The sequence below is a fragment of the Nostoc sp. genome, assembly GCF_036917655.1.
Taxonomy (GTDB): domain Bacteria; phylum Cyanobacteriota; class Cyanobacteriia; order Cyanobacteriales; family Nostocaceae; genus Nostoc.
Genome location: NZ_JBALCY010000004.1, coordinates 1 through 57,671, shown reverse-complemented (window position 1 = coordinate 57,671; position 57,671 = coordinate 1). Strand labels below are relative to the sequence as shown.

Below are 57,671 nucleotides of genomic sequence, written 5' to 3'. Positions count from 1 at the left end.
GAGTCGAAGGGCTTGCTCCCCCAGCTAAGAGCTCCCTTCCCCTCTGCCTCTTCGGTGAGCCATAGTCAGGGTGAATGCAGCTCGGTGCAGGTCCTGGAAACTACATCTGAGCATCACTGACCCTGACCCGCGGACTTATCTCTGCACCAAAGAGCGGCTGAGCCAGTCCTCGAAACGGGTCGAACCGATGAGCGAGTTGTCTCCTGGAATGAGAGTGCGATCGTCCAGTTCTGTGCCGTAGTAGCGGGCGTGGGCGTCTGTGACGACCTGACGGGGATCGTGGTTTGCGCTCAGGAATCGGCGGATGAGTTCGTCAAAATGGAATCGGTCTGGACCCGCTAGCTCAACCATGCCGTTCACGGGTTCTCCCAGGGTGATATCGACTAGCGCGGCAGCTACGTCATCTGACATGACGGGCTGTATAAAAGCAGACGGCAAGCGAACCGTTTGCCCATCGGTGGCAGATTGGGCGATCGCACCCATGAACTCGAAGAACTGCGTGGCACTAAGGATTGTATAAGGTACTCCTCCAGACTTGATCAGCTTCTCTTGAGAAGCTTTCGCACGCATGTAACCGCTTTCGGGGATGCGATCGGCTCCAACGACCGACAGCGCAACGTGATGACCTACACCCGCGATCGCCTCTGCTGCAAGCAGGTTCCGGGATGACTTCTCGAAAAATTCCAATACGGGCCCGTCCTCGAAGAACGGTGAGTTCGTGACATCAACAACAACTTGAGCGCCCACCAGCGCATCAGTGAGTCCCTCACCCGTGACGGCATTGACTCCCGAAGAAGGCGATGCTGCCACTGCCTCGTGTCCGCGCTCACGTAGCCCGTTCACGAGTTTCTTACCGATAAGCCCACTACCGCCGATGACAACAATTTTCATGACATAAACCTCTTATAATTTCAATACCTTCGCCAAAAAAATAGTATGAAGAGAGAGGGCTGCCGTAGTAGAGTTATTGTCTCTCAAAACGACAACTCAAAAACTACAAACAGCCCATGCGCGACATCGTATCACTATTGAGCGTGCCTGTTATTGCAGATAAACCAATCTGAAAACTAATCCACTTTTATTAGCCCAGATTTTTGCCAAGCTTACCTCTCTCGGTCGTATTCACAATGTTTCTACAGCCGGTGAACCCTCGTAAATTGGCGAAGGTATTGCTGTATGAAACAGTTTTGATTCCGACTGCGGTTTATGAAGAACTGCTGGATGAGAGGGCTAGAGACAAATCCAAAAAGTGTCACAAAATGACAAATGCGTTTTTTCACATTCAATCGGCTGAAAACCTTAGTTCGTATAGCTTACAGGGCTTACAAACTTTTTATTTAGATAAAAAGTCTAAACCTGATACAAATTAAGCTTTTTATACTTAGATAAGCCCACAAAAGACAATTCCCCGTCACCGCGATCGCACAACAGGGAATTTTTAGATATGATTATAACGGCTTTTGGCTAGTCATCGCTATCGGTTTCAGAATTGTTCATCAACTCGCGTAGGCGACGTATATTTTCCGATTGAACCGTTAGTAGCGTGGGTTCACTCGCACTATTCTCTAGCAGCGATCGCAAATCATCCTCAGCATTCTTTTTGGCGATTATCAGCGCGGCGAATAGGTTTTTATCAATAACGCACTGAAAAGATTTGTTCAACAGTTAGATTTAAATCTGGAAATGTTGGCGACTCTATAGGGTCGTCTCCTCTAAACTGTTTACCACGATATTCAGCCTCATCACTTAAAGAGTAAATTGTGATTGTTGGCTGTTTGGGGTCGCCTATCAATTCTTTGCTACCCAAAGCAGCATAATCGACAATCCAATATTCTTGAATACCCATTTCTTCATAGTCAGCAAACTTTTTATGATAATCATCTCTCCAGTTAGTACTGACCCTTACGGGTTCGTCAGTTGCTTCAACGCGGGGAACCCGCGCAACGCACTGACTCACTACTTCAATCACTAATGGAATTGAATCTGGTTTACTAAGGATAGATTGTTTCTCTCATAATGGTTCATTAGCCAAGTTAGAAAAATTCATTAATAAAACATCAGGATAGTACCCAGACATTTTATTTTCTGGCTTCACTGTGGCGGTTTTAGGTATACCGTAATAAAGTTTAAGACGAAGACACTCATACCCTAACATCATTGTTAAAAATGCTACTATTTGCTCATGTTTGCCTGATGGTGGCGGCATTTGAATAATATCTCCATCGTGTAATTCATAACGAATGTTTTCCGGTTGTGTTTCTAAAAACTCTAAATATTCATCAAAGGTAAATAGTTTTTGTAGTGATTGAAAACACGGGGGCATGGCTGCGGGGGTTGTCTCTTTCATGTTGGAGTTACTTGAACGTGAAAGCTATGATAGTAACGCATTGTACCGTATTTTTATTTTATTTTTTGTTTAAGTCCCGTTAAGGCGATCGCTCTCAACTACTTCTGCTCAGTAAAAAATACATTAGACCTCTTAGCATAAATCTAAAATAAAAACCCCACCCCCAACCCCTCCCCAAAGCTTTGGGGAGGGGTTGGGGGTGGGGTGTTAGGCAATACAGTTCGGATAAGACTTGATCCCCCCAACCCCCCTTTTTAAGGGGGGCTAAGAATTGCTTGCTCTATTTCCCCCTTTTTAAGGGGGACTAAGGGGGATCTTTAGGACTATGCACCTTAACCGAACCGTATTGGGGTGTTAGGAACTTTTGCAAGAGGTCTACTCAATATTATTTGGTGATATTTTTAATACTCTTTCATAAATTTAAATTAAGCTAAAAAACTTGAAACCTAATATGAGTATACATTTTGGCAGTTAGTATGAAAACTTTTTAAAAACCTGGCAGTATAATCGGTGACTGACAACCTGCAATTTATTTATCACTAAAAGGCAAGGCTATTTATGTCAGACCAATTCACCTTTACCGTTACCAATGAAAGCGAACAAGCAATCACAGAGTTGTGGGTATCTGTCGATGATGAAGAGTGGGCATCATTTACATTGAGTGATTCAGGGATTCCATCGGGTGAAACAGCAACAATTGCTTGGGCTGAATATACGAATGGTTCGCCCTGTGAATGGTACATCTCTGCTGTATTTGAAGATGAATCAGAAACGGAGTCAGCCCTATTTAACTTTTGTGAAGAACCAGCTTTAACAATCGGATAAATTTCCCACTGCGATCGCGCTTGATACATGATTGCATATAGCCATTTTCAATCACTTGAGGTACAGGTATGCAATATAGACCTAACCCTCTAACCCCCTTCCCGCTTCGGGAAGGGGGAACAATTCAAAGCCTCTCTCCTTTTAACAGAGAGTAATGGAAGTGAGGTCAAAATTGTACCTCACGCTTGTGGAGAACCGCTATATAGACTCCAGCCATAAAAACAAAAGCCCTGCCTCGAAAACATCAAGGTGGGGTTTGATATTAGAATTGACATTGGCAATAGTTGCTAACAGGCGATCGCTCTCAACTTACAGCAGAATTCAAGTATTTGAACCACATCTGTCGTCAGGGCACAGCATTGCTGTGTGGTCTATTTACCTGAAAATAGCTGTAAAATCAGATGCTGAGACTACGTAGTTTACCGCCGTAGGCATCGCAATTCCTCAAAATACTTAAAGCCACCGCCTCCGCCACCTTAATCCCATCGATACCAGCTGAGAGAATTCCCCCTGCGTATCCCGCGCCTTCACCCGCCGGATAAAGTCCGACTGTATTCAAACTCTGATAATCTTCTTTGCGTTTAATCCGAATTGGTGATGACGTGCGGGTTTCCACCCCAGTCAACACGGCATCATCCATCGCAAATCCTTTAATTTGTTTGTCAAAAGCGAGAAGTGCTTCCCGGATGGCTGCGATCGCATAATCTGGTAAACTCTCACTCAAATCACCCAAATGTATCCCAGGTGTATAAGACGGCTTCACAGTACCTAACGCTGTAGAGGGGCGATGGTTGAGAAAGTCTCCTACCAACTGCCCTGGAGCTTCATAAGTCCCACCGCCCAATTCAAAAGCCCGTTCTTCTAAGCGCCGTTGAAAGTCAATTCCCGCCAAGGCGTTACCTGGATAATCTTCGGGGGTGATGCCCACAACGATCGCACTATTGGCATTGCGCTCATTCCGAGAGTATTGGCTCATCCCATTGGTGACAAGTCGCCCCGGTTCTGATGCGGCTGCAACCACCAAGCCCCCCGGACACATACAGAAGCTATAGACGGAGCGACCATTTTGGCAGTGGTGAACCAGTTTGTAATCGGCAGCACCTAAAAGCTTATGACCCGCTTGAGCGCCGAAACGACATTGGTCGATGAGAGACTGAGGATGTTCCACCCGAAAACCGATGGAAAAAGGTTTAGCCTCGATGTAAACCCCTCGATTAAATAGCATTTGGAAAGTATCGCGGGCGCTGTGTCCTACCGCCAAAACCACATGATCGCTGGCGATATATTCCCCACTGGCGAGGGTGACTCCCCGCACCTGTCCATTTTCGATGTTGATATCTTCCACCCGACTTTCAAAGCGAATTTCACCGCCGAGGGATTCGATTTGGGCGCGGATACTTTGGACGATTCCCACCAGTTTGAAAGTGCCGATGTGTGGTTTGTTGATATAGAGAATTTCTGGTGAGGCTCCCGCATTGACGAGTTCGGTTAACACCTTGCGTCCATAATGCTGAGGATCTTTAACCTGACTGTAGAGTTTGCCATCAGAGAATGTACCCGCACCACCTTCGCCAAACTGGGCATTAGATTCTGGGTTGAAGTCTGATTTTTTCTTCCAAAAGCCAAAGGTATCAACGGTGCGATCGCGAACTTGTTTGCCACGTTCTAAAATGATTGGACAAAAGCCCATTTGTGCCAGCATTAAACCCGCAAACAAGCCACAAGGCCCAGTACCAATCACGATGGGGCGAATCGCCAAATTGCTGGGTGCTTGTGCCACTGGGCGATAACTCATGTCTGGCGTGGCCATCACATGGGGATCTTTTTTCAGGCGCTTGAGTAGATGAGTTTCCTGAGTCGTTTCTACATCCAAAATATAGACAAGGGTGATCTCTCCTTTCTTACGGGCATCGTAGCTACGCTTGAAGATGGAATAGCTGATCAATTCTTCGTGCGTGATTTGCAGCTTTTTGAGGATGGCAGACTTGATCTCATCTTCAGGATGATCAAGCGGGAGCTTTACTTCTGTTAGTCGTAACATAGCGAGGAGAAATGCATACTGTCTATCAAAATATTAAACAAAATCACTGTGGTGCGGCTGATTTCCGTGGCTCAAACAAACGTGAGTTCGATAAACTTCTCCCTTGCCTTGAACTTTAGTTTAAGTCTGTCCCTCTCCAATTTGGCTACGGTGTACACACAAGTCCTAAAAACTTAGCTTGATAAGGCTTTCCTTATTCTCATGCAAAGTATTGTCAGTTAAAGCATTAGCATTGTCAGTCGATGCATTGGCATTGTTAGTCCATGCATTAGCATTGTCAATCAAAGCATTAGCCTTGTTAGTCGATGCATTAGCATTGTCAGTCAAAGCATTGGCATTGTCAGTTAAGAGACTTGTGTGTACACTGTAGTTTCGATTCAGAGAGGGGCAGTTTTGTGTAGTAAAACCTCTTAGAGGTCTTTTTATGATGGCTAATTAGACAGATAGAATATGATCCGTCAAACTCGTGTTAAACAAGACTGACAGCCGCCTCTAACATTTGTATTGTCCCAAGTTCAGCATTTATTTCCACTTCTAAACCGATTGGCAAGGTAAATTTATCCTTAATATGACCAATCATTGAACCATACCAAGCAGGAATACCTAAAGGAAGTATGTGTTGTTGCAATACTTGCATTAATGTAAATGATGGTTCATCCCCAAGCTTACAATTAGTACATTGCCCAAAGATAAAACCAGCAATTTGGTTAAGTATCCCAGCAGTTTTTAATTGTGTCAGCATCCTATCTACACGGTAAACATCCTCGCCAATTTCTTCGACAAACAAAATGCTTTTGTTCCAAGAAGGTAGATAAGGTGAACCTACCATTGCTGATAGCACTGATAAGTTTCCACCCACAAGTTTACCTCTCGCCTTTCCCGGTGCGATTATCTCTACCCGTACTTCGCTAGGGTTGAGGTTTTGCATAGTCACAGCTTCACCATTAAATAGGATGCGCTTGAAGTAATCGACTGTAAACTGATTCCAGGTAGATGTGGCAACTGGCCCATGAAAAGTAATCATTTGACTACGAGCATTAATTGCCAACAACAGCGTAGTAATATCGCTGTAGCCCATGATAATTTTCGGATGGGAGCGGATTAGCGAATAGTTTAGTAGGGGTAAAATGCGATTACAACCCCAACCACCACGCATAGCAATAATTGCTTTTATGGTGCGATCGCTAAACATCAAGTTTACATCCTGGGCGCGATCGGTATCTTTACCCGCTAAATAGCCGTAACGATCTAAAATATGCTTCCCCAGCTTGACTTTTAACCCTAATTGTGAAATTGATTGCTGCGCTGCTTCGATGTCTTTGGCGTCAACGATACCCGCAGGGGCGATTAATCCTACGGTATCGCCCACTTGCAGGCGGGGCGGCTTGCGGATGGTGTTTGGAGATGGCTTACCTTCAGCGGTAACTGATGATATTTGGGTGGCTAGGGTAGCTAGTCCACAGGTTGTGAGAAATTCCCGACGCTTGATAGTCATAACCATTGAGTTGGGGATTAGGGATTGTCATAGTGACGAATTTTAATAGGTTATACCAACGCCTAAATCATTCATAAAAAGTTAGATCCCCGACAACTTTTACGAAGTCGGGGATCTGGACACCGCGAATTTTTACAAATCAAATAGAATTGCTATATGTAAATTTTTGTTGACTAATTTTTCTCGTGAATCATGCGGCGAAGATCATCAAGAGGCGAGTCTGGTTCGGTGATTTCTGAATTGTTGCTGTTAGTTATTTGTACATCTTCCTCTTCAACATAAAATTCAACGCTTATTTTAATTTTTACTTTCCCCTTTTTCCAGCTTTGAGAACCTAGTGTTAAAATTTCGCAATCTATACCCTCATGAAACCAATTCACATTCGGAGACTCTTTTATCTCTACTCCTTGCCTACTTAATTCTTCATTCAATGTATCTTCTAGCGTGGGATTAAAAGAGGTATCGATTGCTTGTTTAAATTTACCAATTTTATATGTATTCTCTCCGAAGTCCAAAACATCACCATCATTACACTCTATTGGCTTGAATCCATCTTCCATATCAACTTCAACCTTTTAAATTTTTCTACTTTACACAAAGCTGTAATTAGTGAGTGCTTAAGCACTCACTAAAAGCTACAATTATCTCAAATCATCTTATACAACATCTGAAACCAAAAATCCATTATTAGCAAACTTAGCATCAGTGTCAAACGAATCACCAATTACAGGCAAAAGATGGTCATATAATTGCATAACCTGTAAACAACTATTGATACTAGAAGTTGCTGAATTATATGCTGCAATGTTTTCTTCAACAACATTCAATAATCGGCGATTGTTAGCAATTTTTTCTTCAGCTTCTTGTTGCAGTGTTTTCTCTAAATAAGCACGCGCCTGTGGGTATTGCTGCAAAATCTCATCGGCTTGCTGATCTGCCATTGGTAACAACTGAGTTTTGAGCGTTTGGTTCATGGTTTGACGGAAAGATTTACGAATAGTTTGAGAAACTTTTGGTTCAAAATCTAACTTCAATAATTGCCTAATCGCTGGTTCTGCTTCTACAATACTTTCAGCGTCGTAACCTTGAGAAGTTTGTAATAAAGTCTGGCGAAATTGATATATAGAAAAAGTGCCTTCATCATAAAATCTCGGACTTTCTCGCACGAAGCGATCGCACTCTACACTAGCTGCACTCACTAATGCTTGAGTAACTCCTTTTTCTAAACTTCTAATCTCTTGTTCAATTCCACCATCATTATCTAATAAACGATATAATTGGCGATAATATTCTGACTTGCGAATCTTTTCAATCAACCGCTGGAAATAATTCGCAACTACTTGCTGAGAAGATTCAACCAAAATATCTTCTAATTGATTTGCTAAGTAATAAAATGCTTCTACTAAAATAGCAATCAAAGGTGCAGTAGCGTTGCGAGGATGGCTGATGGTTGCACGTCGATAAGCATAAGCTACAGAAAAACTATCCAGCAATTCATCTAACCGGCGAATCATTCGTGATTGCAATTGTTTAAAATCTGCTTCAAAAGCATCACAGGAATTATTAATTATATGGTTAACTTCTTCTGTGATATGCTCACTAAATTCTCTACCAATTTGCTGGAGTTGCTGATTTAGGCGTTGTAACTCTTGCGCCTTCATAGTCTCGATTTCTTGGGGCTGACTATCTAAATTACGTTGCATATTCTGATAATGTTTTTTCAGTTTAATACAAACATCTTCCAAATCATCAGCAAGGTTTTTAAACAATTGTGGGCGCTTTTCTTCTGTAAGATAGCGAGTAATAGCTGTGCGAAATTCATCAGTACCACTATCTTGAATGAGCTTTTCTATCAGTTCATTTCCCCAATCTCCCAGAATCCGCACATAATTTTGATTTGGAGTTTCAAAGCCGTTAACAGAGACACGGAATTTAGTGGAAGACAGCTTTCCTGAATTTACACAGTAGTTGTTAAACGCATAGATAAATTGTGGTGTTTCTTCTTTACCATCTAAACCTTTAATACTTTCTGCAAAAACAGAATCTAAACCAAATCTATCTCGTTGGTTTGTCTGTTTAATCTGACTGCCGTAAAATCCTAATAATCCACTCGTTTTATAAACCTTGCTTGAATTACCAAACTGTCCACTAATTAAATCATCTAATCGTTGCCGTAGTTCGGTATTGTACCAAGTCTCATCGATGCGGTTGAAGATATAGAAAACGCGATCGCGTACTCCCCCATTCTCCCGCATTAATTCCAAAAGTTCTGTTTCTTCTTTTGTCATGTCACCCGCAGAAGCAGGTTTTAGCACACACACCACCGCCGAAGTATCGGGATGTTGAATTTTGGTATAAGTTAGCTGTGCATCTTTCTCTATCGGTGCATCTATACCCGCCGTATCAATAATTACGTTACCATCTTCTAGCAGAGGATGATTACAGTAATATTCTATTCGCTTCAATACTGCACTATTACTACCACGACGGGCATATCCAGCAGCTTCCTTGAGGTTGGAAAAGTTAAATTGCTCCATTGAATATGTAGCATTATTAACCGTGTTAATGCGATCGCGGTTTGCTATATATCCCTCTAGCAATAACATTAACGCCTTCGCCTGTTTTGCACGTTCTGATTTACTCTCACCACCTTCCTGCTGAATAATAACTTCAGAACCTTGACGTAGCAAGTCAATGACATCAGCTTGGTTAATATTGGGTACTGTCTTAAATCCTAGCTGCTGACACAAATAAACTGCTTGTTCCCGAATCTCAACTTCACTTAAAAATGTCAAAACAACACGTTCTTTATCTACTTCTGTATACTCGATTTTGCATTCTGTACCTGTAGCGTGTCCCTCTGCACTGTACAGTAATTCTCTCTCTAATAGTGCATTGATTAGCATTGATTTCCCGGCACTAAAAGCACCCGCAAACACAATCTCAAACTTGGGAGAAATCGCTTTACTTAGGGAAGTTTGTACAGGTGTAATATCTTGAGAACGTAGCGTTGGTTCTTGCTGTAAAAGTTGTAATATCGACTCAACCTGCTCTTTTAAATTTTGGCACTGAAGCGGTAAATCTGACATATTCAGCATCCTGACAATATTTATGTATATGTTAGTTACATTTATTGTCTTGATGGTTCAGTAATATTTCTGAGATATTTGATCCGGTTTGGCTGCTGGATATCACTTAACTTTTCTAGAACAAGCTTTTAGAGATCGTCTCGTTCCCAGTCTCTGACTGGGAATGCCTCATGGGGGGCTGCCGCCTCAAGACTTGCGGCAGAGCAGCAATTGAAAAGCATTTCCAGCCAGAGGCAGGAAACGAGGTTTTAACGAGGTTTTAAGGGTTCTGAAATCACGCAAAATCATTTTCATACCTGAATTCAGCAACGCCTAAAAAAGCATCTACTCAATCTTCAAGTTGAAAGGCAAACGGGCGTAAACCCCCTGTGGATCGTTCATCTTTTGCAGAATCTCTACTTCCTGTTGCAATTTCTGGAATTCAGTGGTGAGGGGATTAGATGGTTTGAGTTGCGCCCCCTCAATTCCTAAAGCAGTCCGCGCCTCTTCAGTTGCACGCCCAAAAAAGCGTTCTCCGAAGCTGTTAGTGCGAGGATACTCTTGCACTTCCCAGTCTTCTCCTAGTTTCGCCTCCTTGGCAGCATATGCGATCGCAATATTCAAACCGCCAATTTCGTCCACCAAACCAATTTCTTTGGCCGCCACACCAGACCAAACCCGTCCTTGAGCAATTTCTGCTACTTTTTGTTCTGGGAGTTTGCGACCTTGAGAAACTTTATTCAGAAACATATCATAAATGCGGTTAACACTGCGCTGATAAAGTGCCAACTCTTGAGGCGATTTCGGACGCGAAACTGTTTGACTATCAGCATAGCGTGCAGTTTTCACCGAATCCCAGGTGATGCCGTGATCATTAGCCAGCTTTTCACCATTGAATAGCAACCCAAACACACCTATTGAACCTGTAATGGTATTTGGTTCGGCAAAAATGCGATTAGAGTCGCTAGCAATCCAGTAACCACCAGAGGCGGCCACATCACCCATTGACACCACAACTGGTTTCACTTCACGGGTTAATTTCACTTCTCGCTGCATGACTTCGGCTGCGGTAGCGCTACCACCAGGACTATTAATCCGTAATACAACAGCTTTCACATCCTTATCTTGTCGGAGTTTGTTGAAGATTTTGGCAAAGCGATCGCCTCCTATTTGCCCATCATCACCTTTACCATCGACAATCTCGCCCTCAGCGTAAACAACGGCAATTTGATTTTTGGAGTTACGTTCTACACCCAAAGATTTGCCGGAAACTTCTGCGTAGCTATTCAGGCTAATTTGTCGGAATGTTTTGTCGTCTTTATCGCTATCTGTCAACTTTTTGAGATCAGTCACCACTTCATCGGGGTATGCTACTCGATCAACTAAACCGCTAGTTTTGGCTTGTGTGGCTTCCAGTAGCGCCTGACTATCTGCGATCGCTTGCAACTTTTCCGGTTCCATTTTCCGACTTGCGCCTACAACAGTGCGCCACTCTCCCCAAACATCATCCAACAATTTCTGAGTTTGTTCGCGGTTTTCTGGACTCAGTTTTGTGAGGATAAACGGTTCAACAGCTCCTTTGAATTTCCCCACTCGCACAACTTGCACACCAATGCCATATTTCTGTAATGCTCCCGCTAAGAACATCGGTTGTGAACTCAAACCGTTGATTTCCATCATTCCCAGAGGATTAATGACAATGGAATCTGCCACTGAACTAAGATAATATTCCTTTTTACTCCAATCACTGCCATAGGCCACAATCTTTTTCCCAGAAGCGCGAAACTCCTCCAGCGCTTTCCGAATTTCTTTAAGGGAGGCATAGCCGACGTTACTAACTTGGCTTGTGCCAGTTGCATCCAGGTAGATCCCGACAATTCGCGGATCGCGTCGCGCCTTTTCCAAAGTTTGCACAACTTTGCGGAGTGATACCCTTTCGTCATCCACACCTGATATTGTGTTTTGAAAAACTTCGCTTGAACTAGGTTCGCTATCAGTAATTTTCATCGACAAGTCAAAAACCAGCACTGACTTATCTTTCACGTTTGGCCCAGTATCTTTAGAGGAGGTAGCAGCCAATATTAGCAAGAACAGTCCAGTGGTTCCTAGACCACCGAAAATAATTAGTCCTAATAAGGTGCCAACTAAACTAGCAAAAGTTTGTTTGATAAAATTACGCATTAGTTATTAGTTATTAGTTATTGGGCATGGGGCATTGGGCATGGGGCATGGGGCATTGGGCATTGGGCATTGGGCATTGGGCATTGGTTCTAACCAATAGAGGACAAAGAACTAATTACCATGCCAATTTTAGATTTAGCTCCATCAGTTTATCGGTAGGGTCAATCCAAAATCCAAGTTGCGCTGAAAGCGCACCAAAGGTGCGACCTAAAATCCAAAATCTGTTGACTGATGACCTACTTAATTTATTCTACGCGCTGTAAACTGCCAGAGTGCTTTAACTGATACAAGGTGGCGTTGGCAGTGCAGAATAAAACTGTGGTGATTTCGGCGATTAATACTTCAGCCAGTTCGGCAACTGCTGTCTCTGATGTTGCTGCTGCTTGCAAAAAAGGCATTGCTAAACCAGCTATATCTGCTCCCAAAGCGATCGCTGCTGCCACATCCAATCCATGACGCAAACCTCCCGAAGCAATTAAGGGCACATTTGGAGCGATCGCTCTAATAGTTGTAATGCACTCTGCCGTCGGTAAACCCCAATCGGCAAACGTCCTTCCTAAGCGATGTTGCAAGGGATTTTCGGCTCGTTCACTTTCTACTTTTGCCCAAGAAGTACCCCCCGCACCAGCTACATCAATTGCTGCTACCCCGGCGGCAATGAGTTTGTTGGCGATCGCTGCTGAAATGCCGTTACCAACTTCCTTTGCAATCACTGGCACTGGCATTTTATCGCATAAATCAGCTATTTTGTCAAGCAAACCCCGAAAATTAGTATCACCTTTGGATTGAATGCACTCTTGTAGAGGGTTAATGTGTAAAATCAGGGCATCAGCCTCTAGGATATCAACTACCCGCAAACATTCATCTAAACCGTACTTATAGTTAAGTTGCACAGCCCCCAAGTTCGCAAATAGCAGAACATCGGGCGCATACTTGCGGACAGCAAAAGTATCAGCTACCTGGGGTTTTTCTACCGCTACCCGTTGGGAACCGACACCCATCGCAATTTTGTAGTGTTGCGCGACTTCGGCCAAACGTTGGTTAATGATTGCGGCTTGTTCTGTTCCTCCAGTCATGGAAGAAATTAACAAGGGTGCGCCAAGGTGTTTCCCCAGGAAAGTTGTACTGATATCAATATCGTTGTGGTTTAGTTCGGGTAAACAAGAATGGGTGAAGCGATAACGTTCCAGTCCATTGGTGATTTGATGACACTGAACATCTTCCTCTAAACAGATCCGAATGTGATCGGCTTTGCGATTCTGAGTTTGTGCAGAGATATTGGTAGGGGCGTTCACTGGTGGGTATGGCTAAAAGGATTTGCGATCGCTATTGTTACATTGTATGTAACCATCTTTTTAGAACAAAAATATTTATTTTGCCTATCTTTAGGGTACGTTAGGCTATTGATAACAGAACCATTCCGCCATTTTGTGAGTTAATTAATATGGTTTTACAAACAGAAAAGCACTACTACACCCCAGAAGAATATTTGGAATTAGAAGAGAAGGCTGAATATAAAAATGAATACAAAGACGGAGAAATTATACCTTTGACAGGGGGAACAACTAACCACAACAAAATAGCACTTAATTTTTGTATAAAATTTCCCTTGATAGTGCAAGGTCAAGCTTATGACATATATATGGCTGATGTTAAAGTATCGATACCCCGTTATCGCCTTTATACTTATCCTGATGTTATAGTCATCAAAGGTAAGCCTATTTACGAGGGAACAGGTACAACAACTATTACTAATCCCTTGTTAATTGTTGAAGTCTTATCAAATTCAACTAAAAATTATGACAAAACAGATAAGTTTAAATATTATCGTTCAATTCCTGATTTTCAGGAATATATTATGATTGACCAGTATAGTTTTACTGTCGAACAATTTGCCAAGCAAGCAGAAGGTCAATGGATTTTTAAGGAATATGAAAGTGAAGAGGCAGTTTTAGTCTTAGATTCTATCGATTTTCAAATTGCGTTGCGTGATATTTATGAGCGGGTTGATTTTGAGTTGATTGAGGAATAAAACAGGGGATAAATAGGGGAGTCAGGTGTAGCCATTGGTGTGCCCTTATGAATAATTGATGTGTCGCAAACATTTATAGTGTGAGACTTTGCGACTTATTATTAAGCGAAAAAGAGACGAGCAGCGATTCCTTCTCTACGAGACGCTACGCGAACGGAGAGCTTCGCTAACGCATTTTGTTTGCTGGCGAGCCTAACTACTAAGGTGCGATTATGCGATGCCTGTGGCGGGCTACGCCTACGCAAAGCAATGGGCATCACTCACGGTGTAATGATGCCTAATTGTTGCTTGTTACGCCGTCTGTGTAGAGGCCGCTTTTGAGTCTGCGGTGGATTTTAACCGGGTGATAAGCTAATGTACTTTTAATTTGCATAACCAGGGCGCTCATGTTGCCCACACCACAAGATTTTTACTTCCAGGTAATATGCAAGTTAAATATCCAACAGCTTAGTGGCTTTACGAATGCGATCGCTTTTTTTGATCGCCGCGATGAATCGATTAGACGCGATGAATCGCGTCTCTACACGGTGGGAATAATTCCGAGTTTTTTGGGTTGGCAATTACATAAATGCAAGGCAATACTTGCATAAGTTTTTGTATCAATAAAAGTAATTATGAATAATTACGATCCTCAACCAAAAAACAACAAACCTAAATACAAAGGTAAATATCGAATTGATTCAACACGGTTACCAGCATGGAGTTATGCTAGCAATGCAGGATATTTCGTTACTATTTGCACGGATGGTAAGAAATGCTTTTTTGGTGAGGTTGTGCAGGGTGAAATGCAGTTATCAACAATTGGAGAAATTGCTCATAAATTGTGGTACGAGATTCCTAATCATTTTTCTAATTGCCAGATGGATTCGTTTTGCGTCATGCCTAATCATATTCACGGGATTCTGATTATTAATCAAACACAAGAGAATCTTGTTGAAGAGGAGATTGTTGGTAAAGAAGATGTGGGTGATTTGACTGGTTTTATGGAAGGAGACGCGATGAATAGAGAAGAAGACGCGATGAATCGCGTCTCTACAAAGGGGGATCGGCAACGGGGTGGGGTTACTGGGTTATTTAACCCGATGTTGTCTAAAAATTCCCTTTCTAAAATTGTTAGGTGGTACAAAGGACGATGTACATTTGAAATTAATCAAATCTATCAAGGTTTTAGATGGCAAGAAAGGTTTCATGACAACATAATTCGTAATGAATTCGCCCTCAACAAAATTAGACAATATATTATCAATAACCCAATCAATTGGGAACGCGATCGCGAACAACCACCCCATCACCCCTTGTAGAGACGCGATTCATCGCGTCTTATGCCTGTGCGTATTGTGCGTATTGTAAATTTATCCAAATCCAGAAAATGCGATCGCCCCTGGTAAAACAGATATTGTAAACAGAATGAGAATGCGATCGTTACCTAAAAACTATTGTCCCATTCCCTATTGACGCGTATAACGATGCTTCACCCCAATGGGGAAATATTCAAAATCCCCCATTGGAGCTAATGCAACCTGTGGTGTTTGATATTCTACGGGAACATAATTAGCAAACTCGCTATTTAGGCGTAGCAGTTGTGAAAGAATAGAAGATGCGATCGCTTCTTTTTTCTCTTCACTACCCTCTACTCCTGGTGCTAACTCCACAACCACAGATAAAAATCGGTTCTTGTCTGCGTCTTCCTTCACCTGCAACACAAACTTACCCGTCACCCATTCTTGAATTATTGGTTGTTCTAATCCCACCGTCACATTTTCGGGATAAATATTTGCACCAAAGTAAGAAACTGTAAAATTAGAACGACCGAAGACATAAACGAAAGGTAGCTGATGAATACCTCTAGGTGATTGTTGAGTGTCAGAACGGAGATTTTCGAGCGGATTAAATCCCCATTCTGCTAAAAATTGCAACATTGCATCATAACTAATTATCCCGCCAGTATCCAAGATGTCATAACGCACTAAGGGAATACCGTTATCTCCCGAAAACAGCAATCCGCCATCTTGAACTTCAAAAAAGCGACTACAAGGATCATATTGTACTAGCGTGGGTAAACGCGATTCCCCAAATAAAGCTCTAGCTGCATCGGGATTTTTTGCCAGAAAACGGCGAATGCAGATACTTAACGGTGTTTCATTACCCAAAACTCCTGCATCCGCAGTACCGTAGAGTGATGCAAAATCATAGCAAGGATTTTGTGAAGCAACTCTTTCGCCAACTAAACTCCGCCATTCTTCACTAAATACTTCTCCCGCCATAACTAACTTAATCTGATATTGCTGCCACTCCACACCACGGGCGATACCAGTATCAATCACATCTTTTAAAAACGGCGGGTATCCCAATAACACCACTTGCTCAAATTCTGAACCTAGTTCTTGGACAACTCGCAAAATTTCTTCTTTGTTGTTACCAGGAGTAATTACAGTGATGGGATAACCTTTGCTAGCAAGATAACGACAGCAATTAGTAGTAAATATTCCACCTACCCAAGTGCCCAAAGTGAAACAAATCACAGCTAGGGTACGTCTAGTATTTGCATGAAAACTATCGTGAAAAATCTGTTCAAAGCGTGTGGCGATTTGGAGTTCATCCGTGAAAAAACGGGGCCAAAATGTCGGTTTTCCACTAGAACCTGATGAAGCAGCTATCATGTCGCACGTTTGGAGTTGCCCGTTGCGGCACAAGTCAGCTAAAGGATAACGCAGTATATAATTTTGTTTAGCGATCGCTGGGAGTTTTTGAAACTCCTCTAAGGTTTGAATAGTCGCGGGATTAATTTCCCTTTCTGCTAAAAAAGCCTTATAGGCTGGTACATTAGCCGCCACATCGTGAAATAAACTCAAAGCTGCCGAAGTTTGAGTGTTGAGATGCCGTTGCAGTAGCGTTTCTAGGGGGGTAGACAAAAAATCTTCAAATGCTTTAATTGCTCGCTGCTGTTGTGATTTGCAGTTCATGACGCTTGTTGTTTATCCTGAAGTAGAACCAACACCGTTACTTGCTGCCAGTATTTTAGCTGTTATCTAATACCCTCAAACCCCCAGTGATTCTTACCAACACGGATTTAATATTAAGAACACCCAGTTCCTAACATTTCGTAAGATATCCGAAAATGAGGGTATGCCCGTTGTAGTCACTCAATAAAACCTTAATTTATCCTTCAGCACCATGCAGCTCTATTGCAGTAAACAACACACAAATAATGGTAGTAACCGCTTTTGTACCCATTGTGGTGAGCCATTACCTCTTGCTGTGGGACAGGTTGTGGATAATCGCTATCAAATTATCCGTCATTTAGGGCAGGGCGGCTTTGGACGCACCTATTTGGCGGAGGATAGAAATAAATCCCATCAAACGTGTGTGCTGAAGGAATTTGCACCTCAAGTACAAGAACAACAAGATTTACAAAAAGCTAAAGAGTTATTTGAGCGAGAAGCAAATGTTCTGAAAAAACTCCAGCATCCACAAATTCCGCGTTTTCACGCCTCGCTACAAGTGAAGATAGGCGCTAAAGATTTTTTCTTTCTAGTGCAAGATTATGTGGATGGTGACAATTACTACCAATTATTAGAACAACGTGAGAGTCAAGGAAAAACCTTCAGCGAAGAAGAAGTAATCACCCTACTGCAACAGATTTTACCCGTGTTATCTTACATCCACTCACGAGATGTAGTTCACCGCGATATCACTCCTGATAATTTGATTTGGCGGCGTTCTGATAATCTGCCAGTGCTGATTGATTTTGGTGGTGTCAAGCAATTGCCAGCTTCTCAAGGTTTTTGGCGGACTAAGCTGGTTGGAAATAACACTTTGCTGGGTAAAAAAGGCTACGCCCCAGAGGAACAGCTACGACAAGGACAAGTATTTTTAAGTAGTGATTTATACTCTTTAGCGGTGACGACATTGGTGTTGCTCACAGGTAAAGAACCGCAAAAATTATACGATAGCTATCAGGGAATTTGGGCATGGGGAAAGGAAATCCAAGTTAGTCCCCAACTGGAAGCGGTGTTAAAAAAGATGCTGGCTTATAAACCGAGCGATCGCTATCAACGAGCCGAGCAAATCCTCAAAGATTTACCATCCTCAACTGCTACTAAACCCACAGGTAATTATATTACCACCAAGATTAAGACGATGGTAGTTGCTCCGGGAAGACAACGCGCCAGTGCTGTTGTGAGTAGATTCCAGAACAAAACGCAAGCGATTGCTAAACCGATATCTTGGCCTGTTTGGATTCGCCCTTTTGTGATCAGTTTAGGGGGAACAGCTTTAATTGGCTTAACTTTGGCGGTGGTCAATACAGTTATTGCCAGTGTATCTTCAATCACCCTTCCATCAATTTCGTTACCGCAAATTCCCCACTTCCCAAATCCCCTCGGTAAACCAGCCAGCGACAAAGGAAAAAATAGCGATCTCCAGGAAATTATCAGTCGTCGCCAACAGCTAGAAATTACTGAAGGATTTTTTATTCCCTTTGTAGATAATTTATTTTATACAAAAAAACCAGAATTAAAGGGACGTAGCTTGACATCTAAACCTGAAGATGGTGGTTTACGAGATGAATGGTCTGGGATCGCTGACGATTTATTGAATAAACTAGAACAGGCTAACCTCAGTCCAGCAGTTCGTCGAAAACTGGGTAAATATACCGCACAAGATTACGAAACATGGAGACGACAAGCGCGATCGGGGCAGTTTGGGAACTATACAATTGATCAACTGAACAAAGACACAAATGAAAAATTTGATCAGTTGTTTCCTAGTCAGCAGCGTGGGAAACTGAATCAACAGACTTTCGGTCAAATTTGGTATGCGATCGCAGCCGATCAAGTCAGTAAAGTCCAAAGATAAAGTTAGGAGTTATAACTCCTAAATCCTCACTTTCCAATGAATTCAATCTATTGTTCTAAAGGACATGAAAATTCCCCAGGTAGTCGCTTTTGTCTCCAGTGTGGTGAAAAATTGTTGGATACGCCCATGAGTTATAGTATCCAACCGGGACTAACTTTAGGCGATCGCTATGTGATTGTGCGTCAAATTGGCCAGGGTGGCTTTGGACGCACTTATTTAGCTGAAGATGTCAACCGTTTCCGCGAACTTTGTGTTTTAAAAGAATTTTCTCCCCAAGTTCAAACCGCTTACGTTGTCCAAAAAGCTGAAGAACTGTTTGAGAGAGAAGCGAGTGTTCTTTATAAACTGCAACATCCCCAAATTCCCCGCTTCCGGGAACTGCTTCGCCTGAACTTAGGGGGTAAAGAATATCTGTTTTTGGTGCAAGATTATGTGGAAGGGGAAACTTATAACTCGTTGTTAAATTCCCGGTTACACCAGGGTTTACGCTTTACAGAAGCGGAAGTGCGCCAATTGTTGCAGCAAATTTTGCCAGTGTTGGAATACATCCACTCCATAGGCGTTATTCATCGAGATATTTCTCCAGATAACTTAATGCTTCGCACTGTTGATCAACTGCCAGTGTTAATTGATTTTGGCGGTGTCAAACAAGTAGTAGCAGCCGTTGCTTCCCAATATTACCAACCCGGCGCAGTTGCACCCCCCCCAGCACCAACCCTATTGGGTAAAGTCGGATTTGCTCCCCCAGAACAGATGCAAACTGGGTTAGTATCTCCCCACAGCGACTTGTATGCCTTGGCAGCAACAATGTTGGTTTTGCTGACAGGAAAACAACCCCAGGAATTAATTGATGCCTACAATCTTACCTGGCAGTGGCGACGGGAAGTAAGCGTAAGTCAAACTTTGGCACAGGTATTAGATAAAATGCTATCTGCCAGACCAAGCGATCGCTATCAATCAGCCCGTCAAGTCCTCCAAACCCTCAACCCGCCCCCAGCTAACTATCCCCCAACTCAATACCCCACTCCACCAGATCCCACATCTGCCACCTTCGCCATCTCTCCACCTCCGCCATCCCACTCATCTTCCCCCCCTCCCTCCTGGTGGACACCAATAAAAACCTTCCTAGTGACGGCGGCGGTAGCTGGTAGTGTTGGATTAATTTGGTGGGGAATGAATAGTAGGCGCGATGTCGGGGAAGTCAAACCTACTCCTACAGCCAGCCCAAGTCCAACCAGTGAACAACCAACCGATCCCTTAGCGCAATATTCACCAGCCGAACGGCAGCGTAAAGAAAGATTAAGCGATCGCCGTCAACAGTTGGGTATTAATGAGAAATTTTATATTAACTTGGTGAATCAAGTTTTTTGGGACAGAAATCCCAGTTTACGAGGACGCACTCTCAGCGATGGCCCTGAAGATGAGGGTTTGCGGGCAGAATGGGATAAAACAGCGTTAGAATTGCTGGAAAAGCTAGCACCACTGAGTTCAAAAACACGTCAGCAACTTGGAAATTATACAACTGCTGAACGCGATCGCTGGAAAGTGGAAGTCAACAAAATTAACGTTGGTAGTCGTTCTTTGTATGATTTGGGAGATGCTGCTTTCTTCAATGTATTCCCTGAGCAGCGTGGTAAAAATTTCCGAGATCAGCCCATTGGACAAGTTTGGTACGGTTTTGTTAGCGATCAACTCAGTGCGATCGTCGACGGTAGCGCTTTCCAGAAACTTGTCTTTGATTCGGGCGCTATCGGCAAAATAGTCAGCGGTACTCTTCAACCTGGTGGTGGTAAAGTATTCATTGCTGGACTTGCTAAAGAGCAATCTCTGGAATTGAAGCTACAAGCAAATTCCCAAGTTTTGTTATCAGTCTATTCACCCTCTGGCAAAATTCAATTTTTAGAAGATTCTACCCAGCGCAGTTGGTCAACTAAATTACCAGAAAAAGGATTTTACGAGTTTGTCGTGGTTTCTACAGCATCGAAACCACTAGATTATCAACTCAGCATTACAGCGGAAAATCCCACTCCTCCCCCATCGCCAACACCAACGCCCACGGAAACATCAACGCCAACTCCCACGCAAACATCAACGCCAACTCCTACGCCAACTCCTACACCAACTCCCACAGAAACCGCCATTCCGACACCGATACCGACGCAAGAGACAACGCCTCAGTAGAGAGTTGTTCTCTGCATCTGGAGCGTCTCTACGTGAGATAAAAACAGGACTTACGCAAAGTTATGAAAAAACGAACCGCGTCCTCCTACGGTGAAGCAAGCTACGCTCCGCGAATGCATCAGTCTAACTGCTGCTGATGTTGATGATCTAGGTTATTATAAGCCTCTATCATGTCGAAGAATTCTGTGGTGTGAGGCTGCCCATTTACATCTTCGGCAGGCACTTCCACACCATAAAGCATGACAACATATAGTGCGTTCATATCCAGTCCCTCTGTGCGGGGGACGCCATCTTTAAGTAGCTAAACAAAATTAATTACATAGTTTTTACCAAATTCTTGGAGAATATTTTCAACAGATGCGACAAAAGTTTGCCAATTTCTGTAAGCATCTATTTCAATCCATTGATACTTAATGAACCGCCACAAAATTTCAATCAAATTTAGCTCAGGTGAATAGCAGGGTAATTTAAAGATGGTAATACCACGTTCGTTCCATTCTTCAATTTTATCAAGAATAACATCACTGGTATGAATAGAGGATTGATCAACAACAATCACTGTCGGTTTATCTACCTTAGAGAAGAAAGCATCAATGCAAGCAATAATCACATCAGAGTTAATACTTTGAGATGAAACATAAGTTTCAAGATGATTATTTCGATTCAGAATTCCTAAAACATTTAAACGCGAACTACGGCGACTATTAATAGTTAAGTACTGGCAACCCAAATATTATCCAAGCTTTTCGCTCTTGATAAACATGAAAATCGCAATTTATAGAAGTCTTTGCTGGACTGGAAGACCCTCGTTAATTAGCACTCCTTTATTACTCTCGTCAGAGCAAAATCTAAAACGTTAGTTTAAATAGACTTTTGCTCATTGAGATTTGTTTCGACGGTTTCTGTGGGTATGCGACGCCGAATAGCCAGCCGCAGGCATCGGTAATTTTCCGAGATCAAATAACTATATAAAATTTATGTAAAGCTGAAGTGTTATTAAGCGCAAAAATTTCTGGATTAATATATCAATGAAACTTATCCATTTGACAATGCATTTCTTTAATATCAAATTATTTCTTTATTAAAAAAATATATTTTTTACCAAAAAATCTGATTGTGAAACTTAACTTAACAACGATACCATGTTCGTCTGAAAAATCTCGCAATATTCACCAAAAAAAGTCAGGCGCTTGAAACAATAATTAATTAAAATTTACAGATGTAGTTGATTGTATTATCAATCGCACTTATTGATATTTTAAAGTTTTGATAAAGAAGTTGATGTAACCTTGTACTTCATGATAATTAAATAATTACAGCGTCGGTTCAAAAAAATTTGGAAAAAGAACCAAAATATTTGACCTAATTACTTACCATTTTGCTAATCAATTAAGGGATTTTCAGGAAAGAAATTATCTAATTTTATAGAGTAGGCGTCTCGCCCGCCCGCAAGCAAAGGCGGGCTTTTCGGGTCAGCCCACAATAAGTAGTTGGATATTTTTTTTAGAAATTCCTAACCAAATAATTAATGTTTTCTAACTTAGATTACGCAAATGGCAAGTAATCTGCATTGAACTGATGAATAGTTCTTTGACTGAGGCTGAACTTACGTATTAGTGAGAAATTCAGGAGAGATAAAATGGCATTTATTTTGGGCACTACAGGAAACGACACTCTAATCGGCACCGTAGGAAACGACACTCTAAACGGTCTTGCAGGCAATGACACCTTCAAGGGCAGTCGGGGGAACGACAGCATTAATGGTGGAGATGGCATTGATACCGTAGACTACAGTCAACTAGGTCAAAGCATTACCTTGTCAGGTGTTGGAACCATTAAAAAAGCTGGGGGATTGGGGCAAGATCAAGTCTTTAAAGTAGAAAAGATTATTGCTAATGCTAATGTTGCCAACAACACCATAGATACATCTCAATCTTTGCCTGGGGTATCTATCACCGTTAACTTGCAAACACAAAATTTGGTTGCCAATAACGTTCCTGCTTTGGGAACATTGTCATTTACCGCAGTCAACTTTGATAATGTCATTGGCACAAATGCAAATGACAGCATTGTTGGCGACAAGCAAAACAACCAATTATTCGGTAATAGTGGCAATGACACACTCGATGGCGGCTTGGGTACTGACACTCTAAATGGGGGAGTAGGCGACGACACTTATATCATTGACAGTACTGTTGATACCATTACGGAGGCTGCGAATTCAGGCACAGATACTGTCCGGTCTTCTGTCACCTACACACTAGGCGCAAATCTGGAAAACCTGAAGCTGACCGGAACTGGCGCCATCAACGGGACAGGTAACAGTCTTAATAACTTCCTCTTTGGTAATATTGCTAACAACACTCTGAATAGCGGAGCAGGCAATGACACACTAGACGGTAATTTAGGCAATGATATCCTCAATGGTGGTGACGGCAATGATAGCCTACAAGGCGGACCCGGCAATGACATACTCAATGGCGGGTCTGGAGACGACATCCTCATCGGTGTTTTTCCTGGCAGTCTGCTTCCACCTGGATTAGGGGAAACTGATACCTTAACTGGCGGAACTGGGGCAGATACATTTGTCTTGGGGGACGCTGTAAATGTTTTCTACGACGATAACAACACTACAAATCCTGGTTTTGGGGACTTCGCTACTATTACTGACTTCGACTCTAACCAAGATCGAATTCAACTTAAAGGAACTCCACAGGACTACCGCCTGCAAGTTGTTGGAGGCAACACACGAATATTCTCAGAGCAACCGGGACAGGCAGATGAGATCATAGGTATTGTGCAGGGGAGAAACAATCTCCAACTTCGTAGTGATGACTTCCTTTTCTATGAGCGGGAAAATGCTGGAGAAAGTACAAACAACACACTGGGAAGCGCTGAAGGGTTAGGTTCCTTATCATCAGGCTCAAAAGTTAATATTTCAGGTCAGTTAGCAACAATTCAATCGGGGGGCAATCCCGATTTTGACTTTTTTACATTTTATTTACCAAATTCAGGAACCATCACTATCGACACAGTGACATCGGGAAAGGCAATTATCGGACTGTTTAAGGATTATGGGACTTTAGTGACTAGTCAAAAATCGTCATCAATCACCGGTTTCTTGAGTGCAGGTACGTACTCCATTTCAGTGAGTAAAGATTCTTTCTTGCCTCAAAATAATGGAACTTTCTTTGGTATCAGTTCTGAACCTGATTTTTCTTATACGCTAGGAGTCAGTTTTAAATAAGAACGTTATCAACTTAAGAAAGTACTGACATCAGAAGATAGATTCAAGGATACTTTTCCTGCTGGCTAGGGGAACACGGCAACGTGTCCCCCCTTACCCGACAAGAGACTATTTAATAGCGTTCGATATCAAAAACACCCTCAGAATAAGTCAAACCATTTTGAGCGATCGCTTGTAACTTTCGCGCCCATTCCAGCCATTTGGTTTCCACATTTTTCCCCTATTTTACGTAAGTTAGTGCAAGCTAGTACCTAATTAATAAATTTTATTTGACGATGCTTCTTAGTCCATCTCGAAAAATCTGAAAACTTCTAGAGAGGTTGTTTTCTACATCCATGTGGGGAGAAACTTTCTCAGCAAAGTCGATTTTTTGTAAACCTGTCTCATAGCCATATTTTTTTAGGATCTTATCTAGTTGCTCCCATGTACCACCTTTGATAGTATCTGGATTACGAAATTTGGCTTGCTGGGATAAAGAAACAGGAATCTTTTCATATTCAGCCCTAATTGCTGTCACATCACCTATAAACCATGACTCCAGTTCTTCTACAGCAATTCTATGGAGAACAATATTTCCTTTGTGTTTAGTTACAACACTGCTGGCATCACAAAGTTTCTTCTTTAATTCTTGGCAATCAGATCTATCTTCATCTACTAGAATCACGATTCGCCAGTCATCATGCACAAAGTTAGCATAAGCTTTCATCCGATCAGGCAGTTTTTTTAAAAGTCTATCTTTATTTTGAAAGTTATGAATTTTCAGCGTATGAGTATCACCTATGATTTTAGGGACAATAAAATTTAAAGCAACTTCAGTCGAAGGTTCTTCTACTAAAAACTCTATATGCATAATTGCTACTACTAGTAAGGTAATCCTCTAAGATATCCCTCAGACCAGAGATCACCTAAGCCTGCTTGGGATTCTATAAAAGGTTTAGCATCATCGATTTGATCAGCCCTTATAACAGTTGTATAACCCTTATCATCACGTTGAAAAATCCAAAGTTGTCCAGCATCTTTGATTGTATTCACAAAAAATGTTGAGTGTGTAGAAACAAATACTTGTGAGCGTTGCGAGTAAGCCTGAGCTTCCTCACTTAAAGAATCAAGAAGTCGATGGTGCAGTCCATTCTCTGGCTCTTCAATGCAAAGTAGCTGAGGCGGATTAGGGTCATTTAATAATATCAAATACGCCAGTAACTTTAGTGTCCCATCTGAGGAAAACCTTGCTAGGAATGGTTTACTAAAAGGTGCATCTTTAAATAAAAGAGCTAGTCTGCCATCAATTGTTTGCTCCGATTCCACTTTTTCTAACTGGGGAACACGGCTAGCCAGTAACTTCAAAATTTTGGATAAAGTTTCTTGATGTTCATCAGCAAGGTATTGAACTACATTGGCAATATTGTCTCCTTCACGAGATAGATGTTCCATTGCACCAGCAGTTGCTAGCTGACGAGCTTGATCTGGTATGAAAAAAGAGAGAAACCATCCCTCAATAAAACGACGCAAACTAGCAATGCGTGGGTTATCTGATAATTGACCTATAGTTTTAATAGCCAGAGAACTGGGGTCATCCATTTGATAGTGAATTCTTTTATCATTAATTTCTGGATTTTCACCACTAATTACTTCACCTCCACCATTTTCAAACTTCAGAAAATCAAATGGTTGTCCACGAGAACCTCGCTTCCATTTGAGAGTTTCTCTTGAAACAATTGGCGCCCCATTTTGTAAACTAATAGCAACTGTATAGGTAATTTTAGGAGATTTATTATCTTCACGATACTTAATTGAAATTTCAATTTCTTGACCTTGACAATCACGGGAGATAACTTCTTGAAATCTTCCTCGCTTTTCTAACGCTTTGCGAACATTAGTAGTTAGGCAATCTGAAAGAAAACCGATCACATCAAAAAAAGTAGTCTTGCCACTACCATTAGGCCCCAGAAAAACGGAAAAAGGTTTGATATCTTTTAAGGTGATATTCTGGAGAACTCTATAGTTTTTGACTGAAATTTCTTCAATTCTTGCCATTAAAAAATCACTTCCATAACTTTGGTCGCATGGTTGCAGAAATATTAACAAAAATAGCAAGGGCATAGTGTACTGTGCCCCTACTAAATTTGCAATCAATTAGCTGATGTTAACAATAGCTTAAGAGCTAATTTTCTTAAGCATCATCTAAAGCCGCAATTCCAGGTAATACCTTACCTTCAAGTAACTCCAAACTAGCGCCGCCGCCGGTGGAGATGTGGCTCATTTGGTCGGCTAAACCAACTTTTTCCACTGCCGCTACTGAGTCACCGCCGCCAATGATGGTAGTTGTGCCAGTTTTGCTAATTTCGGCGAGGGTATGAGCGATCGCTTCCGTACCTGCCGCAAACTTATCAAACTCAAACACACCCATCGGCCCGTTCCAAATTACCGTTTTAGTATCTGCAAGGGCATCTTGGAAAACTTTCACCGAGTCTGGGCCAATATCCAAACCCATCCAACCATCGGGGATATTCTCAATGCTAACGGTTTGAGAATTGGCATCTGGGGCAAAGTTATCTGCTACTACCACATCAGTGGGAAGCAATAAAGCAACGCCCCGTTCTTTAGCTTTAGCTTCCAAAGACTTTGCTAGTTCTAGCTTGTCTTCTTCCACCAACGACTTACCGACATTCAAACCACGGGCTTTGTAGAAGGTAAAAATCATTCCACCGCCAATGATCAGCTTGTCGCACTTCTCCAGCAACGTTTCAATCACACCAATTTTGCTGGAAACCTTGGAACCGCCAATAATTGCCGCCAAAGGACGTTGGGGATTTTCAATGGCGTTTTGCAGATATTGCAATTCCTTCTCAACCAAATATCCAGCCACAGAAGGACTGAGGAATTTAGTCACACCTTCAGTAGAAGCATGGGCGCGGTGTGCAGTACCAAAAGCATCATTTACATAAAAATCAGCATTAGCTGCCAATTTTTTCGCAAATTCTGGGTCGTTTTTCTCCTCTTCTGGGTAAAAACGGACATTTTCCAATAACAGGACTTGGCCATTTTGCAACGCGCCAACTTTAGCTGCAACTTCATCGCCAATAGAGTCATCAGTTTTAATGACTTCTTGCCCCAGTAACTCCGACAGACGCTTGGCAACGGGAGTTAGGCGTAATTTGTCATCCACACCCTTGGGACGCCCAAAATGGCTGGCTAGAATGACCTTAGCTCCCTTCTGCGTCAAATCTCTGATGGTTGGCAAAGCCGCGCGAATGCGAGTATCGTCGGTAATGTTGCCTTGATCGTCCACAGGCACATTAAAGTCAACCCGCACTAAGGCACGTTTCCCAGAGATATCAGCCGAAGATAAACTTGCTAAACTTTTTTTGGACACACCAAACTCTCCTGATTGCCTTTTTGTTATTGTTTTGAAAGTAGAACCATCAAGATTTTACCGGAGTCAGGGGTGTCCAAGTGACAGATATATTTAAGACAGTACTATTTCCTATTGATCAAAGCCGGGAAACGCGGGAAGCTGCTGACGTTGTTACCAACGTAGTCAAAAAGTACAGCAGTCGCTTGGTGCTGCTATCTGTGGTAGAAGAACCACCAAAAGATGCGCCTAGCGCCGATCCGATGGTGTCACCAGAGGTAGTTGCTAAACTGCTGGAAAATGCCCAAGCTTTATTTTCTGGGCAAGGAATTCAATCCGAAACCCTGGAAAGGCAAGGCAAACCAGCTTTTACTATCTGTGATGTCGCTGATGAAATCGGGGCCGATTTAATTATCATGGGCTGTCGGGGGCTAGGCTTGACTGAAGAGGGAGCGGATGATAGTGTCACCACTCGCGTGATTAATCTCTCCCCTTGCCCAGTGCTGATTGTGCCTTAGTAGTGGTCAAACAATTTTGGATTTTGGATTTTGGATTTTAGATTGACGAATAATTCCTTGATGGTACAGAGCAAGCAGATTTATCTGTGAAATCAATCCAAAATCTAAAATCCCATTTCTTTCTTTCTTTGTGGTTCGTTTTTCTTCCTTGTACTTAAATATGGTTTAGCACATCTTCATACAGAATCGATATTAGTATTATGAACTTTTTGATTATCTAATTTTGTGATTCCGCCAAAAACAATTAACCAAACTACTACTACAACCCAGTGAATTAAAACTATTACCCAGAAAGATACTGTTAGGGCATATGCAACAGTACATATAATTCCCAACAAGGAAGCTAAAACCAGAAAAACATGATTGAAAAATGTGGTAATTCCAGCTTTAAAAAATATTTTAGCATTCAATGGATGATACAAAATAAATAATAATAGACTCACTATTGCCCAGAAAGCCCATCTAAACGAATTGGTGATTTCGCTAGGATGAGGAAGCAAAAAAACGCGAAAAAATAGTTCTTCAACAATCGCAGGTAAGAATAAACAACGCAATATTAACAAGCTTTTATCAATCCAATTCGCAGACCAAAATTGGATCTTTAAAAATTCCGTTTTCAAGCCATAAGGTAGGGCAATAATACTATAAATTAGCAGCAGTAAAACAATAACTAACCAATCTTGTAGTGTTGGAACTGCTAACGACGCTAAAACGCGATTTAAAAGAATTGAAAGCGGTGAAATATTGGTAAAGGGAATCTTAATTTGTCCCAAAAATACTGTTGGTGCAATGGGTGTAATATTAGGTTGCCAACCACCTACTTGATTGGTTCGCAATACTTGCATAGTTGCACCATGTTTTAAAAATATTGCGGCGAGGTCGTCGTGTGCAAGTCTAGGCATTATTGTTCGCCATGTTGTCAAACCAGCCCAAATACTACGATCTTGAAATGGTTTCGTCGTTTTTCCTATTCCCGTACCTGCGAGTCTACCTGCTTGACTCTGCCAATCAGCGCGAACTATCCCCAAGGGTGCTAATTGTTGTTCCAAAGATTGACCTAATTCAACTAGCTGCTGAAAGCGTAATGCTTGCGGGTGATTGGGGTTTGCGCGTACCCAAGTTTGAATTTGAGGAGTTGTAGCAACTTGGTTTTTAATTGCCAGTATCGCAGCATAAAGTGCTTGGCTTGAGTCTTGGACGCATGAGGTAGCAGGTGATACCATTGCGCCACCAGTTCCATCGCCAACCCGATAACGGGCCATTGTTACCTGTAATTGTTGCTGGAATTGCTCTAAAGGCGAAAGTTTAACACCATCAAAATCATAATCCTGCGTTACAGGGTCGAATTTAATGAGAATATCTGATACTGGACGTGTTGCCAGCCAACCACGTTGTAAATTACCCATATAATCAGCCCATGTATGCGTTCCGGCAATAATTCCATCAGGGTTATGGGCATAAATTTGGTGGTATTTAGTCTCGAAGCGTAATTCGTTAGTAAACTCGTCGCGGACAACTTCTGCGATTCCAAAAGCAAAATGTCCGGTGATAGTATAAGGTACTCCGACTGGTTCAGCTTTACGTCCACCAATTCCACCAAATAGGTGTAGTACAATAGCTTTATTGCCTTCTTGCCATTTTGATATAGATTGATTAAGTGAATTTTGTGTATCTAAATTTTGTGTTTCTACAGGTTTTAACAGTAGAGTATTGAATTTACCTTTATTTTTATCGGTATTTCGCCAATTTTCCTCTTGGATGTAATTTAGCCCTAATTCTTCACCAGTAATGATTTGACGGGGTTGAATTTGAAACAGAGAACGAGGTGCAAGTGCGCCTACCGTAAATATGCCCTTTGCATCGGGAGCACCATAAATATACCACCCATCCTCACCCGCAGGAGATTTTTCGATTTGCTGCAAACTTGAAGGAGCAAAATCTCGCGTATCTATTGCTTGTTGGGGAATACGAATAGTTTCTTTAAGACCATCAAACTTATTTGAATTAGGGTTATAATGCTGTACCAAAAAATAATCGCTATCCTGCTTTGCTTCTGGAAATAAAATAGTTTTGTCGCTATATTTAATCGGTTTAATTATTTTTACCAACCCATAAAATCTACCAGTTGCCAAAATAGGTTCACGTTCAATTTGCAAAATAGATTTTTCTTGACTTGCATCAATGATTGTACTTGAATCTAAAGCAACAATTGCATCATCAAGAGGATTTGCACCAGCCAAAGAACGTAAAATTCCTACCTGACGAACTCCATTTAGTCGAAAAGGATGAATGTTCCCTTCTTTTTGACTTTTAATCACTTCTGAATTGAAATTTATATCTCGCGTTACAGCTTGAACGTAAGCAAGCAAATCTTCATTCTTTTTCCACTCCAAACGCACAATATTGCCTACTAAATTTTGTGCTGTAGGTGGTGCATATTGCACTTCCATCCATACCCAATCCAAACCATCTTGTAATTGCTGTTTCGTTGGTAAAATTAACCTTCCTACCCAGTCGGCAATAGGTTTATAAACGTTTGCCGATGGAATTTGTGCAATCGGATAAAAACTAGATTGATTAAAATTTTGTCGAATATGTATCGCGTAATTATTTTCTTGTTGTCCTAGCGGGGTTTGTCTTGGGGAGAGTTGCCACGCCGCAATTACTGCTATGAATACTAGCAGTAAAAATATCGTAAATAGTAGCCTGACTTTTCGACTCAATCCACGCCAAATCATATGTTATCAGCAAGTTTTAGTTGCTGATAATCTTACTCTAATATCCGCTATCCATGTAGAGACGCGAAATTTCGCGTCTCTACACACCCAAAATCACCGCCATAAAACCTAACCGAACCGTACTGAGATTTAGTTTTGTACAGAGATGTGTGTACACCGTAGCAGGCGGGGAGGTGTTCTTGAGGTTGAACAAGTAATCAAGCGGACATAATATGACAGCTTAAAAACGATAGTTGCGATCGCGCACCCACATACTAACTGGCACTGCCTTACCCTGTGGATCTACTTTTGCCTTCACCACAATCGGTGGGACTTGTCCTCTGCGGGCGCGTTGGGCTTGTAAGTCGTTCCTAATCTGCCGCCGTTGGTTTTCTTTTATGTAATATGTTTCCAAGCCGTAGTTAACAGAGCCATCCTGATAAACACCTTTTAAGGCTACCTGATTGGCTCTAAGAGTTGTGGGGCGATCGCTAGTTACTCGTAACGGTCTCCAAGCTGTAGGAACACCGCGACCAGAGGATAGTTGCTCTTGCAAAATCACGTAGATGTTGGTTCCTTCAGGCAATCTTCTGCCACTTCCCCGACCTTTGCTGACTAATGTTTGCCAACCAGGCAGTCTGCTCAAATTTGCGGTACGGGATATATTGTAGTCTAACGCTAAGGTGTTACCATCCAGCACATTGTTAGGGTCTACAGGTACGGTTTGCAAAATCACCGTCTTACCTGTCACGTCTGTATAAAGCGCTTGGGCTGGTACTGCCATAATTAGCCCGGTTTGCACCGCCAAGGGCGCTAGTAACCGCCAAAAAGGTAAGGGCTTATTCGATTTTTGTTCAGTGGCAATCAAGTAATCCCGAAAAGTCACCTTATTGGAGAATTCGGCTTCGGGAGACAAGGGTTTATTTTTAGATTCAGGAGAACTATTAGTCATGAGCGTAGTCCTAAAAAGCAGAGGGATTGAGGAGGTCAAAAGTAACGAGATTAGGACTGACGCAGAGAAACTTTAAAAATTTTGACGCACAGAGATTTTGATGATGGACAAATTTCAGAATTTTGGATTTTAGATTTTAGATTTTAGATTTTTCCTTCAATCCAAAATTCAAAATTCAAAATCTAAAATTGGCATGACTTCTTTCATCTTTTGCACTACTTCTTACTTGTAGAGCTACCACCAGGTAGGCGGCGTTCAAACCAGAGTCCAGCGCTAATTAAAGCAGAACCACACAAGACAAAGACCAGCGACTTAAAAAGTAAGTCCGTATCGTACTCTTGCACGCGACTGATAATTTGCAGTGTTAATAACAGCATACCGCCCCAGAAGGAATTTCTGTTGCTTAATTTCAATCCTTCTTGAATTAGTCCCCAGGCTAATGTTGCTAGAAGTACATTGAAAATAAAAACACCAAGTTCATCAATCCGGCTGATAGTTTGATGCCAAAAAGGTACTAAGGTAATAAAGACAAGAAAGGTACTAATGACAGCAGTCGTGAAAATCACTTCCCGACGCGGAGGGTTATTTCTTTGACGCAGTAGAAACAACCATTGCAATACCGCCAAGCCACTGAGAATCCCCAAATCGATAATCGGCAGAGACTCGAACAAGTTTGTTACATTCGTTGGCTGATTATAACCATAATTTTGAGATTCCCAGACCCAACGAAAAGACAAGATGTAAAAGACAATGCCGAAGCTTACCAACGCTAAATTACGGGCCAGGGATTGAAACAACCTGTAATTTATGGTTGGAAATAGTAAATCATCATAACTCCAGAATAATGCAGGTGGGAGTGCAAAAGCAAAAGATGCCACCCAAGGGGCTATATCAGCATAATTCAGCAGTGGCAGGGGATTGAGGTTGGCTTGTAAGGAACTAGCAAAGACAAAGGCTGCTAGACCAAAAATCCAACGTGATCGACAGAAGTAGGCTAAGGGTACAAACACCAGCCATGCCAACAAAGGCATATGCTGCACCAATAGCCGCGACCAAGTGAACTCACTGGAAGCGTACCATAAGTCTTCTAGTCCAGTCCAATACCCGATTTCCACGAGGACAATTGATAGAATTCCTAAAGAATTTAAGGACAAACTGAAGGCCATCACCACAACACCCAACCCCCAGGCGAGAAACAATTGGGAAGTTGAACCGACAATATTGAACATCTGGGCCATCAGCAGTAAGTTTGCACCGAAAATGAAGGCGCTTAAAATTAGCAACCCCTCTCCCAGTAAACGTTTGCTTTTTTGCGGCTTCTTCCCTTCAGGTGTTATCCAGGTGTAAAAACCAGTGATAGCGATCGCAAAAAACAAACTCATCAGTAGAATAAATTTGACTTCTCGTGATCCTCCCTGCCAGTTTCCTGCTACAAAGGTAATTATGCCTAAGCATAAAAGTATGCTGCCTATAGCAATCGCGATCGCTTTATTGCGATCGCGTGCAGCAGCTTCCAGGTTTTTAAATTGATAACGTTCTGCTATTTGCTCATACTGCGAAGAACTAATTAATCCTTCATCCCTCCATAGTTGTGCTTCTTTGCGTAATTTTTGCTGGAAATTATCTAAGAACATGACCTTCTCCGGTGCAGTGGGTAGCTTGGCCATTGCGTTCTGAATGGCGGTCATTATATTTTGAGTATGAAGCCAAAAGCCTTAATTACATTGTTCTTGTGTAACAGTTTGATTTGGATTTTGAACCAACGCAATTCGTAATTTTTAATTCATAATTATGAAAGTCAGATTACATCTTGTTTTCCATATAATTTAAAGTTTGTATTATATATATCCACATGGAAAAACCTTCTAATTTATTACTTAAAGTCTCGCGGCGTTTGTTCACTAATCTAGATGAGCAAGAAAAATTTATCGAGGCTTTAATGAATCCTCAGCCTTTTTCACCTAGTATTCTTTGGTGTCAAGAAAAACCAGAGATTTCGCCTTTTGCAGTGGAAACACCAACTTATTGGCAACCACAATTTATAGACCGCTTATACCTGGGAGAAAAACCCGGTCAGCATCCCTTGCATCAACAAGGATATTTCTATTGTTTAGATTTTTCTTCGGTGTTTGCAGCTACTACTTTGTTAGCTATTCCTCAGCCAGTGCATTTAGTTTTTGATATGTGTGCCGCACCAGGAGGTAAAAGTATCTTCGCTTGGAAAGCTTTACAAACTGACTTACTCATCAGTAATGAAGTAATTGGCAAACGTCTGGGAATGCTAATTTCTAATTTGAAGCGTTGCCAGATCACCCCTAGTGCAGTGGTTAATAGAGATTCGAGTATATTTGCCGAAATGTTTCCCGGCTCTAGCAATCTAGTAATAGTAGATGCTCCTTGTACTGGACAATCTTTACTTGCTAAAGGTGAAAAAGCACCCGGATGTTTTCACCCAACTGCTATTAATAAAAGTGCAAATCGGCAAAAACGCATTATAGCTAACTCTGCTAAAATTGTTTCACCACAAGGCTATCTTGCTTATATGACTTGCACATATTCACCCGAAGAAAATGAGCAGGTTTGTGAATGGTTCTTGGAACGCTTTCCCCAGTTTCAGGCGATGGTAATTAGTAATTTAGCTAAATATCAGTCGCATTTAACTACAATGCCTTGTTATCGGATGTTTCCTCAGGATAGGTTAGGGGCTGGTGCGTTTACAGTCCTGTTTAAAAATACTAATGAAGATGAAGATGACCAGAAAAAAGTAGATTTAAATACAATATCTTCGCTGTATATCTATCAAAATCTGAAAAAGCCAAGTTAGTTACATTGGTGGCATATATTCTGACATTAATCTAGAACATATGATGTTTTGATTAGTGCTGCATTTGTCAATCAGCCATCAGGAATACACATTTTAAGTGAGTTGACTTTATATTAAAACCACAGATATTGCAATTTTTGTATAGATGCAACACGTGGTAGGGACAAAACATTTTTCATCTGCGTCAACTTCAGCCTAACCCTTTAAAAACTTCGTAATCTCGTTTCCTGTCTATGACTGGGAATGCAACTCGGAGGTTCCGCCTCTCGTTCAAGCGGCACCAAATAAATGGGCATGAATAATTAAAGGTTTGCGATCAGGGCTAGAGCCGCTTACTACGAGCCAATTTAATTAATTTTATATTGTGTAACATAGTTTGATTTATTCTTACCCACTTACTTTTTCGGTATTTCCAAGTTTTACCTGGAAACGATATTACGAGATTAATAAAAAACTAATATTAATTAATTCTTATGGAGAAAAACATTTTTAACCTTTTCATAATCTGAATTTAACCGAAATTTATCCAGTATCAGCTCTCGACTTTCTGAAATAAACATTGTACAAAAAAGCTAGGCCGTACAGGATGCAAATTATATGAGTCGAAAAGTCAGCAAAGTGTTTAAACAGTCTGGGGTGATTCCTTATAGAGTGAACAACGGTAAAGTCGAAATCTTGCTAATCACGACTCGTAACTTTCAACACTGGGTGATTCCGAAAGGAGATATTCCTAATGGTATGAGTCCGCCCGCTTCAGCGGCCAAAGAGGCGTGGGAAGAAGCAGGGGTGATTGGACAGGTAGACGCCAATGAACTGGGCACTTACAAGTACCGCAAACGAGGCAAAATTTACCGGGTCCAGATGTATTTGTTACCAGTAGAGATGCTGAGTGAAGATTATCCAGAAGCAAGTAAAAGAAAACGGCAGTGGGTAGAAGTGAATAAAGCTATCAGACGAGTTAAGTTTAATTCACTCAAACGAATCCTTAAAGGTTTTTTCCAGGTCAAATTTAACTTTTGTGCATTTCGATGTTAGACGATATAGAAATACACATTATTGCAAAGCCCTCGGAGCAAAGTGAGGGCTTTTTTAGAAGTAGCTATACTTCAAACAACTGCGATCGCTAATTAAAACAAGTAAACCTTAGATGTAAAAAATCACCCATATTTATATTCATTTGATGATGAGTATGGGTCTATTTATTGAATGTACAATCCGTTCTAAATCCACAGTAAAGCTACCCAAGTTTTTATACCGATAATTCCATCAGCTTGCAATCCCTTAGATGTTTGGAAACTAACAATTGCATCCTTAACTGACTCAACAAATTGCCCATCAATGGCATCAGTATATAATCCAATATTTTTTAATTGCTGTTGTAATTGTTTGACTCTTAGCCCAGAATCTCCTAGCTGCAATCCATTAAATCTATTCAAATCGGCTCGACCACTAACACCAGCTACACCAGATATATCACCTTCATATTGATGGATTAGGTATTGCCCCTGCCAAGCGCTAGGAATACTTGGGTTCCGAGTTCCGTAGTGGGCAATCCATAACGGATAACTAGCAAAATCAGATGGATTGCCAAGTTCTGTCCAGAAACTGGGGAAGGTATAAATGATTGGTTTGATTGGTTTTTTTGTTTGTTGTAGAAGGGCTTTTTCCACCTCTGCTAACCACTGCTTCGCTCCATTAATTACAGCTTGGTTACTTCCTTTGTCAGTTACCTCTACATCCAGAACTGGTGGTAAGTCTCCTGGTTCTAATTTCCCCAACGTTTTTAAGAATTCCTTCGCTTGCTGAACCGGGTCAGATGAATGGGGGTGAAAGAAATGATAAGCACCCCGAATAATACCAACAGTTTTCATCGTCTGCCAGTGATGAGCAAAAGCAGAATCTTTGATGCTAACTCCTTCTGTGGCTTTGACAAACGCAAAAGTTTTACCAGAGTTTTTTACTGCTGTCCAATCTACTCTGCCGTCTTGATCGGCAACATCAATTCCTTCCATAAAATTTTTAACCTTTTTATACAGTACAATGCTGAACTTATCAGAGGCTTTGATCAAATTTATGCTTTTTCTGGATGTTTGAGTAAATTACAGAAATTTACTAGGGTTTAGTGTCAACAGATCGCACCGGGGTCACTCTAACTTTGCCCGTACAAGGCTTGATTTCTTCTGTGAGGGTAAAGTGCTGGTAAGCACCAGGAGGTGTGATTTCAATTTTACTAGACATTGGGCAGTGTTTCTCTGGGGAACTAATGTGGTTATATGCTATCTGAAATGAAGCTTGTTTCCCAGGAGCTAGAGTTACTTGTTGTCGAGGTTGCTGACTCGAAAAGTAAGTGTCTTTAGAGCGGATAACTTTAATACCCTCCAAAGGCTGATCTTTTGCATCCAGTAGTGCCAATCCCGGATAACCGTTGAGGGTGCAAGGCGATGAGGCGTTATTGGTGAAGGCGTAGGTAAGGGCAACATTCCCAACGCCAGCATCTTCGGAGACTCGGCGCACTGACAATTGGCTAGTTTCACAGCGCGTCGGATTCGTGGCAATAGTTGCTTCAGGGGTAGAATGCTCTATAGTTTTTGCAGTCGGTATCGGTGTTGAGGTCAACACAGTTTCCTTGGTCGCCTGCTCAGTGTTTACTGGCAAGGCTTGCGGCTGTTTTGTAACAGAGGAAGAACCGACACAGCCAGTTGTCACCGCAGTCAGGAGCAACAACATACTGCTTTCCACAATTAGAATTCGCATATATTTTTTGTCTCTAGTGAACTACTTACACTGATGCTTTACATACAGTATAAGTTTCCAATTTCACAAGGGTTAGCGTTGCTGTCTATATACCATCTTTAGTGTAAGTGTGAGTGCAATTCTGTTCGGTTAAGGCAAAAGACGCGATAAATCGCCGTCTTTACAATAATCAGTCCTTTGTTAGTTAATACGGGAGGTAAATAAAGGTCTGGGAAATTACTGCTGAGGAGTTGCTGGAGCGGTATGCTGATGGGGAACGTAACTTTGCCGGAATCAAATTGGCTCATTATGGACTCTATGGATTTCGTCGCTCCAAATATGGTAGGAAACTTGACCTCGATGGTGTTGTTTTGCGAGATATTAACTTGCGAGGGGCTGATTTGCGTAATGTCTATCTGATTGGAGCCGATTTGACTGGAGCCGATTTGGGTGGTATTTTCTTGGAAAGTTGTTGTTTGGTAGGAGCAATTATCCGCGATGCTAATTTGCGTGCCGCCTGTTTGGATTGGAGCGCTTTCGATAACGCTGACTTGCGAGGAAGTAACTTGGATCACATGAATGCCAATTGTGCTAACTTCCCTGGAGTCCAAATTGGCTCCTTCGAGTACGCTGTTCTAGCTCAAACCTATTTCAAAGGTGCTCATACCGATGACGGTATGATTCGTCGGGGTTCCAATTTGATCTGGCGAACTACCCTGCCCAGTGGGATTGTAGTAGAAGGTCCCCAGTGGGGGAATGGTCGTGATGCCAGATGAGACAAATTCCTTATCTTTTGCTGCGAAAATAATCAGAAATGTCAACTTTAATTGGCAGCGATCGCATCAAAATTACCATTAGGGACTGACAAATAAAAAAATACTCAACTACTTCTTGTGGGGTGGGCGTCTCGCCCGCACGTAGAGAAGGGCGGACAAGATGTCCACCCCACAAGATTGGATAATTTATTTCTTGGAAGTCCCTTAAACAAGTAGGTATCGTCCCCAGCCTAAATATTCAACCCAATTAAATATTATCTGTTGCCTCAATCAAAGCACTACGAATTCCTGGTTCACTCATCGAATGCCCAGCATCAGGAACCACTATAAATTCGGCTTCCGGCCAAGCCCGATGTAATTCCCAAGCTGATATCATTGGGCAGACTACATCATAGCGTCCTTGAACAATTACAGCCGGAATATGGCGAATACGGTGTACATTTAAGAGTAATTGATCTTCAGTTTCCAAAAATCCCTTATTCATAAAGTAATGGCATTCAATACGTGCGAAAGCTGAAGCAAATTCACTCTCGCCAAACTTTTGCATAAGTTCTGGGTCTAAAAACAGTCTACTGGTACTACCTTCCCAAATTGACCAAGCACGCGCTGCTGTTAATTGAATTTCTAAATCTGGATCGGTCAAACGTTTGTAATATGCTGCGATCAGATCATCACGTTCATCTATGGGAATTGGTTTAAGATATTCTTCCCAAGCATCAGGAAAAATATAGCTAGCACCCTCTTGGTAGAACCATCGCAACTCTTTTTGTCTCAGCATAAAGATACCACGCAGAATTAGCCGCGTGCATCGAGAGGGATGGGTTTGACTGTAGGCTAATGATAAAGTGCTACCCCAACTACCACCGAAGACCGCCCACTTTTCTATACCTAAATGTTGGCGCAGTTTTTCGATATCACTGACTAAATCCCAAGTGGTGTTTTCTCGTAATTCAGCATGAGGCGTACTTTGACCACAACCGCGCTGGTCAAACATCACTAACCGCCATTTTTCTGGGTGGAAATATTGCCGATAAAAAGCTGGACATCCACCACCAGGACCTCCATGCAGCAAAACGATGGGTTGACCTTGGGGGTTCCCTGACTCTTCAAAATGAATGGTATGAAGGTCGGAAACCTTTAAAATACCTTCTAAGTAAGGCTCAATCGCTGGGTAAAGTTTTCGCATTTTGCATATTTTATCAGTAATGTTGTCATTGCGATCGCTTGTCTTTGTGAAACAACTTCAGTCTCTTCACGTCAGTAGAATCAGATACTATTTATATAAAAGCTGCGTACTATTCCTGTCAAGGAATCCTAACAGATGTGTCCAGTCGGTGTTCGTACTAGTCACTCAACTCATGCCTTAGAAATCGGCTTGGCAAAGCTCATCCTGATATTGGTAGGAGTCAACCAATATCAGGATGAGCAAATACCCTGTTTGCGTTACTCAGCACTAGATTGCCAGGGTTTAAGAGAAGCATTAAACGCCGCAACTCAGGGATTTCCGCAACAAGTCGATGTAATGCAAAAGCCAAAAAAAAACTGTATCGCTGATCATCAATAGTGGCAATGACTACCTGATTGGATTAAAAGAAAATCAACCGACACTCTATAAAATGGCTCAAACCCAACCACAACACGATACTCTACTCAGCAGTGCCACAACTGTAGAGAATGTTCATTCTCGACTAGTCCAACGTGAGTGCAAGGTTTTTGCTGCCGCCCTTGAACAGAGCAATTCTTCAGCTAAATATTAGAAGCCATAGTTTCTCAGGGTAAACGCACAGGATTTACAAAAACCCTGATGGATAAGGATTTTGAGTCTTAACGTTTGATCGCCTTAAACCGTTCTTGCGCCGCCTGAAACGCTTCTTGCATCACCAACTGAATTTTTTGGGGATCGGGTTTCTTACCTCCCATTAAATCACCAAAGTAAACGCAAGCTGCTTCCCCTAGTGCCCAGGTATAGGCGGCTGCCCAAGAGGCTGCGATCGCACTCCCAAAACCTGGTATAAATTTAATTAACTCCCGTGCAATAGCCTGTGCTAAAAAACCACCTGCGATCGCACTCACAACCCCTCCCGCCTGAGATGGCGTAAGTGTCTGCCCATATAATTTACCCAACAGACCCACCATTGATACTTGCAAGGCAGTGAGTACGGGCATTGTGGCAAATGGCAGAGGTACAGCGGCGAGGGTGGCAGACATAATCGCAAATGGCAAAATATAACGGCGGGCAGCATCCCGGTAAAGATTGCCAAGTTGCTTACCAGTTTCTTCCCGATCCAATAGCTGATAAATCGCTTGGGCTTCGGCTTCTGGGAGTAATTCTGCCAGGGAATCTCTCAGGGCTTCTAAGCCATAAAATACCGGAGTGTAACCATCTTCTTCTAGGGTAAAGTCAATTAATACAGAGCGGTCAGTTATTTCTGCGAAGGCTTGCTGCATTGCGGCAAATGCGCGGTTGACTTCCTGATAATCTGGCGGATAGGCGGGATGATCGGCGGTATCGGCAGGATAAACCTCATGCAAGCAGGTAACTACCAGCAGACAGGGAATATTTGGATATTGCTGGCGCAACTGTTGAGCAATTTGTCGTAGCGTGTCAGTTGCAAAATCATTAATTTTAACTGTCAGAAGGAGGATTCTGGCGGAACGAGTATCCTGTTCTAAATCGCCAACTAACTCCTGAATAATTACCTGAGTATCTTGTTTAACATCACCCAGTCCCACCGTATCAGTAAAAATCAGTAACGGCAGGTCATTGGAAGGATAAGCATAGCGCTGGGTGTGTTGCGTGTGGGGACGAAATCCCTGACCGATAATCTCGGCAGATACTCCTGTCAATCCCCGAACAATTGAACTTTTTCCAGCTTGGGGTTTACCAATCACCAGGGCTTCTGTGGTTGGCAGTTCGGCTCGGATTTTGTCTAGAATCTCTGCAACTTGGGTTTCGCTCACACTAAACCATTCAACAACTGTTTGTGCCAGTTGTTCTACGGGTAAGAGTTGCGTTAAGCGTGTTGTTGTGTTGTTCCAGACACCAGCAATGCGGTTTGTCCAGGAATTATCGACCGACTTGGTGGTGGCTCCATCGGTCGGTTTACTTAATTGCTGAGAATCATCTTGCTCAGTCATTCCCATGAAAACGGTAGATAAAATTCAAACTACATCCTGTCTATATTTATCGTACTGTCAAACTTGGTTCAGTTTGCCTCAATTTACTCATCCTAAAGTTCAGTTTCTTCGCCCGATGGTTTCTCTTTAACACGCTCTTTCCAGTATCCCGGTTCGCGGCTACAGTGCATCACCGCCAAAATCAAAACCTAATCTTCCTCAATGGTGTATAAAATTCCATAGGGAAATTTGCGCGTTAGACATCGACGAATGTCTTCGTCAACAACAGCCCAGCGAGTCGGTGACTGAATGATTCGGAAAATAGCATCCTCAACCGCATTAATAAATGCTTGTGCTAATTCAACCCGACGGTCTGCGTAAAACTTGACCGCTTCGCCGTATTCATTTAATGCTGTTGGGTGAAAAACGTATTTCATTACTCCAAAAGTTGTCTCACCCTAGCTAACGCTTCCTCTCCAGAAATGGGTGGAACTGTACCGCTTCGGACTTCATCTCTACGCTTTTTGGCTTCATCTGTCCACAGCATTTGAAGTGTTTCGTCTACATCAAATTCAAGACTTTCAACCAGCTTTTCTGCCAACAATGCTCTTGATGCACTGGGCAAAGCTAAGGCTTCTTTCATGATTTGCTCAACAGATGCCATAATTCCTGAAAGCATAGGGACTATCCAGAGTCTATCAGGAAATCAGTAAACATGGCACAACACTAAAGTTATGGAAAGCCTCTCGGACGCTTCCCTATATCATTTTGACTCAATCAAATCAACGATCGCTTTCACCAATGCATCTGGATCTACTGGTTTAGAAATATGCATTTGAAATCCTGCTGCTAGTGCTTGCTGCTGATTCATTTCCCCTGCATAAGCCGTCAGAGCGATCGCAGGTACTAATCCTCCTTGTTGAGGCGATCGCGCCCTCACTTCCCGCATCAGCATATAACCGTCTGTCTTTGGCATTCCAATATCGCTAATTAAAACATCTGGTATCGACTCAGACAGCGCTTGTAATGCCTCCTGTGCTGATGCTACTGCGGTTACTTCCCCACCGTAGTCTTGCAAAATAAAGCTAACTAAGTCACGAATATCGGGTTCATCGTCTACCACCAAAATTTGAGTGTTTGAGAGGAGCGAGGATTCCGGCTCACAATCTAAAGACTCATTCTCTTCACGCCGAACATGTTCACTTCTGACTAAAAGGGGTAGCTCAACACTGAAAGTAGTACCCGATTCTTCTCCAGGACTTTCGGCTTGAACTTTTCCCCCATGCATCTCTACAACTTTACGCACGATCGCTAATCCTAAACCTAATCCACCAAATGTGCGGGTAGTTGTACTATCCGCTTGGCGAAAGTAATCAAACAAATAAGGCAAAAAGTCTGCGCTAATTCCCTTACCTGTATCGCTGACCTGAATTTGAGCTTGATTCCCAGCTTCTACTAATCGAATTTCTACCCGTCCTCCTGTTGGTGTAAATTTTACCGCATTGGAAAGGAGATTCCACACAACTTGCTGAAGCCGATTTGGGTCGCCCATCACTTCTGGCAAAGTGCGATCAAATATCGTCTGAATTTGAATTGACTTAGCTTGTGCTGCTAGTTGTACTGTCTCTAGTGCTGCTTCAATCACCATTCCCAAGCTTACCGGACAGATATTCAAGTTTAATTTTCCTTGGAGGATGCGAGATACATCCAATAAATCTTCAATTAGCTGGGTTTGTAAATTGGCGTTGCGTTCAATGGTTTCCAAGGCGTGGTTAGTGGTTTTTTCATCAAACTTGCGAGTCCGCAGCATTTTCGACCACCCCAGAACGGAGTTGAGTGGGGTTCGCAGTTCATGGGAGAGAACCCCCAAAAATTCACTTTTGATTTTGTTGGCGATTTCTGCTTGTTGGCGTGCTGTTCTTTCTCGTTCGAGGAGGCGGAAGCATTCTTTCTCAGCTGATTTGCGCTCGGTAATATCCAGTACAAAAGCAACACCATTATCCTTGGAGTCATTCAGCAAGGCTATTCCCAATACAATTGGTACTCGCTTCCCGTTGGGGTGGAGGTACTCTTTCTCATAAATTCTGGAAACTCCAGTGGTTTGCACCTCCAATAGGGCGCGATCGTCTAAATGCTTATACTCGACAGGAGTAAGTTCTCTCCAATTAAATCTATCTAAGGTGGCAAACTGATCACGAGTGTAGCCAGCTAGTTGCAGAAAGGCATCATTGGCATCAACAATAAAGCCATCCACATTCCAAAAAGCGACCCCGATTAGGTTAGATTCAAACAACCGCCGAAATCGCGCTTCACTTTCACGTAATGACTTTTCTGCCCGTTTGTGTTCCGTAATATCGCGACTAACAGTAATTACGCTGAGTTGTTAGTTCGCGAGCCCTTTCTTCTGCCTGCTTGCACACAGTAGTTTCCATACAAACGCCGGTCATTCGCACCGCTTGTCCCTGCTCGTCATAGGTAATTTTTCCCTTGGCAGAAATCCAATGTACACTTTGGTCTAATCGAACTATGCGAAATTCATCGTTGTAGTCAGTCTTGTGTCGTAAAGCCTGGGCAATAACTTGCATTACAGATTGTCTGTCTTCACGATAAACGCACTTCAGAAACGCCTCATAAGTGCCGTCAAAACTACCTGGAAGCAGACCAAAAAGTACTTCATGATTTTCAGACCAGATGACTTGATTGGTAACAATATTCCAATCCCACAAGCCCATCTGCGAAGCATCGAGAGCTAGCCTGAGCCGTTCTTCACTCTCCCTCAAAGAGACTTCTAGCTGCTGTCGCTGTGCAATTTCTTGTTGGAGTTGCTGTAAAGTCACTCCCACATCTGTTGGCATGAACGCTGTGGATGTCCTCTCTTCAAGATGCCATTCAATGTCATACTCGATAACTTGAATCTGGGGATTATGTGTTGCTATTGCCAGCCTTGTTTCTAGTTTTCGTAATTGCTTCTCAAGCGCTGCTTGCCTTTGTTGATAAGATATTTCTGATTGCTCTAACTCAGCTACATGCTGCCGCAAAACTGCTAATTCATCAGTGACTTTAAAATTAATTTTATCCACATTTGGCATCTTGTACACCGCTCATAACTAAACAATACCGATTTGAAGAGTAGGCATCCCCTAGTTTTAGCAGTATGGATTTTTAAGCTTAAAAATGCAATCCATCAAAAGGCACATAGGAGTTTTAGGCAAAAGACATCTTCTAACATTAAGAGCGATGTCTAACGACAAGATGCTTTGCATCCAGCAGTGATTTAGTAATCACTCATCTCTTCAGACGCATGAAACCCGCACCAATCAATAATCCCACAACCTGCCCCCAGAAGACAACACCCGATTGATTTACGCCAACAGGAGGAATATTTAAACTACCGATACCATAAAATAATTGTTGCACAAACCACCAAAATATATAGAAAAAGGCTGGAAGTTCGATAGGGATATACAAGACTATTAGCGGCAAAATTGTGTCAATTTTAGCTTTAGGAAACTTCATAACATATGCTCCTAAAATAGCTGCGATCGCGCCATTCGCCCCAATCAATGGTATTGTCAAACTCGGTTCAGTCAGAATTTGGACTAACCCTGTCATCACCCCAGCAGCCAGATAAAATCCAAGATAGCGTCTATGTCCCAGAATATTTTCGACAGTCTTACCAAAAACCCACAAAAATAGCAGATTTCCCAATATTTGACTAAAGCTGCCGTGCAGAAATATCCCAAAAAGTAGTGAAAATGTTCGCCACAATACAACTATCCAAGCAGCAGAGTTGTTGAAGAAGAGTGCATTTGTAATTGCCCCACTAATCTGCGCTGGAATCACACCCCAACTATTGACAAAATAGCCCAATTCACCACTAAATTCTAGTTGAAGTTCCCATAAAAATACAGCAAGATTAATGCCAATCAGCCAGTAATTAATAATGGGCTTACTCCGACAACGTATATTATCACTAATAGGAATCATATAAATTTGTCATTAGTCATTTGTCATTGGTCATTAGTTATTAGTTATTCTCCCCCCACTCCCCACTCCCCATTCCCCACTCCCCACTCCCCATTCCCTCATTCCCTCTTAACGTGTGGCAAGATTGAAATCAGATCGCATCGCACTTAACTAGGCAAACGAGATGCTGGGAAACACACTTGTTGGAAGATACCAAATTATTAGTAACTTGGGAGGTGGGGGTTTTGGTGAAACTTTTGTGGCTTATGATACTCAATTACCCGGATCACCTCAATGTGTCGTCAAGAAACTCAAACCCCAGGCAAGTGATCCGGTAACTTTGGAGACGGCTAGGCGTTTATTTGATACAGAAGCACAAGTTCTGTATAAATTAGGAACTCACGATCGCATTCCCCAACTTTTAGCTTACTTTGAGGAGAATGCCGAATTTTATCTTGTACAAGAATTGATCGAAGGTCATGACTTGAGTCAAGAATTAACACCAGGTAAAACCCTCAGTCAAGAGCAAGTAATTTCACTTTTACAAGAACTTTTGACAATTTTAGAATTTGTCCATCAACAGAATGTAATTCACCGTGATGTCAATCCCCGAAATATTCTCAGACGCCAACCAGATGGCAAATTAATTTTAATTGATTTTGGTGCAGTTAAACAAATTGCTACTCAAGTTATTGTTCCCCAAGGTCAAACGCAAGCTACTGTTGCTATAGGTACGCCTGGATATATTCCTGGAGAACAAGCTCATGGTACGCCAAAATTAAGCAGTGATATCTATGCTGCGGGAATAATTGCTATTCAAGCTCTGACTGGATTATCTCCAGAGGAAATAGTAAAAGATGCCGATACTAATGAAATTATCTGGCATAATCAAGCTACGGTAACGCCAGAATTTGCTCAATTCTTAGATAAAATGGTCTGCTACGACTTTCGGCAACGCTATCCTTCGGCAACGTTAGCATTACAAGCGCTGAAAGAGTTAACACAGCCACCCGCCCAGACAATAGCTTTAACTCCTATTTCTCCACCAAAGAATATAAACAAACCTCAACCGAAAAAAGGTATATTGGGTAAAATTTTACTAGTGATATTTTTCCTTGGTGTTAGTGGAGTCGCATCAATATTTATTCTGAATCACATTAATTCAAATAATGCCATTGAATTATCTAAAGAAGGAAATACATTTTTTGATTTGCAACGCTATCAAGATGCGCTAGAAGTATATGAAAAAGCAGTTAATATTAGACCAGATTATGCTCAAGGCTGGAATGGTCAAGGCAAAACGCTGTATAAATTAAAAAAATCTAAAGAAGCATTAGCTGCGTATGATAGAGCAATTCAAATTCAGCCAGATTATTTTGAAGCTTGGAGTGGACGAGGCTTTGTATTGGCAAATCTACAGCGATATCAAGAAGCGATCGCCTCTTTTGACAAAGCCTTAGAATTAAATAATGATAACTCAGAAGTCTGGAACGCTAAAGGTGAAGCTTTCAGTAATTTAAATCAATATGACCAAGCAATTAAATCTTATGAAAAAGCGATTGAACTCAAACCAGATAATTACGAAGCTTGGTACAAAAAAGGATTAGCTTTGCAGAATTCTAAGCGATATGAAGAAGCGATCGTAGCCTACCAAAAAGTTGCTGATTTAAAACCAGACTATGAACAAGCTTGGTATAATTGGGGAAATTCCCTAGTCAACTTGCGACGTTATCGAGATGCGTTTACAGCTTATGATAAAGCTGTGCAATACCAGCCAAATTATTATCAAGCTTGGTTGGCGAGAAGTAATATTCTCTTGAATTTACAACGTTATCCAGAAGCGATTGAATCTTTTAATCAAGTAATTAAATACAATCCTAGTAACTATCAAGCATGGTATAATCTGGGCTGGTCGCTGCATCAAACCCAACGCTATGAAGAAGCAATAAAATCTTATAATAAAGCAGCAACAATTAAGCGAAATGACTATCAACTATGGTATAACTTGGGGAATTCACAATACATTTTGCAGAAATACGAAGATGCGATCGCATCTTATAATAAGGCAGTTCGTTATAAACCAGACCATTCCGAAAGCTGGTATAACAGAGGCAATGCCCTATTAAATTTGAAGCGCTATCAGGATGCGATCGCTTCTTACGATCAAGCAATAAAATACAAGCCTAATTACCAACAAGCAATAGACGCCCGGAATCAAGCCCAAATTCAACTGCAAGGCGGAAAATCACAGCCTATAATCGTGCCAACTATCCCAGTTCCTAATCCGACAAATCCACCGCAGACGACACCCTAGTACATTAACAATTCGGAATTCCAAATTCCGAATTGTTAACAACACTGCTTATAGCCAATAATTAGAATTTTAGTTGATTTTAAAGAATACTTTTAAATAAAAATTATAATACACGATGTTACTATAAATTTCTTGATTATTTTATCAAAAGCTGTGAGCATCGGTAATTTCTTGGGCAATCTAAAGATAACCTAGAATTTCTTCTTACCGAACTATGTGATTAAGGAGCTAACCCTTGATACAACAAAACTCCAGCCTATCGGCATCTGACAGAGGAAATCATCCCTCGCGAAATTTACTGATTCGATTTATTCTTGGCGGCACCACTCTTGTAGTAAGTATTTCTGCTTATTTCAGCTATCAAGCCGCTAGAAATATGATGCTCAAAGATTTGAGACACAGCGCTTTTTTAGAGGTACAGAGAGGGAGTGCTGAAATTGAGGAGTGGTTAGACATTCGCCAAGTTGAAGTCCAAACCCTGGCTAATACTTCAACTGTCCGCTCCTTAAACTGGTCAGTGGCAGACCCCTATTTAAAGGCAGAAGTTAAGCGGATCAATGAATTTTTCCTTTTCCAAATAGCTAACCCAGATGGTTCATATTCCAATACAAAAGTTGGTCGAACAAATAAAAATATTCAGGATCGAGAGTACTTTCAAAAAGCAATTGCAGGAAAGAGCAACATTTCCGATCCGTTTATTAGCCGTTCTACAGGAATTCCTTTAATTGCGATCGCCACCCCGATCTGGTCAAATTCTGCTAGCAGTAGTTCACCGATCGGGGCCTTCCAAGGTAATGTGAGAGTCGATCACATTGGAGAGGTTGTTAACTCGCTGCAATATGGCACGAACAGCTATGCTTTTGCTCTCAATTCCCAAGGACAGGCGATCGTGCATCCCAAATCGGCGTTAATGTCAACCTTAGAAAAACCTGCACCCAGCCTGCTGAAAATTGGCGATCGCAATTTAAATGCGATCGCACAGCGGATGGTAAACAAACAACAGGGAATTGAGTTAATGGAAATTGACGGCACTAAAAAATATGTAGCTTATCTGCCGTTGCAAGTCGCTAATTGGTCTGTGGCTTTGGTGATTCCCCGCCAAAATATCGAATCTCGATTGCAATTCCTCGATTTGATCGCCTTAATTGTCGGTGGACTGACTGTTACCATGATTACTGTCTTGTGGCAGGTGCAAGCATTTGAACAAGGTGAACTGAAAAAGTCTAAAGCTGCGGCTGATACAGCCAACCATGCTAAAAGCGAATTTTTAGCCAACATGAGTCATGAACTACGAACGCCCTTGAATGGCATTCTTGGTTGTGCCCAAATTTTGCTGCGTTCTTCAGCTTTACCTAAGCAAGAGCAATATCACGTCAATATTATTGAACAATGCGGCTCTCATCTGCTGACTTTAATTAATGATATTTTGGATCTCTCCAAAATTGAGGCGAAAAAGCTAGAACTGCATCCTTATGATGTGCATTTACCATCTTTTCTTCAAGGGATTGTCGAAATATGCCATATTCGGGCAAAACAAAAGGGCATTTTGTTTGTCTATAAACCCGCGATCAACTTGCCTACAGGGGTTAATCTTGATGTCAAAAGATTACGTCAGGTACTATTGAATCTGTTGGGAAATGCCATCAAATTTACAGATGAAGGTCAGGTTACTTTTAATATTGAAGTAATCGATCAACCTCCCAGTGATCGGCAAACAGTGAAACATCGCCTTCGCTATACCGTAGAAGACACGGGAATTGGTATAACTCCCGCAGATTTGAGCAAAATTTTCTTGCCATTTGAACAAGTAGGTGAGAAAAAGCGCCAAGTTGAAGGCACAGGGCTGGGTTTAGCTATTACTCAGCAGTTAGTAGAGATGATGGGTAGCGATATCCATGTTAACAGTCAGATCGGTCAGGGGAGTAGCTTCTGGTTTGAATTGGAGATTGCCGAAGCGACTGACTGGGTACAATCTGCGATGACTGCATCAGAGAAACAAATCATTGGCTTTGAGGGTAGCCCCTACACCATCCTGATGGTTGACGATCGCTGGGAGAATCGCACAGTGATTACAAACTTACTGCAACCACTGGGTTTTAATGTAGTTGAAGCCAGCAATGGTAAAGAAGGTTTAGAAATAGCGATCGCCCTCAAGCCAGACTTAATCATCACAGATTTACTGATGCCAGAAATGGATGGGTTTGAATTAATTAAACACCTACGCCACACTCCAGACATTCAGGATGTCAAGATTATCGTCTCTTCCGCTAGTGTCTTTGAAGCCGATCAACAGCGCAGTCTGCAAGCTGGAGGTAACGACTTCCTCACCAAACCTATACAGGTAGATGAATTATTACATCAACTAGAACGCTACTTAAATTTGGTATGGATTTACAAGCAATCTCAACCTGATGGAGAAAAAGCTAAAAAAGCAACGACAGCAAATAGCCAACCTGCTCAATTAACCCCTCCTTCCCCCGAAGTGTTGCAGGAACTAGTCACCTTAGTCAGTAAAGGTAACTTCAATGCCATTCTCAAGTGGGCCGATCATCTAGAGGAAACAGACACAACCTTCACACCATTTGCTAACGAACTACGGCAACTAGCAAGGCAATTTGATGAAGATTTAATCCTTAGTTTCTTGACTCAATATGTGGTGGAAACAGTATGAAAACGACTATTGAAGACCAAAAAAATTCTATCAATTACGCTCCTTCTAGGGGAATTGTTTTAGTCGTTGACGATAACCCTGCCAATTTACAAGTTTTATCCAGCTTTCTGGATCAGTCTAGCTTTGAAGTTTGGGCAGCACGCAGCGGTGAAAAAGCCCTTCAGCGATTAGAAAATGATGATTTACCTGATTTAATCTTGCTAGATGTGATGATGCCCGGTATGGATGGTTTTGAAACCTGTAAACAGCTAAAAAGCAATCCTCGTGTCCAAGATATTCCAGTCATTTTTATGACAGCATTATCAGAAACTGCTGATAAAGTCAAAGGTTTGCAATTGGGAGCAGTAGACTACATTACCAAACCTTTTCAGCATGAAGAAGTCTTAGTGCGGATCGAAAATCACCTCAAGCTGAGAAATTTGACGAAAACCCTGATTGCTAAAAATGCCGAATTACAACAAACTCAAACTCAACTGATTCAAGCAGAAAAGGTAGCAGCTTTAGGTCAACTGACAGCAGGAATTGCTCATGAAGTTAATAATCCCATCAATTTTATAGCTGGCAACTTAAAATTTGTTGAACAGTATGTACAGGAGGTAGTTACTTTACTACATCTGTATCAAAAATATCTGCCCGATCCACCAGATGAAATTCAAACCGCAATTAAAAAAAGCGATCTCAACTTTTTGTTAGATGATTTATCTAAAATTATTCAATCTATGCAACTTGGTACAGATCGCGTTACAGAAATTGTGTCATATTTAAACAATTTTTCCCGACACAGAGAAGCTGGTAAGAAACTAGCTAACTTGCATGAAGGGTTAGAAAGTACATTACTCATTCTCGGACATCGGTTTAAAGGAAATGCTCATTACCCAGGCATCAAATTAGTCAAAGAATATGGAGAATTGCCACTTGTTGAGTGTTTCCCAGGCGAAATTAATCAGGTTTTTATGAATTTAATTTGTAATGCGATCGATGCAATTGAAGAAACATATAAAAATAAAGACATTGATATAATTTATCAACATCATGGTTTGATTAAAATTAAAACTGAGGCAATTGGAGAGCAAGTTATTTTAAGAGTTGCCGACAATGGCTCAGGTATAAACAAAGCAGACCAAACAAAAGTATTCGATGCCTTTTACACAACAAAACCCGTCGGTAAAGGAACAGGGCTTGGTCTGTCTATTGCTTACCAAATTGTGGTTAATAATCATCACGGCAAGCTCACATACCATTCCAAACCAGGTGAAGGCATAGAGTTTATCATTGAACTACCCATCCGATAAATGAGAATTTGCAAACTCAATAAAAAAATATTCCTTCTTTATATACTAGAGCATTGATTCAGTAATCAAGGTTAGGGTAGGCTAAAACTGACAACGGTTTTCAATTGAATAGACCACACACGTAGGGGCACAATATATTGTGCCCCTACTCGCATTTTAAAATTGCTGTATATAACAAGTCCATTTATCTAAAAATTGCTGTAACTACCGAATATTAACTTCTTGCAGGTAATTGACTCCGTGAAGATATTCAATCCTAGTGACTGAGTTTTTAGGGACGGATGAATTTGTTCTTTTTGCAAAAGCTACCTTTTGATTGTCAGGCAGCACACGTTGTTTTTGAGTATACTCATTCAATTTGACTTGAGCTTGAGCATAAACTAGAGTATCGTTGGGAATATTTCGGAGAAATTTTAGAGCCAGTTCAAAATCACCAATATATGCTTGTTTATAGGCTTTCTGTAAAAAGTAGGCTGCTCTAATCTGCCGCTTTCGATTGTACTCAGCCAACTTGTCTTGAACTAAAGCACCAGCATGACTTTCTTGAGGAATTTGACGCAGATATTGTAATGCAGCAGAAAAATCTTTTCTCTCGGCTTTTTCGTAAGCTTTTGCTAATAAATCTTGCGTCTGTGCTTCAATATTGACGGATGCTTGCCGAGCTAGGTTATTTGTTTTAGATTGCCAATATAAAATATTTGGAACTTTAGCAGCAGCATGAAGAACATCTGACCATCTGCTCTCATGAAAAGCTGTTTGAGCTATTTGGTATTGCTGTGCAGCTACTTGCCATTGCTCTTGCCATTCTTCAATTGTGGCTTGCGCTTCTGGATAAACATTACTGTGGGAGGGAATTGATTTAACAAGTGCGATCGCCTCTTGCAAATCCCCTGCTTGATATTCTTGTGTTGCTTTATATAAAGTATCTGTTTCTGAGTATGCAGGTGAAGTATTAACTAAAGAGTAAACACCAAATCCCATCAACAAAGAATTAGCCGCCAGTCCGACTTTCATTCCTGTGAATAACGGCGATAATTTTCCAGATGTAGGATTTTGATAATTATCATCTTCAACCGCCACTTCTAGGGCAAATTGATCATCTGCTTCTAATATTTGTGATGGCTGAGTTTCCCAGATTATTTGTTTGAGTACCCGCAATACCTCACCCGCAGACTGAAAGCGGTTTTGGGAATCGTAGCGGATCATTTGGCTGAGAACAGCAGCTAGATAATCGTTAACTGGCGTGTTTTGAGAACGCCAAAAAATTTCATTAGTATAAGGATCAGCTTTTAATTGTAATGGTTCTAACCCTGTTAAAGCCTGAATGGCAATCATCCCCAAAGCATAAATATCACTGTTGGGCTGTGTTTCTCCAATAAATTGCTCTGGCGGTATATACCCCAATGAAGTGACGGGAATTCTATAAATGGGCAATTCCGCACCTATGCCAAAATCAATAGACTGGATTGAACCAAAGTCAATCAAAACTAACTTGCAATCGCTATTACGTCTGATCAAGTTTTCCGGTTTGATATCGCAATGAATAACGCCTTGAGAGTGAACAAATTCTAGAATACCTAAGACATCTATCAGGAATTCTACAACTTCGCTTTCACTCCACAGACATCCCCACTGTTGCTCGATGGGCAATTCCGCAGTCAGTGCATGTCCTTCAATACACTCTTGGACTAAATAAAATCGCTCGTTTTCTTCAAAGCAGGCGATGAATTCAGGAATTTGGTGATGGCTTCCCAGAAGCTTGAGGGTTTGGGTTTCAGTCAGAAACAGTAATCTCAGCATCTCCAAGTAGCCGGATTCGGAACTGCTAACTTTAATCTGCTTAACAACGCATTTGGGATTCTGTGGATAATCTACGTCTACAGCAATGTATGTTTGTCCAAACACCCCTGCACCCAGGCTTTGGACAATTTGGTAACGCCCTTGTAGTAATTTACCGATTATGTGGTGGGTCATGACCTGGTTACTCAGTAAGTTCTTTTATTTAGTTTTTCGGGCATTCCCACCTGTTTCCGGATTACTTGAAGAATAGATTTCCAGAACTTTAATACTAAAATACAAACTTGATTTATTTCAGTACTTTTACTTAAAAAATTTGAATAACAAGACTCCCGGCTTCTCTAAGAAATCGGGAATCTAAGCCGGAGTTTTGTCTGTTTATAAGGATTCAACCTTATAATAATGAATAAAATATAAAAATCGTGTAAATTCTATATAAACTTTATGTATTTGCACTTATGAGAGCGCGTCTAATAGTATCATGCTACTAACAGTGTTAGTCAATGTTAATACAGAATTTCCAGTGCCAAAATAACCCTATCCAAAGATTTTTCACTATGCTCAATCACACTTAGGGACTGACAAAAAATAAATTATCCAAAATTATTTGTACATTTGTAGGGGATCTTGTCCTTCATTGGTGTCAACTTAAGTGAAAAGCCTTTCTAGAACAAGCTTTTAGAGCTTGTCTCGTTCCCAGTCTCAGACTGGGAATGCCTAATGAGAGGCTTTGCCTCTTAACTTGCGGGAGAGCCGCAATGAAAAAGCATTTCCAGCCAGAGGCTGAAAACGAGGTTTTAAAGGTGTTTGGGCTTAAGTTGATATGCATGAAGGCCTTGCGCCCCGGAGATGGGATGTTTTTTTAACTGGAAGTCCCTTATGCAGAGCAAGTGCATAAGAGTGAAAAGCAGTGATTGCATAGGAAAAAGTTTTGTGGATTTTACCTAAACAGTTTAAATTTAGAGGGGTATCCAATGAAAAAGTGTTACAAATTGGCAATTACGGCTGCTGTTGTTGGATTCGGATTAGGAACGCTAAATGCAGCGCAAGCAGCAACTTTTACTGTAAATGCATCAGATGAAGGTTGGTGGGCTGCTGAAGGCGGACTTAATGTGTCTAATTCTAACGATAATACCAACTACGTAACTGGAAATATCCGCGGAACAGATTTGCGTGACTTTTTTACATTCAATCTTGGTAATACAGCAAAAGTCTCCTCAGCAACTCTGCAAATTCAACGATTTGATGGTTCAGAAAATGGAACAAAAACTCTAGGTTTTTTTGATGTTTCAACACCTGCTAATGTACTAAGCAAGAAAGTTAATAGCCCCAATAACACTATTTATAGTGATTTGGGAAGTGGTAAAAATTATGGAACTTTTAAGGTCAGTAGTTCTGGCGATTCAGACCAAATTCTAAGTTTTGTTCTCAACTCTAAGGCCATTGCAGATATTAACACCAGAAAGGGGCAGTTTTTCTCAATTGGAGGTGCGCTTCAGGGTGATCTTGAAGAGGATTATCTCTTCTCCGGTAGTGGTAATGGTTCGTTAGCTAAACTTGTGATTGATAATACCCATTTAGCCACCGATCCAGAACAACATGTGATTGATAATACCCATTTAGCCACCGTTGTTCCAGAACCTCATACCCTTGGCGGGATAGTGGTTGCTGGTGTTGCAGGTTTGTGGTTAAAGCGCAAACGAAAAGCGTCCATAACTGGATAGACTAATTTAGTTTGGTGTCTATCCAACAGACTATTTCTAATTTCCTAGAAATATTTTAATGCTCTTGCTTTTTTGCAAGAGCATTTCTGAAACTAATTTATAAAAAGTTTATAGTTAGGGAGATTCTTCTTTGCTCTCTTGTTCCTCCATCGCCTCACTTTTATCTGTTAACGGCTTAACTACTCGCGCGATCGCTTCTTGAATAAAAGCCTTGATAAATTCATCTCTGCGATTAATTTGAAACTGTCGCTGGACAACTTCCGTCATCCCACCATCACCCCAATCTTGGTCATGACGAAAATATTCAATAAAACTTTTACCAGCAATTCGCGTTAAATAAGCTGCTGTCACGCCTTGAATTGCTCTACCAATAATAAAGGTGGCAACATTGAGTTGCAAAGCTGTAGAAAGTAATTGAATTGCTCCCTTAACAATACCTAAACTGGCGATGGTTTTTGCTAAAGAAAGGGCTAGCTCTCGTCCCCGTTCCATATTCAATTCACAGCCGTAGACTCTGCCAATTTCCACAACCATTTGAGCATTAACGGCGGCTGTCGCTAGTAAATCTACCACTGGTATAGGCGTGACTGATACTACACCAGCACCAATCCATTGAAACCGTTCCACAATTTTGTCAGCTTGACGGCGACGCTGGCCATCGATGAGTTTTCGCGCCTCGTCTCCCAATCGCAGAGATTGCAAGAGAATGTTATCTGCTACTAAATCTTCGCCCTCAGCCCGTAAAACAGCAGCCGTGCGCCGCAGCAAAGGCACAATATCCGGTTCCGGCTGGAAAGTTTCGCCAGTTTCTAGTTGTGCAGATTGGGGATTAGCAGCGATCGCCACTACATCATTAGTAGCAATAAATCCCCGTACCCGTTGACGCAATCTAGCGAGGATGGCTTCTTTATCTTCATCTGTATATAAATCAGTTTTGTTCAGCACCAGGAGCGATCGCTTACCAATTTCTGCCAACCCCCGCAGTGGCTCATATTCTGAGCGCCGTAAGTCATTATCCACCACAAATAACAGTAAATCTGCTTCTGTTGCCAGTTCTCGCGCCATTTGTTCCCGTTCCGTTCCCGCCACCCCTGCTTCTAAAATCCCTGGCGTATCCGTAATTAAAATTTTGCGTTCTAATCCCTTCAACCGCAGACAATAAGTTTCTCCAACCTGGGTTGTACCCATTGGTGCATCCACTTGACCGACCATGCGTCCCATAATCGCATTAACTAGGGAAGTTTTACCAGCACTCCCTGTACCAAATACCACTACTTGAATTTCACCCCTTGCTAAATTCGCTTCAATCTCTCGTGATCGACTTAATAAAGCCTGGCGTGCTACTTCATCTTGAATCTGCCCTACCTGTTGCCGCACAGCTTGGAGAGTTGTAGAAGCAGCGTCAGATTTAGCAGCAGGAATTTGCGCCGCAGTCACTCGCTTCGGGTTGCGGCGCGATCGCTTTTCTCCAGATTGAATTACCAATACATAATAGACAAAAGCAGCAACCAACGCTCCGATGAGGACAATCAGCAGCAACAGCAGCAAATTGCCTAGCAACGGCGAATAGGACAATTGCCAATAGAGGCGCGATAGGGAATCAATTAGCCATAGGGCTAGCCCCAAAATGACGATTAGACCAACAATCAGCGTTACTATGCGTGACAGAGGCATGGTTGGGAAAGATTAGTGGGTATTCAGTAGGCAGATGCTTCTGATCTTAATAGTTTCAGTATTTTTTACCAGAGTGCTAGGAAGGAGCTTTTGAGGATAATTAGAAAACTGAGTAGGAGCGATCGCTCTGCCCATCGCAGGTATCACTGTGTCGATTTCTCATCCTTGAGCTAGTAGCTTTTGAAATTTTATTCATTCATTATGAAGTTCGTGTGTTTTAATTTTTTAGTAGACTTACGAAAGTCCGCCTACACAAAAGACTTCAAGTCAGTTTTGGCAAGCTTTTTGAGAACAAAGGGAAAAACAAACTTATGGGACTTTTCGATCAAATTCTTGGTGCTGTCACTAATCCCAATCAACAGGGCAGCTTAGGGCAACTGGGAAGTATTATTAACACTGTACAGCAGTTGAGCGATCGCACTGGCGCAGACCCGTCTACCATTCAATCAGTCTTGTCAATTGTGGGTGGTCAAGTGCGTTCTGCTTTACAAGACAAGCAAGCCACAGATGGTAATGAAGCCACACAAACTCTAGTGAATCAATATGCTGGGACTTCACCTAACCCCCAAGCCGTCGATTCGCTGTTTTCTCCTGACGTACAACAGCAGGTAGCTGAAGTTGCTGCCCAGCGCACTGGATTGGATGCTGGTATAGTTCAACAATTGCTACCTTTAGCAGTACCTTTGGTGCTGAATTTTTTGCAATCAGGTGCAAACGCTCAAAATCCCCAAGCTGGCGGAAATCCTGTACTGAATTCTTTCTTGGATGCTGACGGCGATGGTGATGTCGATATCGCTGATGCCATCCAAATGGCTAGTCGATACATGAAACAGTAATACTTTTCCCCACTCCTAACTCCTAACTCCTAACTCCCCACTCCCCACTCCCCACTCCCCACTCCCCACTCCCCACTCCCCACTCCCCACTCCCCACTCCCCACTCCCCACTCCCCACTCCCCACTCCCCACTC

Annotated in this window: 47 protein-coding genes and 3 pseudogenes; 21 read left to right on the top strand and 29 right to left on the bottom strand. The window is 41.8% G+C overall.

The genetic code is table 11. The annotated features are described in order from the left end of the window. Nucleotides 1-135: 135 nt before the first annotated feature. Nucleotides 136-891, bottom strand: a complete 756-nt coding sequence (locus tag V7K30_RS03065) for an SDR family oxidoreductase (protein ID WP_334996990.1) — start codon at nt 889-891, stop codon at nt 136-138. 236 nt (nt 892-1,127) lie between these two features. Between V7K30_RS03065 and V7K30_RS03060 the strand changes: the two genes are divergently transcribed. Further along, on the top strand, nt 1,128-1,370 hold the full coding sequence (locus V7K30_RS03060) for a hypothetical protein (protein WP_334996988.1): 243 nt from the start codon (nt 1,128-1,130) through the stop codon (nt 1,368-1,370). A 94-nt stretch (nt 1,371-1,464) separates the two neighbouring features. Here the strand turns inward: V7K30_RS03060 and V7K30_RS03055 are convergent, their stop codons facing one another. Further along, nucleotides 1,465-1,662 carry a hypothetical protein gene (locus tag V7K30_RS03055; RefSeq protein ID WP_334996987.1) on the bottom strand — a complete coding sequence of 66 codons (198 nt, stop codon included), beginning with the start codon at nt 1,660-1,662 and terminating at the stop codon, nt 1,465-1,467. Beyond that, nucleotides 1,634-2,323 (bottom strand): annotated as a pseudogene (locus V7K30_RS03050) (Uma2 family endonuclease). Before V7K30_RS03050 ends, V7K30_RS03055 begins: the two are co-directional and overlap by 29 nt. Nucleotides 2,324-2,905: 582 nt before the next feature. On the opposite strand from V7K30_RS03050, the gene V7K30_RS03045 reads away from it, so the two are divergent. Both V7K30_RS03045 and V7K30_RS03040 read left to right on the top strand, forming a co-directional pair. Beyond that, nucleotides 2,906-3,172, top strand: coding sequence for a hypothetical protein (locus V7K30_RS03045; protein ID WP_334996985.1), 267 nt, complete (start codon nt 2,906-2,908; stop codon nt 3,170-3,172). A 172-nt stretch (nt 3,173-3,344) separates the two neighbouring features. Further along, nucleotides 3,345-3,590 carry a hypothetical protein gene (locus V7K30_RS03040; protein WP_334996983.1) on the top strand — a complete coding sequence of 82 codons (246 nt, stop codon included), beginning with the start codon at nt 3,345-3,347 and terminating at the stop codon, nt 3,588-3,590. On the opposite strand, the gene V7K30_RS03035 is transcribed toward V7K30_RS03040, so the two are convergent. Further along, complete coding sequence (locus V7K30_RS03035; RefSeq protein WP_334996981.1) at nt 3,570-5,213, bottom strand: NAD(P)/FAD-dependent oxidoreductase; 1,644 nt, start codon at nt 5,211-5,213, stop codon at nt 3,570-3,572. The genes V7K30_RS03040 and V7K30_RS03035 overlap by 21 nt on opposite strands. Before the next feature lie 211 nt (nt 5,214-5,424). Between V7K30_RS03035 and V7K30_RS03030 the strand changes: the two genes are divergently transcribed. Continuing rightward, the gene (locus V7K30_RS03030; RefSeq protein ID WP_334996979.1) at nt 5,425-5,583 is read left to right on the top strand and encodes a hypothetical protein; all 159 of its coding nucleotides are present in this window, start codon (nt 5,425-5,427) and stop codon (nt 5,581-5,583) included. A 99-nt stretch (nt 5,584-5,682) separates the two neighbouring features. Here the strand turns inward: V7K30_RS03030 and V7K30_RS03025 are convergent, their stop codons facing one another. From V7K30_RS03025 to fni, 5 genes are all read right to left on the bottom strand, one after another. Then, on the bottom strand, nt 5,683-6,708 hold the full coding sequence (locus V7K30_RS03025; RefSeq protein ID WP_334997115.1) for a S66 peptidase family protein: 1,026 nt from the start codon (nt 6,706-6,708) through the stop codon (nt 5,683-5,685). A 173-nt stretch (nt 6,709-6,881) separates the two neighbouring features. Beyond that, nucleotides 6,882-7,268: a KGK domain-containing protein gene (locus V7K30_RS03020; RefSeq protein ID WP_334996976.1), complete on the bottom strand. Its 387-nt coding sequence runs from the start codon at nt 7,266-7,268 to the stop codon at nt 6,882-6,884. A gap of 96 nt (nt 7,269-7,364) precedes the next feature. Continuing rightward, nucleotides 7,365-9,797 carry a dynamin-like GTPase family protein gene (locus V7K30_RS03015; protein ID WP_334996974.1) on the bottom strand — a complete coding sequence of 811 codons (2,433 nt, stop codon included), beginning with the start codon at nt 9,795-9,797 and terminating at the stop codon, nt 7,365-7,367. Nucleotides 9,798-10,121: 324 nt separating this feature from the next. Continuing rightward, nucleotides 10,122-11,957 carry a signal peptide peptidase SppA gene (gene sppA, locus V7K30_RS03010; RefSeq protein WP_334996972.1) on the bottom strand — a complete coding sequence of 612 codons (1,836 nt, stop codon included), beginning with the start codon at nt 11,955-11,957 and terminating at the stop codon, nt 10,122-10,124. A 245-nt stretch (nt 11,958-12,202) separates the two neighbouring features. After that, nucleotides 12,203-13,252 (bottom strand): type 2 isopentenyl-diphosphate Delta-isomerase, encoded by a 1,050-nt coding sequence (fni, locus tag V7K30_RS03005; RefSeq protein WP_334996970.1) that lies wholly within the window; start codon nt 13,250-13,252, stop codon nt 12,203-12,205. Between the two features lie 149 nt (nt 13,253-13,401). On the opposite strand from fni, the gene V7K30_RS03000 reads away from it, so the two are divergent. The 3 genes from V7K30_RS03000 (at nt 13,402) to V7K30_RS02990 (ending at nt 15,290) form a co-directional block, all read left to right on the top strand. Further along, on the top strand, nt 13,402-13,989 hold the full coding sequence (locus tag V7K30_RS03000; protein WP_334996968.1) for a Uma2 family endonuclease: 588 nt from the start codon (nt 13,402-13,404) through the stop codon (nt 13,987-13,989). A 386-nt stretch (nt 13,990-14,375) separates the two neighbouring features. After that, a complete protein-coding gene (locus V7K30_RS02995; RefSeq protein WP_334996966.1) occupies nt 14,376-14,579 on the top strand; it encodes a hypothetical protein in 204 nt (67 codons plus the stop codon). Between the two features lie 24 nt (nt 14,580-14,603). Next, the gene (locus V7K30_RS02990) at nt 14,604-15,290 is read left to right on the top strand and encodes a transposase (protein WP_334996964.1); all 687 of its coding nucleotides are present in this window, start codon (nt 14,604-14,606) and stop codon (nt 15,288-15,290) included. Nucleotides 15,291-15,437: 147 nt separating this feature from the next. Here the strand turns inward: V7K30_RS02990 and V7K30_RS02985 are convergent, their stop codons facing one another. Further along, complete coding sequence (locus V7K30_RS02985; RefSeq protein WP_334996962.1) at nt 15,438-16,952, bottom strand: phenylacetate--CoA ligase family protein; 1,515 nt, start codon at nt 16,950-16,952, stop codon at nt 15,438-15,440. A gap of 211 nt (nt 16,953-17,163) precedes the next feature. Between V7K30_RS02985 and V7K30_RS02980 the strand changes: the two genes are divergently transcribed. Together V7K30_RS02980 and V7K30_RS02975 are read left to right on the top strand one after the other, a co-directional pair. Further along, entirely contained in the window at nt 17,164-18,846 is a 1,683-nt protein-coding gene (locus V7K30_RS02980) for a serine/threonine-protein kinase (protein WP_334996960.1), read from the top strand. A 36-nt stretch (nt 18,847-18,882) separates the two neighbouring features. Next, on the top strand, nt 18,883-21,027 hold the full coding sequence (locus V7K30_RS02975) for a serine/threonine-protein kinase (protein WP_334996958.1): 2,145 nt from the start codon (nt 18,883-18,885) through the stop codon (nt 21,025-21,027). A gap of 118 nt (nt 21,028-21,145) precedes the next feature. Here V7K30_RS02975 and V7K30_RS02970 read toward each other — a convergent pair whose 3' ends face one another. Together V7K30_RS02970 and V7K30_RS02965 are read right to left on the bottom strand one after the other, a co-directional pair. Further along, nucleotides 21,146-21,289, bottom strand: a complete 144-nt coding sequence (locus V7K30_RS02970; RefSeq protein ID WP_334996956.1) for a hypothetical protein — start codon at nt 21,287-21,289, stop codon at nt 21,146-21,148. A gap of 39 nt (nt 21,290-21,328) precedes the next feature. Continuing rightward, nucleotides 21,329-21,757, bottom strand: a complete 429-nt coding sequence (locus tag V7K30_RS02965) for a transposase (protein ID WP_334996954.1) — start codon at nt 21,755-21,757, stop codon at nt 21,329-21,331. A gap of 909 nt (nt 21,758-22,666) precedes the next feature. Here V7K30_RS02965 and V7K30_RS02960 point away from each other — a divergent pair. Next, nucleotides 22,667-24,274, top strand: coding sequence for a calcium-binding protein (locus V7K30_RS02960; RefSeq protein WP_334996952.1), 1,608 nt, complete (start codon nt 22,667-22,669; stop codon nt 24,272-24,274). Nucleotides 24,275-24,389: 115 nt separating this feature from the next. On the opposite strand, the pseudogene V7K30_RS02955 reads toward V7K30_RS02960, so the two are convergent. The 4 genes and pseudogenes from V7K30_RS02955 to V7K30_RS02940 form a co-directional block, all read right to left on the bottom strand. Beyond that, nucleotides 24,390-24,485, bottom strand: a pseudogene (locus V7K30_RS02955) (NUDIX hydrolase N-terminal domain-containing protein); the annotation flags it as partial. 54 nt (nt 24,486-24,539) lie between these two features. Continuing rightward, nucleotides 24,540-25,124 (bottom strand): DUF4276 family protein, encoded by a 585-nt coding sequence (locus V7K30_RS02950; protein ID WP_334996950.1) that lies wholly within the window; start codon nt 25,122-25,124, stop codon nt 24,540-24,542. 11 nt (nt 25,125-25,135) lie between these two features. Continuing rightward, a complete protein-coding gene (locus tag V7K30_RS02945) occupies nt 25,136-26,308 on the bottom strand; it encodes an AAA family ATPase (RefSeq protein ID WP_334996948.1) in 1,173 nt (390 codons plus the stop codon). Nucleotides 26,309-26,444: 136 nt separating this feature from the next. Further along, nucleotides 26,445-27,647, bottom strand: coding sequence for a phosphoglycerate kinase (locus V7K30_RS02940; protein ID WP_334996946.1), 1,203 nt, complete (start codon nt 27,645-27,647; stop codon nt 26,445-26,447). 89 nt (nt 27,648-27,736) lie between these two features. On the opposite strand from V7K30_RS02940, the gene V7K30_RS02935 reads away from it, so the two are divergent. Beyond that, nucleotides 27,737-28,144 carry a universal stress protein gene (locus tag V7K30_RS02935; protein ID WP_334997113.1) on the top strand — a complete coding sequence of 136 codons (408 nt, stop codon included), beginning with the start codon at nt 27,737-27,739 and terminating at the stop codon, nt 28,142-28,144. Nucleotides 28,145-28,320: 176 nt separating this feature from the next. On the opposite strand, the gene V7K30_RS02930 is transcribed toward V7K30_RS02935, so the two are convergent. The 3 genes from V7K30_RS02930 to V7K30_RS02920 form a co-directional block, all read right to left on the bottom strand. Continuing rightward, entirely contained in the window at nt 28,321-30,882 is a 2,562-nt protein-coding gene (locus V7K30_RS02930) for a CPBP family glutamic-type intramembrane protease (RefSeq protein ID WP_334996944.1), read from the bottom strand. A gap of 220 nt (nt 30,883-31,102) precedes the next feature. Beyond that, nucleotides 31,103-31,813 (bottom strand): GDYXXLXY domain-containing protein, encoded by a 711-nt coding sequence (locus V7K30_RS02925; RefSeq protein ID WP_334996941.1) that lies wholly within the window; start codon nt 31,811-31,813, stop codon nt 31,103-31,105. Nucleotides 31,814-32,028: 215 nt separating this feature from the next. Beyond that, a complete protein-coding gene (locus V7K30_RS02920; RefSeq protein WP_334997111.1) occupies nt 32,029-33,447 on the bottom strand; it encodes a DUF2157 domain-containing protein in 1,419 nt (472 codons plus the stop codon). Between the two features lie 218 nt (nt 33,448-33,665). Here V7K30_RS02920 and V7K30_RS02915 point away from each other — a divergent pair, with 218 nt between their 5' ends. Together V7K30_RS02915 and V7K30_RS02910 are read left to right on the top strand one after the other, a co-directional pair. Beyond that, nucleotides 33,666-34,637, top strand: coding sequence for an RsmB/NOP family class I SAM-dependent RNA methyltransferase (locus V7K30_RS02915; protein WP_334996939.1), 972 nt, complete (start codon nt 33,666-33,668; stop codon nt 34,635-34,637). Nucleotides 34,638-35,234: 597 nt separating this feature from the next. After that, nucleotides 35,235-35,672 carry an NUDIX hydrolase gene (locus tag V7K30_RS02910; RefSeq protein ID WP_334996937.1) on the top strand — a complete coding sequence of 146 codons (438 nt, stop codon included), beginning with the start codon at nt 35,235-35,237 and terminating at the stop codon, nt 35,670-35,672. A 185-nt stretch (nt 35,673-35,857) separates the two neighbouring features. On the opposite strand, the gene V7K30_RS02905 is transcribed toward V7K30_RS02910, so the two are convergent. Next, on the bottom strand, nt 35,858-36,649 hold the full coding sequence (locus V7K30_RS02905) for a GH25 family lysozyme (protein WP_334996935.1): 792 nt from the start codon (nt 36,647-36,649) through the stop codon (nt 35,858-35,860). 100 nt (nt 36,650-36,749) lie between these two features. Beyond that, a complete protein-coding gene (locus V7K30_RS02900) occupies nt 36,750-37,391 on the bottom strand; it encodes a DUF4232 domain-containing protein (RefSeq protein ID WP_334996933.1) in 642 nt (213 codons plus the stop codon). Between the two features lie 230 nt (nt 37,392-37,621). Between V7K30_RS02900 and V7K30_RS02895 the strand changes: the two genes are divergently transcribed. Next, complete coding sequence (locus V7K30_RS02895) at nt 37,622-38,146, top strand: pentapeptide repeat-containing protein (protein ID WP_334996931.1); 525 nt, start codon at nt 37,622-37,624, stop codon at nt 38,144-38,146. Between the two features lie 247 nt (nt 38,147-38,393). On the opposite strand, the gene pip is transcribed toward V7K30_RS02895, so the two are convergent. Then, entirely contained in the window at nt 38,394-39,332 is a 939-nt protein-coding gene (gene pip / locus V7K30_RS02890) for a prolyl aminopeptidase (protein WP_334996929.1), read from the bottom strand. A 135-nt stretch (nt 39,333-39,467) separates the two neighbouring features. Here pip and V7K30_RS02885 point away from each other — a divergent pair, with 135 nt between their 5' ends. Beyond that, the gene (locus V7K30_RS02885; RefSeq protein ID WP_334996927.1) at nt 39,468-39,710 is read left to right on the top strand and encodes a hypothetical protein; all 243 of its coding nucleotides are present in this window, start codon (nt 39,468-39,470) and stop codon (nt 39,708-39,710) included. A gap of 52 nt (nt 39,711-39,762) precedes the next feature. Then, nucleotides 39,763-39,903: a hypothetical protein gene (locus V7K30_RS02880; protein ID WP_334996925.1), complete on the top strand. Its 141-nt coding sequence runs from the start codon at nt 39,763-39,765 to the stop codon at nt 39,901-39,903. Nucleotides 39,904-39,970: 67 nt separating this feature from the next. Here the strand turns inward: V7K30_RS02880 and V7K30_RS02875 are convergent, their stop codons facing one another. The 5 genes and pseudogenes from V7K30_RS02875 to V7K30_RS02850 all read right to left on the bottom strand — a co-directional run bounded on the left by V7K30_RS02875 (nt 39,971) and on the right by V7K30_RS02850 (nt 45,250). Continuing rightward, the gene (locus tag V7K30_RS02875) at nt 39,971-41,284 is read right to left on the bottom strand and encodes a GTPase family protein (RefSeq protein WP_334996923.1); all 1,314 of its coding nucleotides are present in this window, start codon (nt 41,282-41,284) and stop codon (nt 39,971-39,973) included. A 188-nt stretch (nt 41,285-41,472) separates the two neighbouring features. Next, a complete protein-coding gene (locus V7K30_RS02870) occupies nt 41,473-41,700 on the bottom strand; it encodes a type II toxin-antitoxin system RelE/ParE family toxin (RefSeq protein WP_334996921.1) in 228 nt (75 codons plus the stop codon). Next, complete coding sequence (locus tag V7K30_RS02865; protein ID WP_334997109.1) at nt 41,700-41,927, bottom strand: addiction module protein; 228 nt, start codon at nt 41,925-41,927, stop codon at nt 41,700-41,702. The genes V7K30_RS02870 and V7K30_RS02865 overlap by 1 nt, the downstream gene beginning before the upstream one ends. Nucleotides 41,928-42,026: 99 nt before the next feature. Continuing rightward, nucleotides 42,027-44,352, bottom strand: a pseudogene (locus tag V7K30_RS02860) (hybrid sensor histidine kinase/response regulator). 196 nt (nt 44,353-44,548) lie between these two features. Next, nucleotides 44,549-45,250 (bottom strand): rhomboid family intramembrane serine protease, encoded by a 702-nt coding sequence (locus V7K30_RS02850; protein WP_334996915.1) that lies wholly within the window; start codon nt 45,248-45,250, stop codon nt 44,549-44,551. Between the two features lie 163 nt (nt 45,251-45,413). Between V7K30_RS02850 and V7K30_RS02845 the strand changes: the two genes are divergently transcribed. The 3 genes from V7K30_RS02845 to V7K30_RS02835 all read left to right on the top strand — a co-directional run bounded on the left by V7K30_RS02845 (nt 45,414) and on the right by V7K30_RS02835 (nt 51,506). Continuing rightward, a complete protein-coding gene (locus V7K30_RS02845) occupies nt 45,414-47,543 on the top strand; it encodes a tetratricopeptide repeat protein (RefSeq protein ID WP_334996913.1) in 2,130 nt (709 codons plus the stop codon). A 235-nt stretch (nt 47,544-47,778) separates the two neighbouring features. Further along, the gene (locus V7K30_RS02840; protein ID WP_334996911.1) at nt 47,779-50,214 is read left to right on the top strand and encodes a hybrid sensor histidine kinase/response regulator; all 2,436 of its coding nucleotides are present in this window, start codon (nt 47,779-47,781) and stop codon (nt 50,212-50,214) included. After that, entirely contained in the window at nt 50,211-51,506 is a 1,296-nt protein-coding gene (locus V7K30_RS02835) for a hybrid sensor histidine kinase/response regulator (protein WP_334996909.1), read from the top strand. Before V7K30_RS02840 ends, V7K30_RS02835 begins: the two co-directional genes overlap by 4 nt. A gap of 204 nt (nt 51,507-51,710) precedes the next feature. Here the strand turns inward: V7K30_RS02835 and V7K30_RS02830 are convergent, their stop codons facing one another. Next, nucleotides 51,711-53,480: a serine/threonine-protein kinase gene (locus V7K30_RS02830; RefSeq protein ID WP_334996907.1), complete on the bottom strand. Its 1,770-nt coding sequence runs from the start codon at nt 53,478-53,480 to the stop codon at nt 51,711-51,713. A gap of 815 nt (nt 53,481-54,295) precedes the next feature. Here V7K30_RS02830 and V7K30_RS02825 point away from each other — a divergent pair. Then, on the top strand, nt 54,296-55,027 hold the full coding sequence (locus tag V7K30_RS02825) for a PEP-CTERM sorting domain-containing protein (protein WP_334996904.1): 732 nt from the start codon (nt 54,296-54,298) through the stop codon (nt 55,025-55,027). A 114-nt stretch (nt 55,028-55,141) separates the two neighbouring features. On the opposite strand, the gene V7K30_RS02820 is transcribed toward V7K30_RS02825, so the two are convergent. Next, nucleotides 55,142-56,701: a YcjF family protein gene (locus tag V7K30_RS02820; protein WP_334996902.1), complete on the bottom strand. Its 1,560-nt coding sequence runs from the start codon at nt 56,699-56,701 to the stop codon at nt 55,142-55,144. A gap of 311 nt (nt 56,702-57,012) precedes the next feature. Between V7K30_RS02820 and V7K30_RS02815 the strand changes: the two genes are divergently transcribed. Beyond that, nucleotides 57,013-57,537, top strand: a complete 525-nt coding sequence (locus tag V7K30_RS02815; RefSeq protein WP_334996901.1) for a DUF937 domain-containing protein — start codon at nt 57,013-57,015, stop codon at nt 57,535-57,537. Nucleotides 57,538-57,671: the final 134 nt, after the last annotated feature.

Bases quoted from the DNA above. Each gene is read 5' to 3' on its own strand.
- V7K30_RS03065 (WP_334996990.1), bottom strand. From the start codon at position 891: ATGAAAATTGTTGTCATCGGCGGTAGTGGGCTTATCGGTAAGAAACTC.
- V7K30_RS03060 (WP_334996988.1), top strand. From the start codon at position 1,128: ATGTTTCTACAGCCGGTGAACCCTCGTAAATTGGCGAAGGTATTGCTG.
- V7K30_RS03045 (WP_334996985.1), top strand. From the start codon at position 2,906: ATGTCAGACCAATTCACCTTTACCGTTACCAATGAAAGCGAACAAGCA.
- V7K30_RS03035 (WP_334996981.1), bottom strand. From the start codon at position 5,213: ATGTTACGACTAACAGAAGTAAAGCTCCCGCTTGATCATCCTGAAGAT.
- V7K30_RS03025 (WP_334997115.1), bottom strand. From the start codon at position 6,708: ATGACTATCAAGCGTCGGGAATTTCTCACAACCTGTGGACTAGCTACC.
- V7K30_RS03020 (WP_334996976.1), bottom strand. From the start codon at position 7,268: ATGGAAGATGGATTCAAGCCAATAGAGTGTAATGATGGTGATGTTTTG.
- V7K30_RS03015 (WP_334996974.1), bottom strand. From the start codon at position 9,797: ATGTCAGATTTACCGCTTCAGTGCCAAAATTTAAAAGAGCAGGTTGAG.
- sppA (WP_334996972.1), bottom strand. From the start codon at position 11,957: ATGCGTAATTTTATCAAACAAACTTTTGCTAGTTTAGTTGGCACCTTA.
- V7K30_RS03000 (WP_334996968.1), top strand. From the start codon at position 13,402: ATGGTTTTACAAACAGAAAAGCACTACTACACCCCAGAAGAATATTTG.
- V7K30_RS02995 (WP_334996966.1), top strand. From the start codon at position 14,376: ATGTTGCCCACACCACAAGATTTTTACTTCCAGGTAATATGCAAGTTA.
- V7K30_RS02990 (WP_334996964.1), top strand. From the start codon at position 14,604: ATGAATAATTACGATCCTCAACCAAAAAACAACAAACCTAAATACAAA.
- V7K30_RS02985 (WP_334996962.1), bottom strand. From the start codon at position 16,952: ATGAACTGCAAATCACAACAGCAGCGAGCAATTAAAGCATTTGAAGAT.
- V7K30_RS02980 (WP_334996960.1), top strand. From the start codon at position 17,164: ATGCAGCTCTATTGCAGTAAACAACACACAAATAATGGTAGTAACCGC.
- V7K30_RS02975 (WP_334996958.1), top strand. From the start codon at position 18,883: ATGAATTCAATCTATTGTTCTAAAGGACATGAAAATTCCCCAGGTAGT.
- V7K30_RS02970 (WP_334996956.1), bottom strand. From the start codon at position 21,289: ATGAACGCACTATATGTTGTCATGCTTTATGGTGTGGAAGTGCCTGCC.
- V7K30_RS02960 (WP_334996952.1), top strand. From the start codon at position 22,667: ATGGCATTTATTTTGGGCACTACAGGAAACGACACTCTAATCGGCACC.
- V7K30_RS02950 (WP_334996950.1), bottom strand. From the start codon at position 25,124: ATGCATATAGAGTTTTTAGTAGAAGAACCTTCGACTGAAGTTGCTTTA.
- V7K30_RS02945 (WP_334996948.1), bottom strand. From the start codon at position 26,308: ATGGCAAGAATTGAAGAAATTTCAGTCAAAAACTATAGAGTTCTCCAG.
- V7K30_RS02930 (WP_334996944.1), bottom strand. From the start codon at position 30,882: ATGATTTGGCGTGGATTGAGTCGAAAAGTCAGGCTACTATTTACGATA.
- V7K30_RS02925 (WP_334996941.1), bottom strand. From the start codon at position 31,813: ATGACTAATAGTTCTCCTGAATCTAAAAATAAACCCTTGTCTCCCGAA.
- V7K30_RS02920 (WP_334997111.1), bottom strand. From the start codon at position 33,447: ATGTTCTTAGATAATTTCCAGCAAAAATTACGCAAAGAAGCACAACTA.
- V7K30_RS02915 (WP_334996939.1), top strand. From the start codon at position 33,666: ATGGAAAAACCTTCTAATTTATTACTTAAAGTCTCGCGGCGTTTGTTC.
- V7K30_RS02910 (WP_334996937.1), top strand. From the start codon at position 35,235: ATGAGTCGAAAAGTCAGCAAAGTGTTTAAACAGTCTGGGGTGATTCCT.
- V7K30_RS02905 (WP_334996935.1), bottom strand. From the start codon at position 36,649: ATGGAAGGAATTGATGTTGCCGATCAAGACGGCAGAGTAGATTGGACA.
- V7K30_RS02900 (WP_334996933.1), bottom strand. From the start codon at position 37,391: ATGCGAATTCTAATTGTGGAAAGCAGTATGTTGTTGCTCCTGACTGCG.
- pip (WP_334996929.1), bottom strand. From the start codon at position 39,332: ATGCGAAAACTTTACCCAGCGATTGAGCCTTACTTAGAAGGTATTTTA.
- V7K30_RS02885 (WP_334996927.1), top strand. From the start codon at position 39,468: ATGTGTCCAGTCGGTGTTCGTACTAGTCACTCAACTCATGCCTTAGAA.
- V7K30_RS02880 (WP_334996925.1), top strand. From the start codon at position 39,763: ATGGCTCAAACCCAACCACAACACGATACTCTACTCAGCAGTGCCACA.
- V7K30_RS02875 (WP_334996923.1), bottom strand. From the start codon at position 41,284: ATGACTGAGCAAGATGATTCTCAGCAATTAAGTAAACCGACCGATGGA.
- V7K30_RS02870 (WP_334996921.1), bottom strand. From the start codon at position 41,700: ATGAAATACGTTTTTCACCCAACAGCATTAAATGAATACGGCGAAGCG.
- V7K30_RS02865 (WP_334997109.1), bottom strand. From the start codon at position 41,927: ATGGCATCTGTTGAGCAAATCATGAAAGAAGCCTTAGCTTTGCCCAGT.
- V7K30_RS02850 (WP_334996915.1), bottom strand. From the start codon at position 45,250: ATGATTCCTATTAGTGATAATATACGTTGTCGGAGTAAGCCCATTATT.
- V7K30_RS02845 (WP_334996913.1), top strand. From the start codon at position 45,414: ATGCTGGGAAACACACTTGTTGGAAGATACCAAATTATTAGTAACTTG.
- V7K30_RS02835 (WP_334996909.1), top strand. From the start codon at position 50,211: ATGAAAACGACTATTGAAGACCAAAAAAATTCTATCAATTACGCTCCT.
- V7K30_RS02830 (WP_334996907.1), bottom strand. From the start codon at position 53,480: ATGACCCACCACATAATCGGTAAATTACTACAAGGGCGTTACCAAATT.
- V7K30_RS02820 (WP_334996902.1), bottom strand. From the start codon at position 56,701: ATGCCTCTGTCACGCATAGTAACGCTGATTGTTGGTCTAATCGTCATT.
- V7K30_RS02815 (WP_334996901.1), top strand. From the start codon at position 57,013: ATGGGACTTTTCGATCAAATTCTTGGTGCTGTCACTAATCCCAATCAA.